The sequence below is a fragment of the Pandoraea anhela genome (assembly GCF_902459655.1).
Taxonomy (GTDB): Bacteria; Pseudomonadota; Gammaproteobacteria; order Burkholderiales; family Burkholderiaceae; genus Pandoraea; species Pandoraea anhela.
Genome location: NZ_CABPSB010000001.1, coordinates 57,672 through 115,342, shown reverse-complemented (window position 1 = coordinate 115,342; position 57,671 = coordinate 57,672). Strand labels below are relative to the sequence as shown.

The window sequence follows — 57,671 nt, the reverse complement described above, 5'->3', positions numbered from 1 at the left end:
CCGGCGGACAACGTCAGCGGCTGGCGCTGTCCCGGGGCGCGCTGGCGGCACAGGGCACTTCGCTCTTGTTGCTCGACGAACCGACAAGCGCCCTCGACCCGCTCGCGGAAGCACGCGTCTTCGACCGGATGTACGCGGCGTTTCCGACGGCCTGCATCGTGGCGTCGGTGCATCGACCGAGTCTGCTCGAACGTTTCGACACCATCGTGGTGATGGAGAGCGGACGTGTCGTGGATGCCGGACCGAGAGACGAAGTGCTCGCCAGACGGACCTGACGGGGCTCTGACCGGACTTTGACGACGATTCGACGGCTATTTTCCGGCCTCGGTCGATGTCGGCGGCGAGTAAATCTTGCGGTAGACCCCCACGCCGCTCGCGCCCGCGCGCAACGCGGGCGTGTCGCCTGCCGGCAGGCGGACCCAGCTCCCTGCGGGATATGCCGTGCCATCGAGAAGCAGGGCGCCCGCCACGACGAGCAACTCGACGATCCGCGATGGATCGCCGCCCGGAAGCGATGCATTGGCATGCCACCGTAATAGCTCGACGCGTTCGTGCGCATCCGTGAACAGATGGCAAACCTCGCCACCGGCCCCGCGCTGCCAATGCGCCGCGTTGCGCTGTGTCGCCGACATCTGCATGAGCTTGACGAAGATCGTCGCCCCCGCAAGGCTGGAGGGCCGGTGCGAAGAGCCGGGGGGATTTCGCAGATACCAGCCTTGCGGATAGTCGTCACCGTCGGCAGAGAAGGTGCCGGCAAGGACGAGAATTTCCTCGCCGCCGGGGTGATCGTGCGCCGGAAACGCCGAGTTCGGCGCGTACCTCACCAGACTCGTCGCGCGCGCTTGCTCAGCACCGATGCGGTCGAGCATGACGCGCGCCACGCCGTGTTGCGGCGACGGCACCCACACGTATTGCGGCGGGGTCACGACGACGCGCTGCGAGAAATCGGCATTCACCCGCATGAGTTGCCTGTTGCGATTCGCGCTTGGGCCTGACATCGTGAACGGTTTTCCTTATGCGGCAAATGCGCGTAGCGCAGGGGTCGGAGGGGCGATGGCGCCGTGTCGGTATCGACGATGCCATCAGCGAAGTTCGACGAAATGAGGCAATATTTTCCCGGGAGAGCGGAGATAGTGTGACCTCACGCGCGGCTGCCGGCAAACGAGATTATCTGTCCCGCCCGGGAAGTTTTTCTTTGCCCGTCGAGCGAGAAACAAGGTTTGCAAGAGAGCGGCAATACATAGCGTTAACACTATAAATCGACATTCAATCGAATATCGATGCATCGATAAAAATTACAAAATCCTATAAAAATTAAAAGATAACGCTCCGTATTCGGGTTTTCCCTTTGTTATTTGGATACTAATTTGTAGTGTGTACGCTTTTTTGTTTGTGCTATACATGCAAATAAGCAAGCCGCACACCTCCAGCGTTCTCAAGCGAGGGCCGCTTGTGTCACCGTTATCCAGTTGCTCACGCCACGGGAAGTTGCCATGTCCTACACCGCCACACCCAATTCGGTCGCGCAGCCTGCTTCGCAGGGTAGCAATGTCGATGCGCTATACCGGAAAGTCACCGTACGCCTGATTACGTTTCTTTGTCTGTGCTATTTCGCGGCTTATCTCGACCGGATCAACGTCGGTCTGGCGAAGCTGCAAATGCTCAATGCGCTTCAGTTCAGCGACACCGTCTACGGCCTGGGCGCGGGGCTGTTCTTCGCGGGCTACATTCTGTTCGAAGTGCCCAGCAACCTGATCTTGCAGAAAGTGGGCGCGAAACTTTGGATCGCCCGGATCATGGTGACGTGGGGCTTGCTCTCCGGCGCCACGGCGTTCGTGACGACCCCGACACAGTTCTATGTCCTTCGATTCCTCCTTGGGGTAGCCGAAGCGGGCTTCCTGCCGGGCGTATTGCTCTATCTGACGCACTGGTATCCGGACGAGCGCCGTGCACGAATCATCGCCCTGTTCATGGTCGGTTTGCCGCTTTCGAGCATGGTCGGCAGTCCGATCTCCGGCTGGATCATGTCGATGTTCGACGGCGCGCATGGTTTCGGCGGATGGCAGTGGCTGTTCGTGCTCGAAGCGCTGCCGTCGGTGCTGCTGGGTATCGCGATCTTCATGTATCTGCCTAACGGCATTGCCTCGGCGCGCTGGCTGAGCGCCGAGGAGAAGGCGATTCTGAGCGCCAATCTCGACAAGGACGCCAGCGCCCATAAGCGTCACAATCTCGGCGCAGCATTCACCGATCTCAAGGTCTGGGCATTGGGACTGATCGACCTTTGCGTGCTGCTGGGCTTGTACGGCGTGAGTTTCTGGCTGCCGACGATTCTCAAGGACACCGGGGTGCGCGATCCCTATACGATCGGCTGGCTGATGGCGATTCCGAATGCGATTGCCGTGGTCGGGGTGCTCGTCTGGGGGGCGAGTTCGGACCGCATGCGCGAACGCCGCTGGCACATCGTGGTGCCGTTCCTGCTCTCGGCGGTTGCGATGTTCGTCTTCGCGACCGGTCAGCATGGGACCGTGATGACCGTCGTGCTGTTCTCGCTCATCAACCTTGGCGCGGCAGCGGCAATGCCTGTCGTATGGGCGCTGCCGTCGACGTTCCTCAAGGGATCCGCCGCCGCCGCAGGCATCGCTTTCGCCTGTTCGCTCGCCAACCTCGGTGGCTTCGGCAGCACCTATTTCATCGGCTGGCTGCGCGACACGTTCCACACGCAATCCGCCGGGATTTATGGATTTGGCGTTTGCATGCTGATTGGCTGCCTGCTCGCGCTCTCGTATCCGAAGCAACTGGTCAATCGATGACACATTGCGCCGGGCTGCCTTGCAGATCCGGCGCGCATCGTTGATGGAGGGGAAATGGAAAGGCCGACATCATGTCGGCCTTTTTTGTAGGCTTAACGGGGCGCGAGGCTCCATTCGCCCCGGTCGATGTCAGTGAGCCGGAGCCTGGCGCGCACGGGCGGCGGCCGCTTCGAGCCCTTGCCATGCCGGCTGATCCGGCGCGTAACGAGCGCGAATGAAGGCGGCAAGCTCCGCCATTTGCCTGTCGTCGAACGCCTCGCGGAAGCCCGGCATGTAGCCGAGCGCTTCGGTGGCGGGCTGATCGATGCCGTTCATCAGCACATGCATGAGATTGTCCGGCGTCGCCTGGCTGACGCTGGTGTTCAGCCCCATGAGCGGGCGCACACCGAAGTGCCCCACGCCGCCACTGTCTGTATGACACACCGCGCACGCCGCCTCAAACGTGCGACGGCCGTTTTCAAGGCCGAGCGTTGTAGCGATGTCGGCCCCTTTGGCGCGTTCATGCGCCATCGCGGCCACGGTGGACGTTTGGGTTTGCGGCGAGAGCGATGCGAGGTAGTGGGCGATGGCGCGCACGTCCGTTTCCGGCAATTCGGCCAGCCCGGCGACCACCGGCGCCATCGGTCCGGCGGCCACGCCGTGCTCGGGCGAAAAGCCTGTGCGCAGATAGTCGAACAATGCTGATTCCGTCCACGGCACCGGCGCATCTTTCGATGCGACGAGCGGCGGCGCCCGCCATCCCTCGGCTTCGCCGCCACCGAGGTAGCGGGTCGGCTGCTCGGCGCCGAGCATGTTGCGCGGCGTGTGACACGCGCCGCAATGGCCCGCGCCGTCGACAAGATAACGCCCCCGGTTCCAGAGTGTCGATTGCGATGGATCGGGCCGGTACTCGGCCGTGTCGTGATACAGCCAGTTCCATCCCGCGACGAGGCGACGTTGATTCAGCGGAAACGGCAGCGCGGTCTTCGGCGGCGTGTGGTTCACCGGCGCTTGCGACATCAGGTACGCATACAGCGCGAGCATGTCCGGCTCGCTCATCTTTGCAAATGCCGTGTACGGGAATGCGGGGTAGAGGTGCGAACCGTCTCGCGAAATGCCCTCGCGCATGGCACGCGCGAACGCGGCATACGACCAGCGGCCGATCCCCGTCTCGGGATCGGGGGTGATGTTGGTCGAATAGAGCGTGCCGAAAGGCGTTTCGAGCGCCAGACCACCCGCGTTGGTGCTGCCTTGGGCTGCGGTATGACACACGGCGCAGTCGCCGGCGAGTGCGATCTGCCGTCCGCGCTCAAGCGTCGCGGACGACCAAAGCGTGTTATCCGGCGCGGTGATGGGCGCGATTTCCGCCGCGCCGAAAAGCATGATGCCGGCCAGCCCGCCAATCGCGCCAATCGCGCCGATGCCACCGAGGGCGCCCACGCTCGTCCACCGCGACCAACGCTTGTCGCGTAGCGGGCGCTGCGGCTTCGACGGCTTCGGATGGATAGCGCCGGTCGGCTCTCGCAACGCGGTGCGCAAATGTTCCGGCGTAAATGGCGGTTGACGCAGGCGTATGCCCGTGGCGTCGAACAACGCGTTCGCAATCGCGGCAGCGGCAGGCGCCGCCGCACTCACCAGCGTGTCGGCCTCCGAGGCGGGCCATGCTGCCGGCCTGCCGCTGCCATCACCACCATCGCTGCCATCGCTCCCGTCGGGGCGATTCGAAACGGCGGCAGCGCGAAGCATGACCGGCTGTTCGCCGTCAGATGCACCGGTCTCATCGTGGCCGGGCGTCATTTCCCATGACGTGCCGAGCGCCTGCCGCACCGCCGTCGCGATTTCGTGGGCAGGCACGCCGCCGACCCGCACCACCTTGTCCGGCCGGCCCTCGCCTTGTCCGGCGACGACGCGCCGCAACGCAATGTCGCCGGTCGTCGGGTTGACGTCGAGGTCGACGATCCACGCAGACCATGTGTCGGCTTCGGCCGCCGGGTCGGCGCTTGCGGACCGGCCGTCGAAAGCAAAACCGCGTCCGCGTTGCCAGCCGGGCGGGGCAGCGTGCGCATGCGCTTGCGGCAGCCCCCACGCGGCGCGCTGCGCGACCATGCGGATGACTTCGCGCGGGCCGTCGTCGCTGCCCGGTTGCAGATGCCGCAGGCGATAGTCGACCGGGTCTTGCACCGCCTGCACGGCGACTTCGTCGATAAACGACTCGCGCGCGAACGCATGCGCAGGCGCTGGAATGCATTGCGCCGGGTCGATGACCTGCGTTGCGATACGTTCGTGACGGTAAGGCGGCAAAGGGTGCTGCGGATTGCGGGATAACGGTGAGGGCGACGCGCTGTCGTCGAGTCGCATCGGTCCGTCCAGTTCGGCGCGGTAGCACCACGTGCGAAGCGTGCCGTCATCGCGGGTTTGGGCGCTGATGGCGAACTGCGCGGTGGCCTCGCCACGCCGCAGCGGCCATGCGTAGCTTGCCCGGCGATCCGGCTCGCAGGAAGGGCCGCCCACCTCGGGGGAGGTCGGGTTCGCGCCGGGCGCGCTGACGTTCAGCGGGGGCGAGGGCTCATCGTCATGCTCGCGCTCGGGGGACGCATCATCGATTCTTGTCATCTTGTAGGTATTGCGCCGCGCGGTGCACGGCCTTGACGATTTCGTAATGCGTGCCGCATCGGCACAGGTTGAAGCGCAGCGCGTCGTGAATCACCGCGTCGTCGGGCGAGGGGTTGCGATCGAGCAGCGCCTTGGTGCTCATGATCATGCCGTTCAGGCAATAACCGCATTGGGCTGCCTGCTCGTCGATGAACGCGCGCTGAATCGGGTGTGGCGATGCGGCGTTGCCCAGACCTTCGAGCGTGGTCACTTCGCGGTCGCGCGCCACGCTCACGGGCACGACGCAAGCGCGCGTCGGCTGTCCGTCGACCAGTACGGTGCATGCGCCGCACTGACCCAGGCCGCACCCGTACTTGGGGCCATTGAGTTCGAGGTCGTTGCGCAGCACGTAGAGCAATGGCGTGTTCGGCGTCGCCTCGCTCACGGTGTGTGTTGCGCCGTTCACGCGCAATGTCGTGGGGCCAGGGGCTGGGCGGGGTAGAACCATCAACTGACTCGCAAAAGGATAACGAGGGTGACGCTTCGTCACCCTCCACGGCGAATGCAAGTCTCGTACCCGGAACTCAGGCAGCGGCCGTCAGCGGCGGCGCAACCGTGCGCGATGATGCGGGGACGAGCGGAATCGTGAAGACATCGTAGCCGAATACCCACGCCGGGTCTTCATTGGTGCGCAGCCACGTGTTGTTGTGGGAGACGCGCTGGACCTCGGAGGCCCGTGCTGCGCGGTTCGCCTCGTACAGACCGAAAGCGTCTGCATAGTCGCCGACACCGACTTCGTCGAGGCAACGCGTGAGCATGGCGGCGTCTTCGATGGCCATGGCAGCGCCTTGCGCCATATGCGGTTTCATCGGATGACAGGCGTCGCCCAGCAGCACCAGCCGGCCACGACTCCATACGGGCAGCGGGTCGCGTTCGAGCAGCGGCCACTTCGTGATCGTCGGCGAGACTTCGATCAGATGCTGAACGTCCTGGTGATAACCGTCGAACGCCTCGAGCATTTCCTCGCGGCTGCTCGGCAGCATCGATACGCCTTCCGGCCACGCTTTCTGCGGCACACCGGTGACGTAGTAATACTCATCCTTCTTCTCGGTCACGTAGTAGACCATCATGTGACGGTCGCCCGACCACCATTTCACGCACATGTCGTAAGGCTTATTGCCGAGCAGCGACGCCGGGAACACGGCGCGATGCGCAACGTAACCGGTGTAGCGCGGCGGCTGCGCACCGAGCAGATGCTCACGGATTTTCGAATTGACGCCGTCGGCGCCGATCAGGATGTCCGCCGTCTCGACGGTGCCGTCGGCAAACGTCATGCGAACTTCGTTGCCCGTGTCCTCCACGGACTTGAGGCATTTGCCGAAGCGGATCGTGCCGGGAGTGACGGCCTTCGTCATCAGTTCGTGGAAGTCGCCGCGGTGCACCGTCAGATAGGTCGCGCCGTAAGTCTTCAGCGCGTAGTCGCCCAGCGGAATCTGCGAAATCGCCTCGGCCGTCTTCCAGTCTCGGCTGTACCAGAAATCCGGGTGCGAGCCCATCACATTGAGCGCGTCTTCGATACCGAGACGACGCATGATCTTCATCACGTTCGGCCCCAGATGGATCCCCGCACCCAGGCGCGAGAAGGCGGGGGCTTGTTCGTACAGCGCGACGTCGTACCCGCTGCGTTGCAAAAGACCTGCGGCGGCCGTGCCGCCCAGCCCTGCGCCGATGACGGCGATGCGTGGTTTGCTCATGGAGGCTCCTGATCGTGTGGCCGACATCCCTGCGCCAAGGTCGTCGCCCGTAGTGATTGGGGTAGGTGATTTATAGCGTACACATTACAAATAATCGCCGCAACCACAAAACAATCGATCTAGGGTTTGCCCCTATCAATTTGGTATTTTCTGTTTTTTATATTGATTTAACTCGTAATTATTTTGATGGAGCGAATTTTTCCAGGGTTGCGCTCATATAGCGTATGCACTAGACTTTTCGCAAAGCATCACCTGACCCAACCTTTCGGGAGACTGTCTTCATGACCCAGCGTTACCGCATCGGCCAGATCGTGCCGAGTTCGAACACCACGATGGAAACCGAGATTCCCGCCATGCTGCGTTCGCGCGAAACGATCCGTCCCGAGCGCTTCACTTTTCATTCGAGCCGCATGCGCATGAAGAAGGTGGTGAAGGAGGAACTGGCGGCAATGGACGCCGAGTCGGACCGCTGTGCGGTCGAATTGAGCGACGCCCGCGTGGACGTGCTCGGCTACGCCTGCCTCGTGGCGATCATGGCGATGGGGCACGGCTATCACCGCGTGTCGCAAAAGCGCCTGACCGAGCAGACGATCGCCAACGGCGGCGAAGCGCCGGTGCTGACCAGCGCAGGCGCGCTGGTCGATGCGCTGCGCGTGATCGGCGCGAAGCGTATCGTGGTCGTCGCCCCTTATATGAAGCCATTGACGGAACTCGTCGTGGACTACATCCGCCACGAGGGCTACGACGTCATCGCTTATCGTGCGCTCGAGATTCCCGACAACCTCGACGTCGGCCGTCACGATCCGATGCGGTTACCCGATATCGTCAAGACGCTGCCGTATCAGGAGGCAGACGCCATTGTGCTGTCCGCCTGCGTGCAGATGCCGTCGCTGCCGGCGGTCGCCAAGGTCGAAGCGATGACCGGCAAGCCGGTGATCACGGCGGCCATCGCCACGACCTACGCCATGCTGCGCACACTGGATCTGGAACCGGTCGTACCGGGCGCGGGCGCGCTGTTGTCCGGGGCGTACTGATGCCGACCGACCGGCGCGGACGTTGCGCTATCTCACCGACGACTCAAGGGCACCTCGCATGACTTCGACATTTCAATACGGCGCGAATGTCGCTGCCAACGGCATTCGTCAACATTTCCTTCGCTACGGGGGCAGGAGCGGCGAACGTGCGTCGCGTCCGGCGGTGATCGTGATTCCCGGTATTACAAGCCCGGCAGTGACATGGGGATTTGTCGGCGACGTGTTTGGCCGCGAATTCGACACCTATGTGCTGGACGTCCGCGGCCGGGGATTGTCCAGCGCATCGCCGACGCTCGATTACCGCCTCGATGCGCAGGCGGACGACGTCGTTGCCCTGTGCCAGGCGCTCGGACTCGACCGGTACATACTCGTCGGGCATTCGATGGGCGCACGCATTGCGGCGCGCGCCGCCCTGCGCGAGCCGCGCGGGCTGGTGAGCGTCGTGCTCGTCGATCCGCCGGTATCCGGCCCGGGCCGTCGCGCCTATCCGGGCAAGCTGCCCTGGTACATCGATTCGATGGCGCTGGCGCGCGCGGGCATCGACGCCGAAGGCATGCGCGCGTTTTGCCCGACATGGTCGGACGAACAACTCGCATTGCGCGCGCAATGGCTGCATACCTGCGACGAACGCGCGGTGCTTGCCTCCTACGAAGGCTTCCATCAGGACGATTTCTTCGCCGACGCCGCCCAATTACGGGTGCCGTCGCTGCTGATGACGGCGCAGAACGGCGATGTGGTGCGCGATGAGGACGTTGCAGAGCTTCAGCAGGCGACGCCCACAATGCAGCACGTCCGTGTACCGAATGCCGGCCACATGATTCCGTGGGATAACCCCGCCGGCTTCTACGACGCATTCGGTGATTTCCTTGGCGCACCGCTGGGCCGAACGCCCGCCGGCGCATGACCCGCATGGGAGACGCTCATGGCCATCAGTGATTTCCAGTTGATCGAAGCGTGGCGCGAAGTACTGACGCTCTCGAAACTCGCACGCGGGCAGAACGTGACCGTGTTGACGAGCGCGTCCACGCACCCCCAAACATTGCGTTGCGCCCTCATCGCGGCGCAGTCGATGGGCGCCGTCACGAACCAGTTGGACCTTCAGCCCGTCAATGGCGAGAAGGCGTTCAGCCGAGACTCGCTGGCGTATCTCGGCACGACGCCGCTCACCAGCAACCGCGCCGCGATTGCGGCGCTCAAGGCGAGTGACCTGGTGCTGGATCTGATGACGCTGCTGTTCTCACCGGAGCAGCACGACATTCTCAAGGGCGGCACGAAGATCCTGCTCGCCGTCGAACCTCCGGAGGTGCTGGCGCGCATGGTGCCCACGCAGGCCGACAAGACACGAGTGCTCGCCGCCGCCGCCCGACTGGGTGCCGCGCGGGAGATGCGTGTGACGTCGCCGGCAGGGACGTCGCTCGTTTGCCCGATGGGCGAGTTCGGACCGACCGCCGAATACGGGTTCGTCGACGAACCGGGGCGTTGGGACCACTGGCCCAGCGGCTTCGCATTGTCTTACCCGAACGACCACACCGCACATGGCACCATCGTGATCGATCGCGGCGACATTTTGCTGCCGCAAAAGCGCTATGTGACGTCGCCTATCGTGCTCACCGTCGAGAAGGGGTACGCCACGCGCATCGAAGGCGGCGTGGATGCGGACTTGCTGCGCGACTATATGGAGACGTTCCGCGATCCGGAGGGCTATGCGATCTCGCACATCGGCTGGGGGTTGCAGCCGCGGGCGCGCTGGTCGACGCTCGGTCTGTACGACCGTGAGGCGACCATCGGTATGGACGCCCGGGCGTTCGAAGGCAATTTCCTGTTCTCGCTCGGACCGAACAACGAAGGCGGCGGCACGCGCACCACCACGTGCCACATCGACATCCCGCTGCGGCATTGCACGGTCTGGCTGGACGACGACGTCATGGTTCGCGACGGCCACGTCGTCCACGCGTAAGCCCGGCGCTACCCTTCCTCAACTTTTGCGCATCCCCATTTGTCATGAGCGATCTTCCGCAACACGCCGAATCCGGCGTCTATCAACGTCAGGGCTTCGGTACCTCGTTGTCCCCGCAAGGCAATGTCGCGCTGCTGATCGTGGATCTGGTCGTCGGCTTTGCCGATCCCGAAGTCTTCGGTGGCGGCAATATCCCGTCGGCCATCGCGCGCACCGTGGATGCGCTGGCGGTGGCGCGCCGCAATGGTTGGCCGGTCGCGCACAGCCGCATCGTCTACGCGGCCGATGGCAGCGACGACAATATCTTCTCGCTCAAAGTGCCGGGCATGGCGACGTTGACCGAAGACAACCCGAACAGTGCGATCGTGCCGGAACTCACGCCCGTGAAAGGCGAACTGGTGGTGCGCAAGGTGGTGCCGTCGGCCTTCTTCGGCACACAACTGGCGCCGTGGCTGGCGCAACGCGGCATTCAGACGCTGCTCGTCGCCGGCGCCGTGACCAGCGGCTGTGTGCGCGCCAGTGTCGTGGATGCCATGTCGTTCGGCCTTCGTCCGATCGTGCTGTCCGACTGTGTGGGCGACCGCGCGATCGGCCCGCACGACGCGAGTCTGTTCGACATGCAGCAGAAGTATGCCGCCGTGATGCCGCTGACCGATGCCGTTCAGGCCATCGGGCAACGTGATCGCTGACGGCTGAGCGAGGATCGCGGCAGCACCGTCGCGTTTGCCTTGATTGACGCTCGACATTTGTCCTCCTATCGTTGGCTACCCCGACGGCGCACGCCGCGCCCGCAGAACTACAGGAAGTTCGTTTCGTGAATCGCTCCGAATTGCTCGCGCGCGACGGTTGTCTGGTGGTTGTGCGACAGCCTGTCACGCCCGTCAAACCCGCCCCCGGACAGCCGGGCAGCCATTCGACGTTCGTCCCCGACGTAGCGGAGGTTTTCGTCGCGATTCTCGACGACGGGCGCATTCTGGGCTTCAACGGCCACGTCGATCTCGGCACGGGGATCCGGACATCGCTTGCCCAGATCGTGGCCGAAGAGTTGGATGTGCTTGCACACGATGTGCAAATGCGGCTGGGCCATACGGCCGTCACACCCAATCAGGGGCCGACGATTGCGAGCGCCACGATTCAGATCTCCGCCGTGCCGTTGCGATGCGCCGCAGCGCAGGCGAAGCGCGAGTTGCTGGCGATCGCGTCGAAGCGATCGGGCATCGACGCCGACCGTCTGCATTGCGGTGCGGGGGAAATTTTCGGCACGACGGCGCAGGTCGAAGCGTTCAGAACGACATTCGCCGAATTGGTGCGCGGCCGCAAGATCGCGTTAGCGCTCGATCTCGACACGCCGGTCAAGGATCCGGCCACGTACCGGGTCGTGGGCAAGTCGTCGCGGCGCGTCGATCTGCCCGCCAAAGCCACAGGCGAGCTGACGTTCGTTCACGACGTGCGTGTGCCGGGCATGTTGCACGCCAGGGTGGTTCGTCCGCCTTATAGCGGCATCGACGCCGGGGCCTTCGTCGGCAATCTGCTGGCGTCCGTCGACAAGGATTCGGTCGCACATTTGCCGGGCGTGCGGGCGGTCGTGGTCATCGGCGACTTCATCGGCGTGGTGGCGACGCGCGAGGAGCAGGCCATTCGCGCGGCGCAGGCGTTGCGCGTCACATGGAAACCGCTGCCTGCGCTGCCGTCGATGGACGACACGGCCGCGGCCATCTCTGCGGCAGGCGCGGTGCGGCGGCCGCTGCTGAGCGAAGGCGACGTCGATGCCGTGTTCGCGCGTGACGACGTCGTTGTGCTAGAGCGCACTTACGCGTGGCCGTACCAGATGCACGGGTCCATCGGACCGTCATGCGCCGTCGCGGATTATCGTGCGCGCGACGCGGGGCGCATCACTGTGTGGTCCGGCACGCAGAATCCCGTGTCGTTGCGATGCGATCTGGCGCAACTGATCGCCCGCGAGGAGGCCGACATCGATATCGTGCGCATGGAAGCGTCCGGATGTTACGGACGCAACTGTGCCGACGACGTGTGCGGCGACGCCTTGCTGCTGTCCAGAGCGGTCGGTGCGCCGGTGCGGGTACAGCTCTCCCGTGCCGACGAGCATCTTTGGGAGCCCAAAGGGACCGGGCAGGTGATGACGGTGCGCGGTGCCGCAACGCATGACGGCGAACTACTGGCCTACGACTTCGCAACGCGTTACCCGTCCAACGACGCGCCGATGCTGGCGTCGCTGCTCATCGGCGTCGTATCGCCGCAGGCGCGGGTATTCGAGATGGGGGATCGCACGGCCGTCTCGCCCTACGTCAGCGCACATCGGCGCTTCGTTTGCGACGACATGCCCCCGCTGGTGCGCGCGTCATGGTTTCGCGGTGTATCGGCATTGCCGAACTCGTTTGCCCACGACGCCTTCGCCGACGAAATCGCGTGGTCGACGGGCATCGATCCGCTGGCGTTCAAACTGCGTCATCTCGACGACGCACGAGCGGTGGAACTGCTCGAAGCCGTCGCCGCCCGTGCGGGCTGGACACCACGCTCGCAAGACGTCTCCCGCTGGGACGGCGACGCCCGCTTCGCACGCGGGCGTGGCGTTTCCTACGCGCGCTATGTGCACAGCCGCTTCCCCGGATTCGGTGCGGCGTGGTCGGCATGGATCGCCGATGTGGTCGTGGATCGCGTGACGGGAGAGGTGCGGGTCGAGCGCGTCACGGTTGGTCAGGACACGGGCACGATGGTCAATCCTGACGGCGTGCGTCATCAGTTGCACGGCAATGTGGTGCAGGTGCTGAGCCGCTCGCTCAAGGAGCGCGTGCGATTCGTCGACGGGCGCCCGGCGAGCCGGGAGTGGGGCGGTTATCCGATCCTGACGTTTGCCGAACTGCCGCAGTTGGATGTCGTATTGATGCCCAGACAGGGCGAGGCGCCGATGGGCGCGGGAGAATCCGCGTCGGTGCCGGGGCCGGCGGCCCTCGCCAACGCCATCTTCGACGCGACGGGCGTGCGCATCGTTGCCCCGCCATTCACGCCCGAAACCGTGCGCGACGCGTTGGCGCGGGCAGGCCGCCTGCTACCGGTAGCGGCGCATGCCGCGTGAGACGCGCCTGCGCGCCAACGTCGGCATCGGCGCGCACAGTTACTCCGTCGTATCGGTATCCATCATTTTGCGCAGCAGAAACATCAGCGCGACGCGTTCTGCAGGATTGAGCGCGCCGTAAGTGCGCTCGGTCACTTCCTCGGCGAACGGCACGGTTCGCTCGATCAACGCCAGACCGGCCGAGGTCGCCCGGACCAGCAGCTTGCGCCCATCGGTCGGATCGGGTTCGACCTCGATCAGGTTTCTCGCTTTGAGACGCTCGACCACGCCTCGAATGGTGGCCTGATCGATGGCGGTCGTCTTCACGATGTCGTTCAGCGAGCAGGACTTCTTTTCCTTGACAGTGCAAAGCGCGACGAACTGTGCGGCCGTGAGGTCCGAATCGGGAATGGCGCTCTGGAAGATCGAGACGTGCCGTTGATAGGCGCGGCGAAGGAGGTGGCCGATCTGGTCGTGGAAGTCATAAGCAATCTTGCTGGACATGGCTGCGCGAGGGCGAGGTCGATATGTCCCCGAGGATAGCACCTGAACCGGCCGCATTGCGTGCCGGGTTGGCGCGAGACCGCACAATTCCTGAGCGATATCAAGTGTCGTGCTGGCGAACCGGCTCGGTGGCCTACCGAGCAGACCACCGGGATGACGGTGCGCGGCGTCTTCGGCGTGCCTGTACCGGCCCGACAAGGCGAAATCTCAATACATTTCCGAAAGCCTTTCGCGTTTTTGCACAAGCACGCTATTCATAACGCGCTTGTGCTACAGTTCCGCAGCAAAAAATCAAAAGCAAATTTGCCGGACGCGTAATAACGCTCAGGAAACGCTCAGGAATCCAGATCGTCGCGTTTCACTATGCGATACGCGTGTAGGAAAATTTGCGACAGGCCAGTTCCAGTAGTCGAAAGTGTTGTACCGAATCAGATTTTGCAACCGCATTGCGAAAGGGTATCGGGGAACCATGATTAACGCTGCTGTGGGCCACCTTGCGGGGCGGCTCAACGAGTATCTCAGGCAAGCCTACGCGCTCACCGACGACATCGTGACGATGTCGGGGCTGGTGGACGTCAACGGCCATGCCGTTGCGAATACGAACAACCGTCTGGTTGTCATCCTCACACACATCGAGCGCGATACCGGGCCGGTGCGCAAGCGCATTCCCGGGGACGCAGGTGCTACGCACCTGTCGCTCGGCGTTGCGCCGCTTTATCTCAATCTCTACGTGATGGTGGCCGCCAATTTCACGGGCGGCAATTACGAGGACGCCCTGAAGCTGATCTCCGGCGCCATCGCCTTTTTCCAGCGCAATCCGGTCTTCGACCGTCGCACCTCGCCGGCGCTCGACCCCCGTATCGACCGGCTCGTGCTGGAAATCGAGAACCTGAACATTCGCGAACTCAGCAATCTGTGGACGATGCTGGGGGGCAAGTATCTACCGTCGGTGCTCTACAAGGTGCGTCTCATGGCGCCGGATACCGACGACATCACCGGGACCGTGCCGACCGTACGCTCGCCGGTTCCCGCGCTTAACCACTGAAAGGATTCGCGGGCATGCTCACGTCTGCTTCCGCGCCGGTGGTGCCGGGCTACACGCGGCTATTCACTGTCGACGTCATCCACGCGTACTGGCCGCAGCCGCACGCGTGGCTGCGTTGCGTGCCCACGCCGGCGACGGCCGACTGGGTGCGCCGACGCGACTTGCTGGTGCGCCCGCACCGGCAGGGGGTCGCCGTGTTCTGCGCGTCCGATCGTCGCGATGTGCTGCTCGGCGGCATTCGCCTGGGCGACGCGCTCGCCACCTTCAAGTGGTATGCGCAGGACACCGATTTCTCACGCTACACGCAGCCGGTCGCAGCCGGCAGGTCCTCGGTCTATTTCGTTCGCAGCGACTCCAGCGTCCCGATGGAGGGACAGACGCCGTTGCGGCGCTTGCACGTGAATGCCTGCATCGAGGCGTCCGATGCCGCCGCGCTGGATCTTGCCGCGCTCGCCCCGCATCTGGCGCGCGCCGACCGCGTGAATCCGCCGGTGCTCGTGGCGCAGATCGATCTGGCCGATCAGGTCGCGCGCAGCGACGCGGGCGCGGCCGGGCAGGGCGGCGTCGACTACGTCGTCAACTTCGCGGCGCGTGCGAGTTGCTGGCGCTACTTCTACGTGTGCCCGCAGGACAGCGGCAGTTTGAGCGTTGTCGATCTGGATGAGAAAGTGAGTTTCGTCACCGCAGGCAGCGAGGCCCGTCCGGGCGGGCGTCAGGCGGTGATCTTCGAGAGCGAGCAAGAAATTGCAATGCAGCAGCAGTACCCGCAGCGCTTTCAGTTGCGGGAACGGGGCCGGTCGGGTGAACGCGTGTTGATCCGGAGACTGCCCAATGCCGACATCGGCAGCCTGACGCAGAAGACGCCGAAGGTGCAGAAACCGCAGGAAGCTGAGCAAGCGGCGCAAAGCCGGGCAGTACTGGTATCCGAGATCTACATCAATTGACATCGATGACCGAGGTGAACTCATGGCGCAGTACAAAACACCAGGTGTATATGTAGTCGAGCAAAACGCGTTCCCCAACTCCGTGGTCGAAGTCGCCACGGCGGTGCCCGCGTTCATCGGCTACACGCAATTCGCAGACAACAAGGGCACGCCGCTCGCCGGCACGCCCTGGCGCATCAGCTCGATGGCCGAGTTCATCATGTACTTCGGGGGCCCGCCGCCGACGACGTATTCGCTCGACACCATCGCGACCGCCAAGGCCACGGATACTTCCGCCGATAAGTCGGCCGACAAGCCCGAGGACAAAGCGGCCGACAAGCCTGCGGCCGACGGCGCTGCCGACGCCCCCAAGCGTCCCGTCGTCACCGATCTCTTCATCGGGGCGGTGGGCGCGCGCAAGCCGTTCAAGTTCACGCCGCAGACGAAAGAGTATCTGCTGTACTACAGCATGCTGTTCTTCTTCCAGAACGGCGGCGGCCCGTGCTACATCGTGTCGGTCGGCACGTACGCGGACGGCGACATCGACTCGGGCAAACTGACCGCCGGCATCGATGCGCTCGTCAAGGAGCAGGAGCCGACGATGGTCCTGGTGCCCGACGCCGTGCGGCTGTCCCGTCAGGACTGCGCCACAGTGCAGACGCATATGCTCCAGCATTGCGGCTACACGATGCGCAACCGCTTCGCGATCCTCGACGTGTTCGACGGCATGTGGGACCGTCAGGCCCCGGGCGGCGACGCCATCACCAACTTCCGCGACGACGTCGGCACCTCCTTCCTCGACTTCGGTGCGGCCTATTACCCGTGGGTCAACACGTCCATCGTGACGGAGAAGGACCTCGACTTCACGAAGATCTCCAATCTGGCGCAACTCCAGGCATTGATCACGACTGAACTCGCCGCCGTGATCAATCCGCCGGAAACCGCTTCGCCTGCGGACAAGGCGAAGGCCAAACAGGTCAAGGACGTCGTTGCAAAGCTGACCGGCGGCGCGCCTGCCGCCAAGACGGACGGCGCCGCCACGCCAGCGGCCGATGGCGATGCCGACGCCGCCAAGCCTGCTGACGCCGGCGGCGACGCCAAGCCCGCTGCGCCGATGTCGAAGGACGACATCGCGACGCTGCACAAGACGCTGAGCGTGATCAGCACGGTGTACGTGCAGGTGCTTCAGGCGCTCCAGAAGAAGGTGAACCTGATGCCGCCTGCCGCCGGCATGGCAGGGCTGTACACGCTCGTCGACAACACGCGCGGCGTGTGGAAAGCGCCGGCGAACATCAGTCTGAACGGTGTCGTCTCGCCGTGCGTGAACATCTCCAACGCGGATCAGGAAGACCTGAACGTGCCGACCTCGGGCAAGTCCGTCAATGCGATTCGCAGCTTCATCGGCGAAGGCGTACTGGTGTGGGGCGCACGCACGCTCGACGGCAACAGCCTCGACTGGCGCTACCTGAGCGTGCGTCGCACGATGATCATGATCGAAGAATCGCTGCGTCTGGCGTGCAAGGCTTACGTCTTCGAGCCGAACACCGCCAACACGTGGGTGACGATCAAGAGCATGGTCCGCAACTTCCTCACCAGCGTATGGAAGCGTGGCGGTCTGGCCGGTGCGAGCCCGGACGACGCCTTCCAGGTCTTCGTCGGGCTTGGCGAGACGATGACCGGCGACGACATTCTCGAAGGCTTGCTCAAGGTGACGGTGCTGGTGGCGGTGAGCCGTCCGGCCGAATTCATCGAGCTGACGTTCCAGCAACAGATGCAGAAATCCTGAGTCCGCTCGGGCACGATCCGCTTAGCCGGACGTAACACGCGAGCGCGACACGCGCCGGCGCCGTCCGGTATTTTCCGCATGCAATCCATAGACGAGGTGTGTGATGGCAGACGATGGTTCGAAACAATCCACCACGGTTTGGCCCCTTCCCAAGTTCTACTTTCAGGTGAAGTGGGATTCGCAGGTCATGTCGTTCCAGGAAGTGAGCGGCCTGGATGTTCAGTCCGAAGAAATCAAGTACCGGCACGGCGACAGCCCCGAGTTCTCCGTCATCAAAATGCCGGGCATGAAGAAGTACGGCAACGTGACCATGAAGAAGGGCGTGTTCAAGTCGGATAACAAGTTCTGGGACTGGTTCAACCAGATCAAGATGAACACGATCAAGCGGGTGCCGGTCACGATCAGCCTGCTCGACGAGGCCGGCAAACCGACGATGGTCTGGACGCTGGCCAACGCCTGGCCGACGAAGATCACCGGCACCGATCTGAAGTCCGAAGGCAACGAAGTCGCCATCGAGACCATCGAGATCGTGCACGAGGGTCTGACGATCGCCAACAGCTAAGTCCCGTTCGCCGCACTGGTGCGCCCGCCGCGCGGGCCGCCAGCGCCGGCGGCCGGTTCGCCCGCCAGGGGTCTTGCGCATCTCAAGTGCACTTCGTTTGCCCGACATGCCGTCATCGCCTTTCGATCCCTATCCGCCATCGGCTTTCCATTTCCGTGTGATGTTCGCGTCCACGGCAGGCGCCGTCGACGCCTCGTTTCAGGAGGTCTCCGGCATGACGACGGAGATCGACACCGAGTCTGTGCCCGAGGGTGGCGAGAACCGGTTCGTTCACACGCTCCCCAAAGGCGTGAAGCATCCGAATCTGGAATTGAAGCGCGGGATCGCTGGCATGACGTCGCCGCTGGTCATGTGGTGTCGCTCCGTGTTCGAAGGCGAGTTCATCGTGCCGATCCGCCCGCAGTCGCTGATGGTGCAGTTGCTCGACGAACTGCATTTGCCGATTCGGATCTGGACCTTTGCGAATGCCTATCCGGTGAGGTGGGAGATCGAGAGTTTCGGCTCGACGAAGAACGAGGTCGCAATCGAGAAGATCGTGCTGAGCTACACATTTTCGTCTCGCATGCTGTAGCACGGCGCTTGCGTGTATTCAAAGGAGATCCCGATGCCTATCGAAATCGGCCATCTGAGCATTAAATCGACGGTGGTACAGCGCGCCGCGCACAGCACCGAGCTGCCCTCGGCGACGGACGACCTGCCGCTCGCGATACAGGCGTTCGACGAACAGGCGAGGGCGGATCTGCTCGCCGAATGCCGCGCGATCGTGCGCGAGATGCTCGAACGTGCGCGGGAGCGCTGATTCATGGCGACCAGCCTCACCCGCCGCAAGTTCAGCATCGCGCCGTGCACGGTGTCCAGCGGGCAGATCGCCGTGGACGGCAGCCGCGCGCCTTTCGAGGCGCTGATCAATCCCGTCGGCTACAAGCGCAAGCTGAGCATCGAGTACAACAAGAAGCAGACGCTGGGCCAGCCGAGCGCCACGCCGCGCTTTAGCGCCGTGCGCCCCGAGACCATCACCATCGAGAATCTGGTGCTCGATGGCACCGGCGTGGTCGAGGGCACCGGTTCGCGCAGCGTGAAGGACATGATCGACGCCATGCTGGCGGTGATCTACAAGTACGACGGCAAGAAACACGAGCCCAACTATGTGCGTCTGCTGTGGGGAACGTTCATCTTCTTCGGACGGGTCGAGTCGATCGGACTCGATTACACGATGTTCAAGCCGACCGGCGAGCCGCTGCGCGCGCGGGTCACGCTGGGCGTCGTGGGCTGGGTCAGCGCGACGGAAAGCTCGCTGCGGGCGAATCTCAGTTCGCCGGACCTGAGCCATCTCGTCGAGGTAAAGGCCGGCGACACGTTGCCGCTGCTGTGCAATCGCATCTACAACGATCCGTCGTATTACCGCGAGGTCGCGCGCATCAACAACCTGACCGGCTTTCGCAGGCTGGAGCCGGGCATGATGCTGCGCTTCCCGCCGCTCGTCTGATTTTTCCGTCCCCCCTCAGACGCATCCGACCAATCCAACCGATCCGTCCTCTCCGCGCTTATGGCAGACTCTCCCGCCCTGAATACCAGCGCCGTCCTGAAGCTCTCGATCACGAGCGGCGGCAGCGCCATCGCCGACACGATCCGCGTGATCTCGGTCGACGTCGAGCGTGCGGTCGGGCGGATTTGCCAGGCGCGCATCGAAATCCTCGACGGCGACATGCCCGACAACGACTTCCCGGTCAGCGATCTGGAGACGTTCGCGCCCGGCAACGCCATCGTGATCAGCGCGGGATACGGTTCGAGCGCGACGCAGATTTTCGACGGTGTGGTGATTCGTCACAGCATCAAGATTTCCGGCAACAACGAAGCGCGCCTGATCGTGGAATGTCGGCATAAAGCCGTGAAGATGACGATTGGTTGCAACAACGCCAATTACATCGATAGCAAGGACAGCGACATCATCAGCCAGCTGATCTCGAAGATCGGGGCGACGGCGGATGTCGCCGCAACCGCCACGCAGCACAAGGAAATCGTCCAGTTCTACAGCACCGATTGGGACTTCGTGCTGCTGCGCGCCGAGGCCAACGGCGCGCTGGTGATCGCAGACGACGACGGCAAAGTCTGCGTGAAAGCGCCGCAGACCTCTGCCGCCGCCGTGCTCAAAGTGACTTACGGCGTCGATCTGATGTCGTTCTCGGCGGACATCGATGCACGCACGCAATTGCAAAGCGTGGTGGCCGCTGCGTGGGATCCGGGCACGCAGGCAATGGTGCAGCAGACGTCGCCGCCGACCTCGCTGTACGCGCAGGGCAATCTGAGCGCGTCGACGCTCGCCGCCGTGGCGGGCCCGTCGACGTTCCGTCTTCAGTCGACGGTGCCAGTGCCCTCCGACGACCTGAAGTCGTGGAGCGACGCGACACAGATGCGCGCCGCACTCGCACGCATTCGCGGGCGCATGACGTTCCAGGGCAGCGCGGCGGCCAAGCCCGGCACGATGATCGAACTGGTCGGCGTGGGCAAGCGCTTTAGCGGCAACGTATTCGTCAGCGCCGTGCACCACCGCATCGCCGACGGCAACTGGATCACCGATGTCGATTTCGGCATGTCGCCGGAGCGGTTTTCCGAGCGTCGGGGCACAAGCGACGTCATGGCGTCGGGCCTGTTGCCGGGGGTGGGGGGATTGCAGATCGGCAAGGTCACGAAGCTCGACGCCGATCCCGAGAGTCAGTACCGGGTTCAGGTGGCGGTGCAGGTCTTGCAGGCGGAGACGGTCGGCGTCTGGGCTCGACTCGCCAGCTTCTACGGGTCGTCAGGCGTCGGCGCGTTCTTCATTCCCGAGATCGGCGACGAGGTAATTCTCGGCTACCTCAACGGCGATCCGTCGTACCCCGTGATTCTCGGCAGCGTCTACAGCAGCCAGCGCAAGATGCCCTACGAACTGACGGCCGAAAACTACACGAAGGCGTTGTGGACGAAGGGGCTGCTCAAAGTCGTCTTCGACGACGAGAAGAAGGTGATCACGCTCGTCACGCCGCAAAAAAACACCATCGAGATGAGCGACGACGCCAAGTCGATCTGCCTCACGGATCAGAACGACAACAAGATTCAGATGACACCGTCCGGCATTACGCTCGACAGCCCGAAGGACATCGTCATCAATGCACAGGGGAAGGTGAGCATCAGCGCCGTGGCGAATATCGAGCAATCGACGCAGGCCGACATCAAGAGCGAGGCGCTCAACATCAACAGTACCGCCAAGGTCGGCTTCGCCGCCAAGGGATCGGCGAGCGCAGAACTCTCGGCGAGCGGGCAGACGACCGTCAAGGGTGCGCTGGTGATGATCAACTGACGGGCGCGTGCCGCCCGTCACGACGCCAAGGCGCAAAGCAAAAAAACCAAGAACAGAAGAGACCACGTGATGCCCATAGCAGCCCGACTCACCGATATGCACACCTGTCCCATGCAGACACCGGCCGTGCCCGCGCCCATTCCGCATGTGGGCGGGCCGATCATCGGTCCTTGTGTCCCGACGGTGCTCATCGGCAAGCTGCCCGCCGCCGTGGTCACGGACAACTGCATTTGCGTCGGCCCGCCCGACAGCATCGTCATGGGCTCGACGACCGTGCTGATCGGCGGTAAGCCGGCGGCGCGGGTCGGCGACACCTGCGCGCACGGCGGTGCAATCGTGATGGGGTGTCCGACCGTGATGATCGGCGGCTGAGTCGGGGAACCCCTATGAGCGCAGACAAATCGTTTCTCGGCACCGGCTGGGCATTCCCGCCGCGCTTCGGCGACAGCGCCGCAAACGGCCGCACGCAGATGGTCGACGCGGAGACCGACATTCGGGAGAGTCTCGGCATCATCCTGTCGACGGTGCCGGGCGAACGGATCATGCAGCCGACGTTCGGCTGTGGCATCAAGGCCTACGTCTTCGAGGAAATCAGCGAAAGCGTGATGACCGAAATGCGCGATGCCATCGACCGGGCGATCCTGTTCTTCGAGCCGCGCGTGAGCGTGGAGCGTATCGATATCGACGCGTCGAGCGCGATGCATGGCCGCGTCGACGTGCTGATCGACTACACCGTACGCGGCACGAACACGCGCACCAATATGGTCTATCCGTTCTACTTCCTCGAAGGCACGAACGTGCCGGCGGCACAGATCGAACCTCCGCCACAGTGAGCGCGCCGACCGATGCATAACCTCATCATTCGCGATGGAACCAGTCAGGCGATGCGGGCGCTGCCCCCGTTGCAGGACGGGTATTTCCATCTCGACGAGATGACGTTTCACGAGTTGCTCGACATCGTGGTCGAATTCGCGTCGCTGGTGCGCTTTCATAACGCCGAGGATGTGCCGGAAGGCGACTGGTCGCCGTTTTTCCGGGCGGACGAGACGGTCGTCATGAGCCGCATACTGGCGTTCGACCTCGCGCGCGAGACGGAGCGATTCGCCCAGTGGTGGCGCGACACGCCGGAGTACGACGGCGTGAGCGGCGAGGGCGCCGGCCTGCGCTCGATGCTGCGCGCGTCTCCCGTACCGGCGCTGATCGCCACGCTCAACGACTGGTTCGAGGCGCTGTCGCAGGCGCAAAGCGATAACGGGCTCGGCCTTCGCACCTTGCTGCGGGCGGTGATCATGCAGTTGAGCCGGCGCCAGTCCGGGGTGCTCGGTGCGCTAAGCACCGCTCAGTGGCGCGCGCCGCTCGATCCTGTATGGACGGAGGCGCAAACGTCGGTGATCGCACAGCGCACCGTGAGCGCCCCGGAGGGCGAAGCGCTCGGCACGGCGCCAGCGGCGCTGACGAAGGCGGATGTGCGGGCCGATTTCCACGCTTACATGAAGGCCATCGAAATGGTTCGCAAGGAGGCGTTGGCACGCTTGCCTGCCTCGCTGCACAGCGGCAGCCACGATCCTGCGGTCGGCCTGCTGATCGCCTTCGTGAAACAGTTCGAAAAGCTCCAGAGCAAGCTGAACGGCTACACGCAGAAGTTCATCGACTTCTACTACGAACGCATGCTCGGCAGCGTGCCGCGCGGTGTCGTGCCGGATCACACCTGGCTGGTGCTGCGGCGCAATCCCGATGCCCGGGATGTCGTGGTGCCGGCCGGCACGGCGTTTCCTGCCGGGATCGACGCACAGGGCCGCGACATTCTTTATCTGTCGGAAGACGCGTTGCGCGTGAGCGGGGCGCAAGTCAGCCGCGTTCAGACGCTCTTTCTCGATCACAACGGCTACAGCATGCCGGAGAACCTGCTGCCGGAAGACCCGAGCGCGGATGCCGACGGGCGCAAATGGCCCACGGCGGCGTGGTTCGACGAAGTCCCGTGTGCGCCGCCCGGCGCCGACCACCCGCAGGCGTGGCCGATTCTCGGCGCGCCCAAGCCCGGTGGCGGCGTTCGTCCTCACCGACAGGCCCGCATCGGCTTCGCCCTGGCCAGCAAAGTCCTGCTGCTCAAGGAAGGCCAGCGTATCGTGACACTGACGATCACGTTTGCCGACGACAGACTCGTCACACAACTCGGTCAGGTCGCCGACGCCGTATTCGGCAAAGCCGATGCCATGTCCGATGCGATGCATCTGCAACGTCAGGATCTCTATCTCAAGATCCTTCGCAGCCTGTTTTCGGTATCGCTGACAGGGGAGACGGGCTGGATCGACATCACCGGCTATGTGCCACGGCTCGAAGACCGGGCGTTGCGGCTGAGTTTCGCGCTCCCGCCGCAATCGCCGTCGGTCGTGCGCTATACGCCTGCCTTGCATGGCGAACGGTTCGACATCGATACGCCGCTCGTGAGATGCATCGTCAACCCCGGCGCCTATCTTTTCCCCTACGGCCTGCTGCGCAACCTGCCCGTGACCGGCGCGCGCATCGACGTGGAGGCGCGCGGATGCCGGGATCTGGTGCTGTACAACAACATCGGCCAGTTGAGCCCCGCAACCCCCTTCGCGCCGTTCGGCCCGTTGCCGCGCCTCGGCAGTTATCTGGTCGCGGGTAGTACGGAAATGGCGTCCAAGCGCATCACGCGGTTCAGTCTGCGTATCGAATGGGCGGACTTGCCACGCGTGACGGGTGGATTCGGCACGTGGTACGACGGCTACGACGTGCGTCTGTCCAACGACGATTATCTGGCGTCCGTAGAAGTGCTGGCGAAGGGCGGATGGCTGCCGGTAGGCGACGCGGCGCGCCCCGTCGTGCCGCTCTTTCACACGCGCGTGACGCCCGGAAAAGGCGAGCGGATCGACAACACCATCGTCTGGGACGCGGGGCCACTCGCGCATCTGTTCGAGCCGGACGCCGGGGTGAGTCCGACGCATCCGCTGACCTGGGGGCCGGGCGCGAAGAACGGTTTTTTCAAGTTCACGTTTGCCGCGCCGGCATTCGCTTTCGGGCATGAAACGTATGCCCAGACGCTGTCCACGACCATGCTCGCCAACGCGCGCAAGCGAATGTGGCGACGGTCTCGTCCCATGCCGCGTGCGCCGTATACGCCCATCGTCAATACGATTTCGTTCGACTATGCCGCCACCGGCGCCATCAGCGTGGACCGGATTGCCAATCGGGACGAGGACGGGCGCTTCCTCCACCTGTTCCCGTCGGGCTGGGAATCGCTGGACATGACGAGCTATCCCGCGCCTGAGTTGCTGCCGCGCTTCGAGGACGCCGGCAATCTGTACATCGGCATCGACGCCGCTTCGTCGGATAGCCAGGAGGGGCAGGCGGGGCAGGAGCGGCCGGGGGCGCTGGGAGACACGCTGACATTGCTGTTCCAGTTGCGCGAAGACTCGCGGCCCGTCGCGACGCTCACCGACGATGCGCAGGGCGACGGGCGTCGCGCTGGTTTGCACTGGCACTATCTTTCCGACAATGTCTGGAAGCCCTTCTCGAGGAAGGACATTCTGACCGACGGCACGCACAGGCTGATGACGTCAGGCATCGTGACGTTGCGCGTGCCCGCCGACATCGGCAACCGCAACACGGTCATGCCGGACGGGCTGTACTGGCTTCGGGTGAGTGCCGATCGCGACATGGAGAAGTATTGCAGCCTGTACGCCGTGCACGCGCAGGCGGTGCAGGTCCGCCGGGCGCCGGACGTGCCGCAGGACGCGCCGATGGTCCTGCCGGCGGGAACGATCACGCGCAGCCGGCGGCCGCTGCCCGGCATCGTCTCGCTCGTGCAGCCGTTGCCGTCGTGTGGCGGTCGTCCCCAAGAGACCCGCGAACAAATGCGCACGCGGGTGAGCGAGCGACTTCGCCACAAGCAACGCGCGGTAACGCCCGCCGACTTCGAATCGCTGATTCTGGAGGCATTCCCGGAAGTCTACAAAGTGAAGTGCTTCGCGAATCTGTCCACGAAGCACGGACCGCACGATTGCGTGCGACCCGGTCAGGCGCTCATCGTGCCGTTGCCTTACTGGCCGGCGGTGAAGGACGCCGAGCAAATGCCGATGCTCGACGGCAACGTCATTCAACAAATCGCCGCCTTTGCCAACGGCCTGTCATCGCCATGGGCGAGCGTCTCGGTCGAAAACCCCGTCTACGAGCGCATTCAGGTGCGCTGCAAGGTGCGCTTCACCGACCGCGCCGGCAACGGGCTTTACCTCGAGATGCTCAATGCCGCGATCTCCCGCTACCTCACGCCGTGGCAGGACGGCGAGGGATATCGCACGCATTTCGGATGGTGCATCCGGCAACACGATCTCGAGGCCTACATCGGGTCGCTGCCTTACGTGCAATACGTCTCGGGTTTCTCGATGCTGCGCATCACGACCGTGGCGACCGGCGCGGACGCCGCCGAACTTGCCTCGACCGACATGCAGACGTTCACGCTGTACGACACCGCCCGCCGTCGGGGCGCCGGCGAGGCGGCGCACACGGATATCGTCCCGCTGTACCCGTGGAGCATCGCGATTCCGGTCGCGCATCACGCCATCGAAGCGGTGGACGACGAAATGGACTACGCGGGCGTGCCGACGACGCTGAGTCAATTGGAAATCGGCACCACTTTCATCATTTCGGATGACGACCATGAATGGAAAACCGATCGCCCGGCGTAACCGGGATACCTTGCGCCGCAAATTCGGCAACGGCGAAATGCCCTCGGCGACCGCGTTCTCCGAGCTGATCGACTCCATGCTCAATATCGTGGACGAGGGCTTCGACAAGACGCCGGTCGACGGACTCAAGGTTTCGCAGCTCAATCAGGGCAAGCTACTGAGCTTCTACCAGAACATCGACCTGAAGAGCCCGATCTGGACGATTCAGCTCGATGGCGAGGCGGGCGGGCTGGCGTTCGGTAACGGCGACAATCCGACAGCGTTGACGTTGCGTCAGTTGGGCAAGGCGAATGGCGACGAGACGGCGGACAAAGCAGTCGCGGCAGCCGGCTTCGAGCTGGACGTGGCGGGGCGTGTCGTGGCCGACGGGCGGCGAGGTCGCCCGGGCGCCCGTACGGTTCAGGCGGACGGCAAGTGGCATGACATCACCGATCCGCTGACCGGCTGTCAGGCGTTCGAGATCACGGCGGGCGTGGGCAAGCGGGGCAGCGGCAAGTTCGCGCTGATGCATGCCTACGCGGTGATGGCGTACAACGGCAAGGGCGATATCGACTACCGCCAGTCCCACTTCGGCAGCAAGTGCAATCGTCTCCAGCTTCAGTGGGCGGACGCCCCGGACGGCGCAAAGCATAGTTACGTCCTGCAGATGCGCGTGGGGTGTCCGTACGATTCGACGCGCGACGCCGCCGGTGCACCGAAGACATGGGTGACGTACTACCTGACCACGCTCTGGTTCGATCCGGAGATGACCGGCAGCGCCACGGATCCCGAACCGAAGGGGGCGCAATGACCGAAGCCAACGCCGTGCGCGCCACCGTCGATATCGTTCTCGCGGCAGATGACGCCCAATTGCTCATGAGTGCGCTGAGCGAGCTCCCGTTCAAGCGGGTTTTCGAACTGATCGGCCTGCTCAACCGCCAGGCCAATGCCGCCGCCCCCGGCGCGCCGCTCGTGTGCGCGCTCGATCCGTGCGCCTTCGCGCTGATTGTGGAAGCGTTGGGGCAACTGCCGTACCACCGGGTCCACGGGCTGATCGACGGTCTGAAAGCCCAACTGCACGCCGCGCGCAGTGCCGGGGAGCGCGGCGCGGCGGGGACGGCGCGTCATGCGCGTCGCATGTCCGGCGCGAGGATCCAATGAACGCGCCCGAGTCCATCGCCCGCCACGACGGCGTGCGGCCCGATCCGCATGGGCTCGACTTCGATGCACTGCGTCGCGCAGGTATCTCGACGTTGCAGGCGTTGTGCGGCGATCGCTGGACCGATTACAACCTGCACGACCCGGGCGTCACGATTCTCGAACAGTTGTGCTACGCCATCACCGAGCTGGGCTACCGGTCGGACTTCCCGCCCGAGGATTATCTCGTCGGCAACGACGGGCAAATCGATTATCGGCGTCATGCACTGCATCCGGCCGATGAGATTCTGCCGAGCGAGGTGCTCACGTTCGAGGATTACCGAAAGCTGTTCTACGACACGATTCCGGAGTTGGAAGACGTGTGGCTCACGCGCGACGAGCGCCCGTACGGCACCGGGCACGCGCCGCACGGGCTTTGCCGTATTGCAGTCAAGCTCAACGATGCGCTTCAGGACGACGCCGACGACGCCACGCGCGCCCGGCATGAGGCCGCCGTGTGTCTGCGCGTTCGGGAGGTCTTCCATGCGCACCGGAATTTGGGCGAGGATCTGTCCGATGTCGTCGTCGTCCCGGTGCAGTCGGTGTATCTGAGCGGTGAGATCCAGATTCACAGCGAGCGCGACCCTGCCTCTATCTTCGCGGACATCTTCTTCCGTTGCGCGCGCGCGGTGCATTCGGGATTCCGGATCGAGCGGTATGTGAACGCGTTCGATGCGGGGATTCCGCTCGACACCTTGTTTGCGGGACCGCGCACCGAACACGGGTACGTTGCTGGCACCGGCGCGCAGGCGCAGGGTGCGCCGATCGCGCTCGCGCGCCTCGTGGGGCTGGTGCAGGAGGTGGACGGCGTTGCGCACGTGCAGCGTCTCGCGCTGTGCGACGCCAATAACCGCCCCGTGAGCGGCGACAGCGTGGCGGGCAATTCGGGCGCGGTGCTGCGACTCCGGTTTCCCGGCGATGCGCAGAGCCAGTTCCTCCGTCTGCATTTTGCCAGCGGTGCGCTCAGCACCGGCACCAGGACACATGCCTCGGATAGCGGCAGCGATCCCCGACGCGAAGAGAAGTCACGGGTGGTGCTCGAAGACGCCCGGGTGGCGCTCGCCAAAGCCCGCTTCGAGTTCGATACGCTGCGCAACACGAAGCAGTCTGTGACGGGTATCGTGCCCGCGCCTCAGGGCGAACTGCGGGCGCTACGCGACTACTATTCCATCCAACATCAGTTCCCGGCGATCTACGGGATCAACCGGTTCGGCGTGCCACCCACGGCGCCGCTTGCCAATCGCGTCAGCGCCCATCAACTCAAGGCGTACCTCTATCTGGCCGAGCAGTTGATGGCCAACTATCTGGAGAATCTGCAATCGGTCGGCCGGATGTTCTCTGTCGACACGTTGTATGAGACGTACTTCTCGCAGCCCATCGGCAACGACGCGCTGCCCGACATTGAGGCGTTCTATACCGACGCCCCGGCGGCAGTGCGCGGCCGTCTCGAACAGATCGTATCGAGAAAGGACCGTGCCGAGGATCGTCGCAGCCGGTTGCTCGATGTGTTGCTCGCCATGTACGGCGAGACGTATTCGCAAAAGTCCCTGCGTCGCTTCGACGACTATCAGGACACGCATGGCGCGCGCTGGCTGATCGACAACAAGCTGGACTTCCTGCGTCATATCGCAACGCTGTCGAGGGACCGCGCGTCGGCGTTCGACATCACGGCGATGGACATGCGACCGGACGGCCGGCCGAATGTGGCGGGCGTGCACGCGAAGATTTCGATTCTGCTGGGCCTGCCTGCGGATCCGTCGCCCACGCCATTGAGCGATGCGTTGCTTCGCTGGCATCTTCGGTTGCAATCGGACCATACCGTCACGAAGGCAAGCTACGAGCACGCGGCGGCACGTCTGATCGTTCTGAGGTCGCAGGGCGAACCGCCGCCCCGCAGCGCCCGTCAGGGGGAAGCGCACACGATGCCGGGAGACACCCTGCCCGGTGGACTGCTCGTGCACGGCGTTCGGCTGGAGAACTACGTGCTGCGGCAACATGGCGACGCGGTACACGTCCATTTCCGCACGCACGACGCCCGGCTCGGCGAGGCGTCGTCGGCACCTTCGGCGGGCGAAGTGCAACTGGCGCGATTCCAGGGTGACGACGCCGTGGCGTATGCCGACCGGTATGTGGACATTCTGCGGGCCTTCCTGTGCGAGTTGAACCAACAGTCCGAAGGCTTCTATCTGGTCGAGCACGTGCTGTTGCGTCCCCGCCATCTGTCGGCGGAAGTCGAGGGCGATCCGAAGGCTCGCGAAGCGGAGTCTTTCTTCAATGCGCGTGTGAGTGTGGTGTTTCCGGCATGGACCGCGCGTTTTAGCGATCCCGATTTCCGGATACTCGCGCAGGAGACGGTTTGCCGTAACCTGCCCGCACATCTGCTGCCGGAATTCCACTGGATGGACCACGTTTCGATGCGCGACTTCGAACACCGGTACGGGCTGTGGCGCGCGCGGCTGCGGGAGCGGGAGACGGCGGCGTCGCCCGAGCGGCTCGACGCCGCGAGCGCCAGTCTGCGGGCATTGCTGATGCGTCGTCGTCAGGCCCATCACCTCACGCTCTGGGTATAGCCGTGCAGGCGCGACATCGGATCCGGAAACTCGATTTCGACCTGACCTTCACGGCGGGCGAGATGCGCATGTCTCAGGGCGAACCGCTGCGCGCGCTGGTGGTGGAACGTCTGCTGCCCGTCATGGCGTCGGTGTTGGACGACGTCACCCCGGACACCGACGTTTATCGCATCGACCGGCTCGACGTCGATCTCGGCGATGTCGCCATCGACGACTTGCCGGAGGCGCTGGCGGAGCGGCTCGCGCATGAGTTGACGCAGGTGCTGTTGCATGGCCGGGGGCAACATGAACGGGAACCGGGGCCGGGCGGGGAGGGCGTTACGAGCGCCGGGGCCCTCGTGCAGGACGTGAGGCAAGTCGCGTGGCAAGACGAGGGCGACGGGCGCCATGGGCATGATCGCGCGCGGCATGCAGGGGAGCGGTCGGCAAACACGGCCGATGCGGCCAAGGTCCGCCGATTCGCGACGCCAACGGACGCCGATATCGCCGATCTGATGGCGTTCCTGACGCATGGCCGGCTGACGCGCGACGACGCACGCGAAGCCCAACGCCGCTATGGGGACGGACGTGAGCGAGCGGCGCGCACCGCCCCGGCCTTCGCCGGCATCGCACCCGCCGGACCAGCGGCATTGGCAAACTCGGAAGACCCCGGGCATTCGCATCATCCGACGGCGGCGTCCGAGGCAAGCGCTGCAACGCCTAAAGCCGGTGCAACCACGCCGGCCGCTACAGCCACCACCACAGTTACCGCCGCTACAGCCGCCACCACGTTGACGGACCACGCCGACCCGATCGAGCGCTTGCTGGCACGTGTGCTGGCAGGCGATGTCGACCGACTTCGACACCAGATTCGAGCGACGGCGTCGCCCGAAGTCGTGATTGAACGTCTGACGAAACAATTTTCAGTCTACAGCGTCGAGGCGCTCCTGCGGGCGCTGCATCCGCAAGCGGCCCCCGTTTGGCTCCGGGAACTCGGCGCGCTGGATGTCCTGCTGACCCAGGCACGTTGGGCCACCGCTTACCGGGTTCAGGCGCTCCGCGTGTCGAGAGCGCGTCTGGTCGCGGCAGGGCTACGGCCTCCTGAGGCCGGCGCGCTGGCCATGCCGTGGCACGGCGTGTGGCAAGCGGTGCTCGCCTCGACCAGCGTGGGCACTTCGTCCCGAGAGCACGACGAGGCGTCGGATCGCCTGCGGTCTGTGTTGCGTGCGGCAGCGTCGGGGCGGGCGGGCGACTACCCGTCTCAGATGATCGACGCGTTGCACCGGGTCAGCCAACCGCGCCATCAGAGCGGCCATCGCGGGCCAAACACGGCAAACCGGGCCGCCGAACACGGCGATCCCGCTTCGCAGCGGCAGTTGACGGCGATATCAGACGTATCGGAGGTTGCGGACGTATCGGACGTATCGGACGTATCGGACGTATCGGACGTATCGGACGTATCGGACGACCGATTGAACGAGGAGGCGGACGCGCCGGGCATGACCGACATGACGGCCATGGCCGGTGCTGCGGATGGGGCGGAAGTAGCCGGAGCAGCCGAGGTGGCCGGAGCAGCCGGGGAGACGGACGTGGCAGGGGCGCAGCGGACGGCGTCGAATGACCGAACGCAGGCGCGGGTCAAACGGCGTCTGGCAGTGGCGCTCACGCGCGGGCACGCCGAACCGCTCTACAACGCCTGGCCGCAATGGATGGCGAGCGAACCCGATCTGTTGCGCGCGGCCTTGCGCCATTACCTCCGCGTTGCGGATCTGCGCGAGCAAGTCGCCTCGACGTTTCCCGTGTCGATGCTCGAGGACATGCTGGCGCTGTTGTTGCCCAAAACGCTGACGCCTCCCGCTGATGGGCGACAGGCGATGGATCCCGTGACTGGCGCGAACCCGGATACGGAATCGGGCACGATTACGTCACCTGACGTAGCAACGGACGGCAAAGCGCGCCGTGAAGCGTCGAACGCAGCCGTAACCGCCTCCGCTGACACTTTCCCAGACGCCGATGCACGAGCGAACAGCGACCTCGCCACCGTCACGGATCTGGCCGCACTCGACGCCCCGGCCGCATCGTGGCGATGGCGACACGCATGGGCACGCGACGCAGCGTCGCTGGCGGCGTCTGTTGATGTAAACCGCTCGGAAACCGCTCAGCGGGCATGGTCCGAGAGACAACATGCCGCGTCCGTGGCCACGCATCAACGCACCGATGCGTCGATGATTCGGGATCACGAAAGGAAGCACGACGCGTCCGACGGGAAACACACAAGGGCAGGTTCCCCGACCGCGACACCGGCGCCGGTCGCCGACAGCACGGATCAGGCGTCATTCCGCGCGTCGCTTGAGGCGTCATTCGAGGCGTCTCTTGAGGGGTCTCTTGAGGGGTCTCTTGAGGGTGCGTTTGAGGGTGCGTTTGAGACCTCATCAGGACCTTCGCTACCGAAACATGAGCGTCTCGTTCGCGCGTTGCTGAGCGGATCGCCACAGGCGCTGCTCGACGACTGGCGAAGCTGGTTGACCGGGGATACGTTACCCGCTGTGTGGCGACACTATGTGGCGTACGACACCGTATTGATGCGCGTTGTGTATGGCTTCCCCGAGGACATGCTCGCGGATCTGGCCACGTTGCTCGATCCGTCGGCGGCGTCACGCTGGCATAGTTTCGCGGCGCTGGCGTTGGAATCGTTCGACGACGACGGCACGCATACCGCAACGATGGCATCCACAGTACCGACAGCACCGATCGCGGTGAAGCTCCGGGACGACGCTCACGGGCACGGCCTGGACCCGACGTCCCCCGCGGCCCCAATGCCGCCAACGACGGGGCAGGGCGATGCCAGGATCACGCAAGTCAATGCGGCAGACGACGACCCGGCGCTCTCCGGCGCGCGACACGAACATCGGCCCGCCTCGGTTCGCGCATCGTCGACGGATGTCGCACGATGGAAGCGAACCGTGTGGCATATCGTGTTCCTGCGTTTGCGAGACGCCCGGCTAAGCGCCTCCCTTGCCGACATCGAAACGCAGGGGCATCGTGCAGCGACTTCGCCGTGGCAGCACCGGCTGCTCGACCGGTGGTTTTCGCGGCAGGTCCCCCCGGACAGGAGGGGCGACGGACCGGATCGCGAACGTCCCGCCACGACGCATGCGCACTCGCCCGCAGACGATCTCGCCGCGACCCGGCGCGTTGGCCGTACATCTCGCGGCGCGGGCGGGCCGGCAGATGCCGGATTGCCGGCTACGCCGTCGTCACAGGCGTTGCAACGTATGATCGGGCTCCGTCACACGCTCCTACCCGAGGGCGACGATCTGGTCGTGCAGGCATCGCGCTTATCGGACGAACACCGCACCGCATTGCAACGCGAGCTGGCGATGTCGAAATCGGCGCTGACGGACGGCGCCGACAGCCTCGACGCCGCAGGCTGGCAAGCGGTCGTGAACACGATGATCGCCGTCAGCGACGTGATACCGGAGGTCCATCGCGCAACCCTGTACCGCTCGGTCGTCGCGCATGCGCCCGACGTTGCGGCGTCCGATCGCCACGCCGTCGCCCGTTATTTCGCGAGTGTCGCCGCAGCACTCGCCAGCCATGCGGTGCTGGCGCTTGATTCGTTGAGCGAGGCGGCAATTCACGCCCCGCACGCCCCGCACGCCGCGCACGCCGCGCCGGATGCCGAAGCGGTCGTGCCCGAAGCCAACTCGGGCTCGCCGCTTGCCGAAGCGTTTCAAGCGTCTGCCCATCCGTTCGAAGCGTCTGGAACACGCCCCCCCTCCGCAACGGGCGAAGAGATCGCGGCGACGGTCGTGACGTCTTCCGACGCCTCGCACGCCATCGCCTCCGAAATCGCCTCCGAAATCGCCTCCGAAATCGCCTCCGAAATCGCCTCCGAAATCGCCTCCGAAATCGCCCCTGAAATCGCCCCTGAAATCGCCCCTGAAATCGCCCCTGAAATCCCCCCCGAGACCTTCCCTGTCGCGGACGTCGACGCCTCGTTCGAAAAGGCGGTCCAAGATGCGGTCGGCGCCCCGAGCCGTCTCACCGACATGCCAGACGACTTTATCGATTACCTCACTTCCCCGGCGTTTCGTCAGGGGCATGCGCCACCCCCCGGGCTCGATATCTGGTTGCGGCAGTCCGTCTATTCGGGCGCGCATGGGCTGCGCCCGATCATCGCGCAGGCCGCCGACGACGAAGCGCTGGCCGAACGCTGGCTGGACTTGATCCCACCGCCGCTGTGGCCGGGCATCGCGCGTCTGTCGCCCCGAGACACGCCACAAGTCGCACACATGCTGCGCCTTGCGACGGACATCGCCGACATGTTCGCAACGTCCGTCGAGACCGTGGAGCAAGCCACGTTGCACCGCACACGCTGGTTGTCCCTTTTTCCCTGGCTCTTCGTCCCGCAACGGCGGTTCGACATGCCGTCGTTCGCCGGCTCGCTGGTCGAACGGTTGGCGCGCCGCGCGAATGTTGCCGTCCCGGCGGCGCTGATTTCTCGCCTTCAACAGCAAACAGGCATCGATATGCATTCATCCGCTTCGCCCCCGAAGGACGCTGCCCCCATGCCTGCCGAGGTCGACCATGCCGGTATCGTGATCACATGGCCGTTCCTCCCGAGACTGTGGGAACTTCTCGATCTCACCAGTGAAGGGCGATTCGTGAGCGAGGCCGCCGCCGAGCGCGCCGTACTTCTGTTGTACTACGCGGGCACGGCACGAACCGAAGCGCCGGAGCATGCGTTGACGATGCACAAGTTGCTATGCGGCGTTCCGCTTGCCGCGCCGGTGGCGCGTCATCTGGACATCAGCGACAAGGAAGCCACGATCTGCGCACAGATGATCGACGGCATCATCGGCCACTGGCCGTCGCTCAAGAACACCTCGCACGACGGGCTGCGCGAAGCCTTCCTGCAACGCGGGGGACGATTGTCGCCCGCCGACGAGGGCTGGCGTCTGAACGTGCGCAAATTGACGATCGATATCTTGATGAAGCAGATGTCCTGGAGCGTCTCCACGATTCACTTGCCTTGGATGGCACAAACGCTATGGGTGGATTGGGCATGACGTCCGCACAGACCGCCGAGAACGCGCTGGCAGCGAACGCCGACAGCCTCGCTCGCGAAATCGCATGGTTCGGCGCCGTGCTGGAAACCCGGCTGCACGCTTACTTCATGCATGAAGGCGTGCAGCACGACATCCATGCACACAAGCCCCCGGACCTGACCCATGACCCGTCGCCCTTCGCACGGGCGCTGACCGAATACGGTCTGGCGGACGATTTCGACGCGCGCATGGTGCTCATGCTCGCCATGCTGCCGCATATCCGTCCGCAGGCACTGGATCTGTTGTTCACACAAAACAAGAACACCGAACGCCAGTTCACCGAGTTCGGCGGCTGGCGCGCCCAGCATCATAACGGGCTGCTGCCCACGGGCGAGACGGCTGCGTTCCTGCTCGCGGGCGACGACCTCTCGCGCCGGTTCGAAGTGCTCGACCTGTTCGACACGGACCACGTTTTCGCCCGGGCGGGCATTCTCCGGCTGGAACGCCGTGCCGACGGTGAGCCCGCGCTGGCTGCCGCGCTGCACATCGAGCGCGATTTTCTCGAGCGCAGCACCTCCGGGCGCGAGCACAAGCCCGACTACAGCGCCGGTTTTCCCGCCAAGCGCATTACGACACGGCACGACTGGCGCGATCTCGTACTGACGCCGGATGTCATCGACGAAATCGACCAGATTCGGCAATGGCTCGACGGTGGGGAAGCGGTCATGCGCCGCTGGCAACTCGACCGGATGGTGAAGCCGGGTTTCCGTGCGCTGTTCTACGGCCCGCCGGGCACGGGCAAGACGCTGACTGCCACGCTTCTCGGCAAGGCGGCGGGCGTCGACGTCTATCGCATCGACCTGTCGAAGATCGTCTCGAAGTACATCGGCGAGACCGAGAAAAACATGGCGAACGTGTTCGATCAGGCGCAGAACAAGCGCTGGATCCTGTTCTTCGACGAAGCGGACGCCCTGTTCGGCAAACGCACCGAAGGCGGCAGCGCCAACGACCGTCATGCGAATCAGGAAGTCGCCTATTTGCTTCAGCGCATCGAAGACTACCCCGGTGTGGTGCTGCTCGCCAGCAACCTGAAAGGCAATATCGACGAAGCCTTTGCGCGGCGCTTCCAGAGCGCGATTCATTTCCCCATGCCCGACGACGTTCAGCGGCTGCAACTCTGGCGCAATCTATTCCCCGAGCGTCGGGGGCTGGCCGCAGACGTCGATCTGCCCGCACTCGCGAGCGCACATGTGCTGTCCGGCGGCGCGCTGCTCAACGTCGCACGACATGCCGTGATGTGGGCCGATCGCGAGGGGCGGGACACCGTCACGCAGGCCGACTTGCAGCGCGCCATTCGTCGGGAACACATCAAAGAAGGACGCACGATCTGATATGAGCCACGTCCCCTTCACGAGATGCTCCGGCAGGCGCACCAGCAGACGACTGTCGTTGCTGAGTGCGAGGCTCGCGAGCCTGATGGTGTCGGCCGCCGCCCTCGCCACCGCGCCGTCGACGGCGGGCGCCGTGGTAGCGCCGCCGATACCGCAGACGGCATCGACACCCGCGACGGCATCGACAAATACGTCCGCCATCTCACCGACGAAGGCGCCACCGGCGGCGTCGGTGCCGGTCGCTGCGACGCCCGCATCCGCCGCAGCGTCGTCGCCTTCGTCATCGGCGGCATCGGTGGCAGCGCCGCCGCCGGCGTCCGCCTCCGCACAACCCGGGACGCCTAATGGCAAGATTGACGGCACGTTCAGCGCACCCCCCAGGGGAGCGCCGACCCAATCGGTGGCCGCGCCGGCCGAGATGCCTTCGGTGAAGGCCTCGCGCATGGCGCCGCCCGTCGGCAGCGACGGCAAGCCGATGACGCCCGAGCAGGCGTGGCGCATCGTGAATACCGTCCAGGTGACGCCGGAGCCGACGTCCGGCCCGGCCACCGTCCTGATTTCCGCCGACGTGGTGAGGCATCTGGCGCCGGCCACGCGACGCGCCATCCAGCAGGCGCTTCTCGTCATTTACTCGGAGGATCCCGCCTACCTTCAGGCGTATCGGGAGAGCACGCGACCGCTGTCGGACAACCTCGTCGGCCCGATCACCTTGTCGTGGCTCAATCGCTTCTGGCTGGATTTCAAAATGCAGCCCGTGGGCAATCTGACCAATGCGTCGGTACAGGCGCTGCTGAAGTTCGCATCGATCGTGCGCGCCCATCCGCAATGGAAGGCCGATCTGGTCGGCGCAGACCTCGGCCGCTGGATCGACGGTTTCGAGCCGAAAGAGCGGGCCAGGTATTACCAGATTCGACTCGCGGGCACGGACGACGAGATCGCCGCCATGCTTTGGCTCTACCACCTCGATACCGACGGCAACCGCAACGCGGGCCCCGATCCGGACCGGGCGTTGCTGACGATCTACAACTACACGCTCGATGCAGCCGATTTCGGCCTGTTGGCGTCGAAGTCCAAAGTCATCGACCACCTTTCGGCCTTGCAGGACAAGGTCTATCTCAATCAACCGCTGTTCGACGCTGCCGTGCTCGACGCGCTCAAGGATCTGGGCAAGCGGGCCGAAGCCTATCTGCCCGAAGCCCGGGCGGTGGCGATCACCACGACGTATCAACTCACGGACGCGTCGCTCCAGCAGCTCCGTAACGATAATCGGGTGCCGACGGACATCATCGATGCGGTCTCCGGGCTGACCGAGGAGTATGCCAGTCAGGCGGACTTCAACGAAGCGATCCTCGACGCCACTTCGGAGATCAAGACGCCGGTCGATCCGTACGTCCCGGAAATCCTGCGCGCGGCACAGTCGCAAACCACCTATGTGCTGACGGCGCAGGCGCTGGCGGAGTTGGCGTCGAGTCGCCGCAACGAGTCGGTGCCGCCGGTCGTTCTGGACATGCTCAAAGGATTGCAAGGGCTGCAATATCCGCAGTTGTGGCTGTTCGACCGGGCGGTCATGGCGCGTCTGCGCGAGGGTGTGGGCGCGTGTCCCACGGGCATTCCCGGCAGCGTGGCCGATGCCCGCAAGGTCTCGGCAGAGCAGATGCAGCAGTTGTCGGCGGTGCTGCGGGATCCGGCGCTTTTTTCACAACTGGAAGCGTTATGGCGCAAAGGCGCATGCTCAACCGTCGACACCTTGTCGCTGCCGCAGTTGATGCAGGCGCTGTACGACCGCTTCCGGCCGTCGCTCGTGGCCACGGCACGTAAGCGGCCGGTGTTCGATCCGACGAAACAGGTCAGTTGGAGCGGTGACGGTTGCGGCTGCCTGCTCGACCATCTGCAAGGCACCGTGTACGGCTTCTTCCCGTTCTGGATGGCCGGGGCGAAACAGACCGTGGATTTCAGCACGCTCACGCGCATCGGCTATTACGGCGCGACGTTCGACGACACCGGTGCGCTGGTGCAAGCCAACTACGGCAGCAACTTCGTAGAGCTGTCGCAAACGTCGGCGTCGCTGCCCGGGGACTTCGTCTCCGTGGCGCAACGGCATCAGAGCGACGTCCAATGGGTGATTCAGCGCAACGACTGGCGCAGTTGGACACGTCTCGACAGGGACCGTAAAGTGGCCGTACTCGACCGGCTCGGAGAGGATATCGTGAAGTTGCTCTCGACCGGCCTGCGCAACTGGACGGCGACCGTCTCGAACCATCTGCCGTTCGGGGCGCGCTTCGCGCCGACCAACGGGAGCGGTGTCGTCCTGTTCTTCGACGGCTATCCGGAAGACCCCGTGTCGGTGGTCGTGTTCAATCAGTTCGTCGACCAGCTGCGCACGCAATTGCGCAAGGCGAGGGCGGGAGATCGCATCGACATCCTCATGCGCCACGACCGCGTGGGGCACGGCATCTACACTTACGCGAACCTCCTGCAACTGGTCTCGGACACCGACAAGAACGTCTCGACCGATCTGCTCGCCCGTGTGGACCGTGACAGGAACCGCCGCCCGAACTTCCTCGTGCTGCTCGACGAGCCCACGACCGACTCGAAGAAGGCGTTGCGCGAAGCCGTCGAAGGGGGCTTGCACGGCGAGAATCGCAAAACCGTGTTGCGTCAGATCATTCCCGTCATCACGTTCGATAACGACAACTGGCAGCAGCTTCAGGACGATATCGTCTACGCGCAGGACAACTTCGGCGGTATCGGATTCTGGCCGATGCCGTTGCGCGATGCGTCGAAGCAAGCGGCCAACGCCGATCCGGCATTACCTGCCGCCGATTCCCTCATCCCCAAACCGACCGAAGGCGTGCAGGCATGCACGTTGACGCGCAGCATCAGCGAGTGCCTGGCGGACCATTACCAGATTCCTGCCGGGGCGCAGTCGTCCGCCGTTTGCAAGACCGTCTGCGAAAACCTGTATGCGTTCCGGCTGGCGACGAAGATCGTCCTGCTGTTGCTGATCGGGTGCGCGGTGGCCTATTACGTGTCGTGCCGCTGGCGCGAGTGGATGGCGCGCTACTATCACGCCCCGGCATTGGTGGTGGCCGCACTGTGGATTCTGCTCGGACTGGCGTTACTGTTCTGCGATCCGTTCCTGCGATGGCTGGCGCGCGGCTACATGATTCCGATATTTCTCGTGCTGTTCATCGTGGCGCTGATCGCCTGGTATCAATACCAACTCAAGGCGCGCGACGATCAACCCTGAGTGCCCACGCCACGCGTATATTGCCGATGCATCGCACCACATCGCGTATATCGCGCATATCGGGCATAGCAGGCGCATCGCGCCGGAATCGCATCGTGCATGACGCGCGAGCGCGAATCCGGCGCGGCATGTCATTGCGTCATTGCACCACTTCGCTACCATCACCCCATCGCCCGATCCGGATGGCGACGTTTCAGAATTCGGCTATGCTGGCGGCTAAAATAAAACACCTCGCGACACCTTCATGTCTATCCCGGCCGTTTTCATCAGCATTGCGATTCTCTCCTGCGTGATGAGCGTGGCCGTTCTCGGCTCGCTGTTTCGGGCGCAAGTCCCCGGGGTACGGTTGTGGTGCGTGGCAAGCGGTCTGCTGGCAGTCACGTCCGCGCTACTGCTCACGGGCGCGTCGGATATCGTCGTGGCGACCTCCAGCAGCCTGTTGATGATCGCTTCGCTGCTCGGCGTGCAGGGTTTTCGCCAGTTCCTCGATACACGGGCGAGCTATGCGTGGGAGTACGTCGCGATCCTCGCCATTCTGGTCCTGCTGGTCTACTGGACGTTCGTGTCGCCGCATGTCAATGCCCGCAGCGTCATGATTTCCGGCTTCATTGCGTATGTCCGCCTGAACATTGGCTGGATGGTATTGAAGTTCCGCCCGCCCGGGCGTCCCAAATACGCCTATTACTTCGTCGCCGTGGCGGCGACGTTAGGGGCGGCCGTGCACGCCGTACGCGCGCTCGCTTATGCGGTGGGACTCGTGCACGAAACGGTGTTCCTCCAGCCGACACCGCTCAACGTGCTATTTCTCGGCATGGCAACGCTTACACTCCCGTGTCTGTCCGTCGGCATGGTGCTGCTCGCGCATGACCGGCTGTCGGACCGCATGGAGCGTCTGGCGACATTTGACGATCTGACGGGCGTGCTGGCGCGCCGGGCGTTCATCGCCCGCGCCGAGGCGCTGGCCGCGCGCACCGCGACACAATTGCCGCTGTCCATCGCGATTCTCGACATCGATGATTTCAAAAGCGTCAACGACCGGTACGGGCATGCCGCAGGCGATTTCGCGCTGGCGCGCGTCGCATCGCTCATCTCCCGGTCGGTGCGACCCGATGACGTGGTCGGCCGTATCGGCGGCGAAGAGTTTGCCGTGCTGCTGCCGGGGGCAACGAAGGAGGAGGCCGCGCGCCTCGTCGACCGCCTGCGTGAGGTCGTCGCCAATTCCGGGTCCTGCGTGCCCGACCGGGAGGTCGTTCCCACGCTGAGCGCCGGTGTCGGTGCGTTCGGCGAGGGCGACACGCTGGCGACCGTCATGGCGAGCGCCGACGCGGCCCTCTATGCCGCGAAGGCGCGAGGTCGGAATTGCGTCGTTGTCGCGCAAGACCGGAACATGGTACCCGGCGGCGAACGTTGCCCGATGCCCGTTGGCGAACAGGCGGCCGCGGGATGACCGTCCTGCGGATGGCGAGGGTCGCTTGCGTCGTTTTACCGACTAATACCATCATCTGATGGTCCGGAAGGTCCGCGCTCGACTAGTCTTTCGTCGGGTTGCACAGTGCAATTCAGCTAAAGGACCCCGACCATGTCTAATCCCAAACTCGAAGTTTTGACCCCTCGGAACAGCCAACTGATCATCATCGATCATCAGCCGCAGATGGCGTTCGGTGTGCAGTCGATGGATCGTCAGGCCCTGAAGAACAACGTGGTGGGCCTGGCCAAGGCCGCGAAGATTTTCGATATCCCGACGACGATCACCACGGTCGAGAGCGAGTCGTTCTCCGGCTATACCTACCCCGAAGTGCTCGACGTGTTCCCCAATACGAAGACCCTCGAGCGCACGTCGATGAACTCTTGGGACGACCAGAAGGTGCGCGACGCCCTGAAAGCCAACGGCCGCAACAAAGTCGTGGTCGCCGGGCTCTGGACCGAAGTTTGCAACACCACGTTCGCCTTGTGCGCCATGCTCGAAGGCGGTTACGAAATCTATATGGTGGCCGACGCCTCCGGCGGCACCAGCAAGGAAGCGCACGACTACGCCATGCAGCGCATGGTGCAGGCCGGCGCGGTGCCGGTCACTTGGCAGCAGGTGCTGCTGGAATGGCAGCGCGACTGGGCCCATCGCGACACCTACGACGCCGTTATGAAGCTCGTGAAGGAGCATTCGGGCGCTTACGGCATGGGCGTCGACTACGCGTACACGATGGTGCACAAGGCGGCGCAACGCACGCAGACGACGCATGCGTCGATCGCCCCGGTCCCGGCGCGCTGATGCGCTGATACGCCGATACGTTCATACGCTGGCGGATTGCACACGATCGAGCCAAACAGAGGAGGCAACGGCCTCTGCCGTTGCCTCCTCGATACACACCGCCCGATCAGTTCTGCTGCCGCTCGAAGCGACGCAGTAACTCGTTACCGCGCGCGACGGCCGAATCGAGCGCTTGTTGCGGCGTCTTCGCCCCGGTCCAGACATGCTCGAGTTCCTCGTCGATCACCGTGCGGATCTGCGGCATGTTGCCCAGCCGCAGGCCACGCGTATACGGCAGCGGCGGCTTGTTGAGGATCTGCTTGATGGCCGTCTGCGCGCCGGGGTTCTTCGCGTAGAAGCCCTCATCGCGCGCCAGATCGTACGCCGCCTTCGTCACCGGCAGATAGCCGGTGTCTTCATGCCATTTCGCAGCGACGGCCGGGGTCGTGAGGTAGGACAGGAATTTTGCCGTGCCCTTGTAAACCTCGGCATTCTTGCCCGCCAGCACCCAAAGGCTGGCGCCGCCGATAATGGCATTCTGCGGCGCGCCCTTCACCGACGGATCGTACGGCATGACGCCCGTGCCGAATTCGAACTTCGCCGACTTGCGGATGTTCGCCAGCGCGCCCGACGAATTCGTCACGATGCCGCAATCGCCGCTATAGAACTTCGAGTTGGCCTCGTCCTTGCGCCCGGCGTAGCTCAGCGTGCCTTGTTTGGCCATGTTGGCGAGGAACTCGATGTGATGCACCTGTAACGGGCGATTGAATTCCAGCACTGCGTCCGCGCCGTCGAAACCATTGTTCTTGGAGGCGAACGGCGCGGCATGCCACGCGCTGTAGTTCTCCAGCTGCACCCAGCTCTGCCAGCTCGATGCGAAGCCGCAGGCCATGCCGCTGGCCTTGAGCTTGGCCGCGTCCAGCGCGACTTCCTCCCACGTTTGCGGGGCGTGGTTCGGGTCGAGGCCGGCTTTCCTGAAAGCGTCCTTGTTGTAATACAGGATCGGCGTCGAACTGTTGAACGGCATCGACATCAGGCGTCCCGTCTTCGCCTCGCTGTAATAGCTGGCGATGGCCGGGATGAAGGCATTGCTGTCGAGCGGGACACCGGCGTCCTGAAAAACCTTCCACACCGGCACGATCGCCTTCTTCGCGCCGATCATCGTCGCGGTGCCGACTTCGTACACTTGCAGGATGGCCGGGGCGTCGCCGCCCCGATAGGCCGCGATCCCTGCGGCGAGCGTCTGGTCGTAATCGCCTTTGTAGACGGGCACGACCCGGAATTCGCTTTGCGACGCGTTGAAATCGCTCGCGATGGCGTTCAGACGCTCACCGAGCGAGCCGTCCATCGCATGCCAGAACATGATGTCCGTTGCCGCCTGTGCAACGTTGACAGCCCCCAGCACACAACCGGCCGCCAGCACCGCTTGCCGTACCCACTTCGCTTGCCTTGCCGCTTTCATTGAACTTCCCTCCGTGGAATCTGCGCGGATTATCGGGAGGGCGCGTGAAGTAGCAGTGACACAATGCTCAACTCGACGCGGGAAACGGCGACGCGTCCTGGCGGGTGCGTTAGCGGGTGCGTTAGCCGGCGCGTGAGGGGGACGCGAGGGAGGGCGCTGCGCCAAGCTCGTCCGGATCGAGGAAAAAATCGCGATTTCCGGCCATGTGCTCGACCATGAAGTCGATGAACGTCTTTACCCGCAGCGGCTGCTCGGTCCGGTGCCGGTAGTAGATGTAAATCATGCCGTATTCCGTGACGTGTTCCGTCAGCAGCGCAATGAGCCGACCGCTTCGGATATGCGTGGCGGCATTGAAACTGCCCAGTTGCCCGATGCCCAGCCCCGACAGGACCGCTTGCGTCTCCATTTCCGTGTCGTTCACGCAGATGGCGGCGGGCACATCGCGATAGACGATCTCGTCCCCGACTCGGAACTGCCATTGGGCGAGTTTGCCCGTGTTGGCGCGCCGGTATCCGGTGCAGCGATGCTGCACCAGTTCATCGATACTCCGAGGCGCACCATGGCGCGCAATGTATTCCGGCGACGCGCACACGATCAGTTGGATCGGTGCGAGCCGACGAGCGATCGAGCCGCCCGACGGCCGTGGTCCGCCGCGAAATCCCACTTCGGCCCGGTCCGTCACGAGATCCGTGAAATGATCGTCGAACTGCACATCCAGCTGGACGTTCGGATAGCGCTGCTGAAACGCCTCGAAGTACCGCCACAGGACCGGTAAGCCGAATGCGCGTGGCGCACTCACGCGCAGCGCGCCACTCACTTCCTCCTTCGAGCGTCTGACGTCGTCGAGTGCGCAAGAGAGCATCGTCAACGCCGGTTGCACGCTCTCCAGCAGTTGCTGACCTTCTTCCGTCAGGCTCAGCCTGCGTGTGGTGCGGTGAAAGAGTCGCACGCCGAGTGTCTTTTCCAGTTGCATCACCGCGTGACTCGCCGCTTGCGGTGAGATGCCCTGATCGATTGCCGCGCCCCGGAGGCTACCGAGGGTCGCCGCACGCACGAACACGGTGATCGAACGGATGCCGTTCATTTTCGAGACCTTTATTCGCAAATAACACTTGATTATCCATCAAGTATTGAACGGCTAGTTCGTGTCAATCGGCGCGCCTACCATGGCATCACCTCACCACACATTCAGGAGTGCCGCCATGGCAAACGTTCAACACCAGGATTTCAAGCGCGTATGGTTCATCACCGGCGCGTCACGCGGCATCGGGGCACTGATCGCCGAGGCGGCGCTCGCAGACGGTAATGCGGTCGTGGCCGCCGGTCGTCAAGTGCGGACGATCGCCGAGCGGTTCGGCAACGCGCCGGGGTTGTTGCCGGTCGCGCTCGATGTGACCGACGAAGCCCAAGCCAGGATCGCCGTGCAGGCGACGCTCGACCGGTTCGGTCGCATCGATGTGCTGGTCAACAACGCAGGATTCGGTCTGCTGGGCGCGGTGGAAGAGTCTGCCGACGAGGACGTTCGACGCATGTACGACACGAATGTGTTCGGTTTGCTGAACGTCACGCGTGCCGTGCTGCCGGTCATGCGGGCGAACCGGTCGGGTCATGTGATCAACATTTCCTCGATCGGGGGCTATCAGTCCGCCGCCGGCTTCGGCGTCTATTGCTCGACCAAGTTCGCGGTCGAAGGCATTTCGGAAGCGCTTCACACGGAGCTTGCGCCGTTGGGCGTGCATGTGAGCGTGGTCGAACCGGGCTACTTCCGGACAGATTTCCTGGATGCATCGTCGCTGGTCGTCGCCCCACGGATTATCGAGGACTATGACGAAACCTCGGGGGCCGTGCGTCGCAAGGCGGCGCAACTGAATCACAAGCAGCCCGGCAATCCGGTGAAACTGGCCGATGCCATGGTGACGCTGGTCGACGCCGCCGCTCCGCCCCTTCGCCTCGCGCTCGGTACCGACACGCTGGCCGCCATCGCCGCAAAGAACGCTTACGTGACGCAGGAAACGCAAACGTGGCGGGCGCTTTCGGCGTCGACAGACTTCCCCGCATGAATTCCCAGCCTGAGTTCCCAGCCTGAAGCGGTCGTCGGCACGATCCCTGAGGCAAGTCGATGCAGACCGGGGTGCCCCCGGCCAGCACCGACCTCCCTGTCACGGCACGCGCAACGCTATCCTGTTGCCTGCCGTGATCGCGTTCAAGCGTGCATCGCCGTCAATGCAGCAAGACGCCGGGCTCAACCGTCTCGCCCGGGCGATGGGCCGTGGCGCGGGAGGCGACGTCGGTCCGGCGATCGCCGAAATGACGGCAAAGCGCCATGTTCGGGGCGGTTTTGCGGAACTGGGGGTGACTCGCGAGCGATTCCCGCGCATCATCGAGGGTGCGCTGCAAGATAACAGCCACAAGCCCCACCCGCGAGACGCCTCTGCCGAGGACTACCGCGAGATGCTGGACGCGTCGATGTCAAGCGCGCCGGGGTGCGCGGACGAGCTGTGCACCTCCCCCCATTGCCCAATTGTTCTCAGGAAATTCATATGGTTACGTCAGGATATACAGACACCCGGCTTCTGATTAACGGCGAGTGGTGCGATGCCGCCAGCGGCAAGACGCTCGACGTCGTCAACCCGGCAACGGGCAATGTCATCGGCAAGGTCGCCCATGCGGCCATTGTCGACCTGGACCGCGCACTCGACGCAGCGCAACGCGGTTTCGCCGTATGGCGCAAGGTGCCGGCCGCCGAGCGCGCCGTCACGATGCGCAAGGCCGCCGCGCTGCTGCGCGAACGTGCAGACTCGATCGCTCGTCTGATGACGCAGGAGCAGGGCAAGCCGTTCGCCGAAGCCCGCATCGAGGTGCTGTCCGGCGCGGGCATCATCGAATGGTTTGCGGACGAAGGGATGCGCGTCTACGGCCGCGTCGTGCCGTCGCGTAATCTGAATGCACAACAAACGGTGCTCAAGGAGCCGATCGGCCCCGTCGCCGCCTTCACCCCGTGGAACTTCCCGGTCAATCAGGTCGTGCGCAAGCTGAGCGCAGCGCTGGCCTGCGGCTGCTCTTTCCTGGTCAAAGCACCGGAAGAGACCCCGGCATCGCCTGCCGCCCTGTTGCAAGCGTTCGTCGATGCAGGCGTTCCGGCGGGCGTGGTGGGTCTCGTCTTCGGCGACCCGGCAGAAATCTCCAGCTATCTGATTCCGCATCCGGTCATCCGCAAGGTCACGTTCACGGGTTCGACCCCGGTCGGCAAGCAACTGGCTTCGCTGGCCGGCCTGCACATGAAGCGCGCCACGATGGAGCTGGGCGGCCATGCGCCGGTGATCGTCGCCGAAGACGCGGATCTCGCTCTGGCCGTCAAGGCCGCCGGCGGTGCGAAGTTCCGTAACGCAGGCCAGGTCTGTATCTCGCCGACGCGTTTCCTTGTGCACAACAGCGTGAAGGACGAATTCGCGAAAGCGCTGGTCAAGCACGCCGAAAGCCTGAAGCTGGGCGACGGTCTGGCCGAAGGCACGACCCTCGGGCCGCTGGCCAACGCACGCCGCCTCACGGCAATGAGCCGCGTGATCGACGACGCCCGCAAGACCGGCGCCACCGTGGCGACCGGCGGTGAACGTGTCGGCTCGTCGGGCAACTTCTTCGCACCGACGGTGTTGACCGACGTGTCGCTCGAAGCCGACGTATTCAACAACGAACCGTTCGGCCCGGTCGCAGCCATTCGCGGCTTCGACAAGCTCGAGGACGCGATTGCCGAAGCCAACCGCCTGCCGTACGGTCTGGCCGGCTACGCCTTCACCCAGTCGTTCCGCAACGTGCATCTGCTCTCGCAGCAAATGGAAGTCGGCATGCTGTGGATCAACCAGCCGGCCGCACCGTCGCCGGAAATGCCGTTCGGCGGCGTGAAGGACTCGGGTTATGGTTCGGAAGGCGGCCCGGAAGCCATGGAGGCTTACCTCGTGACGAAGGCCGTCTCGGTCATGGCGAACTGACGCCTTTTCTTCTGCGTCTGCGTCTGCGACGACTTCCCACTCGAAGTCCCGCGATGCGGTGATGACGCGGTGTCCGATGACCGGGCGCCGCGTCGTTGCCACTCACACGCCCATCGGGCGCTCAGGCATACATGTATTTGCGCGCTCGCGGAATCGTCCCTGCGTTCTGACGCGCCTTCTGACAGACCACCTGGAAGATGGCCACGTTGTCCACTTCGAACGCATAAGCGCATCCGGCCAGATACACGCGCCAGATGCGGTACTTCATGTCGCCGATCATCTCGCGTATCGCGTCGCCGTGCCGTTCGTAGCGTGAAGTCCATTCCTGCAACGTCTGGGCGTAGTGCCGGCGCAGATTCTCGACATCGAGCACTTCCAGTCCGCCGCTTTGCATCGCCTGAATCGCAAACGACAGATGGGGCAGTTCACCCGCCGGGAAAACATACTTGTCGATGAACGTGCCACCACCGAACGGTGTGTCGCTGCTGAGGGCGTCGGTCGACGTAATGCCGTGATTCAGCGCCACGCCGCCGTCCGCCAGCAACTCCCCGACGACAGTAAAGTACGCTTGCATGTTCGCCAGACCGACGTGCTCGAACATGCCCACGCTCGTGATGCGATCGAAGCTGCCCGTCACGTCGCGGTAGTCCTGAAGCCTCAACTCGACCCGATCGGTCAGCCCCAGCGCGGCGACGCGCTCACGCCCCAACGCCAGTTGACGCTCCGACAATGTAATGCCCACGCACTTGATGCCGAATCGTTGTGCCGCGCGGATGACCAGCGCGCCCCATCCGCATCCGATATCGAGCAGCGTATTGCCCGGCTCGATGCGAATCTTGTTAAGGATGTGATCGATCTTCTTTAGCTGCGCCGCGTCGAGCGACTCGTCGCCATGCTCGAAGTAAGCGCAGGAGTAGACCATCCGCTCATCGAGCCAGAGTTGATAGAACTCGTTCGAAACGTCGTAGTGGTACTGAATCGAATCGCGGTCTTCCTTCTTGCTGTGTGAAAAGCGTCGCGCGAGCTTCGTAACGGGGCTGGCGCTCGCGCCTTGGCGCGTTGCCGCCCCGCCGGCGAGGGCATACGCCACGCGCATCACGTCGGCCAGATCGCCGTCGATATCGATGTGCGAACGAATATAGGCCTCGCCTAGCGTGTCCAGTGAGGGTTCGAGCAGTGCGGGGATGGCGGCAGCCTGATTGACCCGGAGGGTCACGCGTGGCGATGCGAAGGTGCCGAGGTCAAACGATTTGTCGAGGGGGAGTGTGAGGCGAACGGGAAGATCGAGGTCCTGACGAATGCGTTCGGACCATCGACTCACAGCGACTTCCATTAACTTATCGAGCATTGCGGTTGCCTTGGTTGTACTTGTGCTTGATGAGCAAAACCCCCGTACGATGCGGGGGCATGAGGGATCGCGACGATTCTGGAATGTCGCGATTCCCACGTCCAAGACATGTTTTCAACCGCACCGATAACTAAAAATTATCGGAGACCGAGGTGTTGCGCCTCGTCGGACCGGCGCGTTCTCGAGCACGAAACACGCAGGCACCGCGATGGACGCGTGAGGGCGTCTACACGATTCGTTGAGCCCGGCGGATGGATCTGCGCGTCGTGGCGCGTGGCGATCATGTCCACTCTTTGGCGCCATTCTCCGGTTCGACCAACGTCAGGCCAGCCGTCGGCAGCGGCAACGCGGTCTTGTAGCGGACTTGCTTGAGCGCGAAGCTCGACCGAATGTTGGAGATGCCCGGAATCTTGGTGAGATGGTCCACGATGAAACGCTCCAGCGTCTTCATGTCGGGCATGACCACGCGCAACAGGTAATCGGCGTCGCCCGTCATCAGATAGCACTCCATGACCTCGGGCCGCTCGGCAATGGCGCGCTCAAAATTCAGCAACGCCTCTTCGCCCTGTTTCTCCAGACGCACCTGAATGAACACGTTGACGTGCAGTCCCAGCGGTTCGGGATTGAGCAACGTCACACGCGCTTTGAAAAGCCCCAGCTTTTCCAGCGCGCGCACTCGATTGAAGCAGGGCGTGGGGGACAGATGAACGGCGCGGGCCAGTTCGGCGTTGGTGATTCTCGAATCCTTTTGCAATTCGCTCAGGATCGCGATGTCCGTTCGGTCCAGATGCCCGGGTAAGTTGGCCACAGTAGAAAAATTCCTCATTTTTGTCGAAATTCGGAATAAACAGCCTATCTCAGCCTGCGATTTGCTGCAATTCAGAGGCCTATTCTTCGTCCTCACGCGTACCATGATCTTCGACCACAGATAACGATAAATGCAGTAGATCAAGGAGAAACGTCATGACGGATATGTCGGGGGAAAGCCGGATTTCGCACCTTGCCGGATGGCAGAGAATCGATCCGAACGACACCGATGCGCAGGAAACCACGGAATGGCTGGACGCCCTCGACGGTGTCGTGCGCTACGTCGGCAAGCCGCGCGCGCAGTATTTGCTCGACCGGCTGTCCGAGCATGCGTTGTCGATGGGCGTGACGTCGAACCGCCCGCAGATCACGCCTTACCGGAACTCGATCCCCGCGAGCGACGAACCTCGCTATCCCGGCAACCTCGAACTCGAAGAAAAGATCGCCAGTGCCTTGCGATGGAATGCACTCGCCATGGTGGTGCGCGCCAATCGGGCTTATGGCGAACTCGGCGGGCACATTGCCAGCTACGCTTCGGCGGCCGATCTGTTCGAAGTCGGCTTCCATCATTTCTTCCGTGCGAGCCAGCCGGGGGGCGCGCAAGGCTCGGGCGATCTCGTCTATTTCCAGCCGCACTCGTCTCCCGGCGTCTATGCGCGCGCCTACCTGGAAGGGTTCCTGAGCGAAGCGCATCTCGAACATTATCGGCGCGAGATCGACGGCCCGGGGCTGTGTTCGTACCCGCATCCCTGGCTGATGCCGGACTTCTGGCAATTTCCCACGGGCTCGATGGGCATCGGTCCGATCAACGCCATTTATCAGGCGCGCTTCATGCGTTATCTTGCCGCGCGCAAGCTCGCCAACACCGAAGGCCGTAAAGTCTGGGGCTTTTTCGGCGACGGCGAGATGGACGAACCCGAATCGATGGGGGCGCTGTCGTTGGCCGCCCGCGAGCACCTCGACAATCTGGTGTTCGTGATCAACTGCAATCTGCAACGGCTGGACGGTCCGGTCCGAAGCAACGGACGCATCATCGACGAACTCGAAGCGCACTTCATCGGCGCGGGATGGAACGTCATCAAGGTAGTCTGGGGATCCGACTGGGATCCGCTCTTCGCGCGCGACAAGACCGGTGCGCTGCTGCGCGCCTTCGCCAATACGGTCGATGGACAGTTTCAGACGTTCTCCGCGAACGATGGCGCCTACAACCGGGAGCGTTTCTTCGGCCAGAATCCGGCGCTCGCCGCGCTCGCCGCCGAATTGTCGGACGCCGATATCGACCGGCTGCGTCGCGGCGGGCACGACGTGCGCAAGCTCTACGCGGCGTATGCGCAGGCGGCGGCGCATCGTGGACAGCCGAGCGTGATCCTCGCGAAGACGATGAAGGGCTTTGGCATGGGGGCGGCGGGGCAGGGGCGCATGACGACTCACCAGCAAAAGAAGCTCGACACCGACGATCTGAAGGCGTTTCGCGACCGTTTCCGCTTGCCGCTCTCCGATGCCGACGTCGAAGCCCTCAAGTTCTACAAGCCGGCGGACGACAGTCCCGAGATGCGCTATCTGCTCGATAAGCGTGCCGCGCTGGGCGGGTTTCTGCCGCGTCGTCGCCGCATGGCCGATACGTCGCTGCCGGTGCCCGACATTCGCAAGTGGGCCGGTTTCGCGCTCGACGACAGCGGTCGCGAGATATCGACGACGATGGCCCTCGTGCGCATGATGACGGCATTGCTCAAGGACGACACGCTCGGCCCGCGCATCGTGCCCATCGTCGCGGACGAAGCCCGCACCTTCGGCATGGCCAACATGTTCCGGCAGGTCGGCATCTACTCGCCGGCAGGGCAACTGTACGAACCGGAAGACATGGGATCGATGCTGTACTACCGCGAGGACATCGACGGGCAGATCCTGGAGGAGGGTATTTCGGAAGCCGGCGCGGTGTCGTCTTGGATCGCCGCTGCCACGTCCTACAGCGTGCACAATCTCCAGATGCTGCCGTTCTACATCTATTACTCGATGTTCGGCTTCCAGCGCATTGGCGATCTGATCTGGGCAGCCGCCGACCAGCGGGCGCGTGGCTTCCTGATCGGGGCGACGTCGGGAAAAACGACGCTCGGCGGCGAAGGGCTCCAGCATCAGGACGGCACGAGTCATCTCAACGCCTCCACCATTCCGAACTGCCGTGCCTACGACCCGGCATTCGCCCACGAAATGGCGGTCATCGTCGATGAAGGCATGCGCGAGATGATCCAGCAACAGCGCGACGTTTTCTACTACATCACCGCGATGAACGAGAACTACGCGCAGCCCGCCGTGCCGGGCGGCGATCTGAATGCGATCCGTGAAGGCATCGTCAAAGGCATCTACCGGATGGATGCGGGCGAAGGCGAAGGCGAGGGCAGCGGCGAGCGAGGCGTTCAGGTGCAACTGCTCGGCGCCGGCGCGATTCTGCCCGAGGTGATGGCGGCGCAAAAAATGTTGCAGGAGACGTGGTCGGTTCGTGCCGGCGTCTGGAGCGTGACGAGCTTCACGGAACTACACCGCGACGGCATTGCGGCCGAACGACTCGAACGCCACGGCGACGCGACACGCAAGCCCTATGTCACGCGCGTGCTGTCGCAAAGCGTCGGCCCCGTGGTTGCCGCAACCGATTACGTGCGCGCGCTGCCGGAATTGATTCGCGCCTTCGTGCCACGCCGCTACGTCACGCTCGGTACCGACGGGTTCGGGCGCAGCGATACGCGTCAGGCGCTGCGGGCGTTCTTCGAAGTCGACCGCGTCTCCATCGTGCTTGCTGCGCTCAAGGCCCTGGAAGACGACGGCGTGATCGGTGCGGATGTCGTTGCACAGGCGCGGGAGCGATACGGGAAGCAGGGCATTCAGCGGGCCGCGTCCTGGCAATGCTGATCGCGACACGGGCGCGCAGCGCGCAGACCGGTGTTAGCGCCGGCCGGCCCGCGCTCGTGTGTCAGCGAGCGTAGGCGGCGTCCGGCACGTCGATGAAATCGTGTGTGTCGATCAGCTCGATCAGGTTGACGTGTCGACCATCAATTGCACCCGATCGGCGGCGAAATGCGTAATGCCGTACTTGATCGGCACGCCCTGCGGATCGACGTCGACGTTCTCGACCCATAACACCGGTTGCTGGCGATTGACGCCCAGCCGCCAGGCGATCTCGGTGTCCGGCAACACACTGCCGATGCGACTCCACTTGCGCAGATAGTCGGTCACGCCCAACGAGGCGAGCGCATGGGTGATGCTGCTGTTCTCCTCGAGCCGACTCGGCAGGTCGGGGAAACGGACGGCAGGATACCAGTTGCAGGCATACGTGAGCGGTATGCCGTCGGCGGCATGCAGCGACTCGATACGCCAGACCGGGGAGCGCACGCGCAGCGCCAGTTCTTTCGCGACGCTGGCGTCGGCCTGAAGCCGCACCGCCGACAGCAGGTGCCCCTCGGCTGCGTGATGCTGCTGACGCAGGTTCTCGGTAAAGCGGGTGCGCCGGCCAATGAGGTAATCGATCGCACCGCGCTGTACGAACGTGCCGCGTCCCTGTTCGATGCTCACAAGACCGTTCGCGGCCAGCCCCATCACGGCGCGCCGCACCGTATGGCGGTTCACATCGAAGCGCCTGGCAAGCTCACCCTCGCTGGGCAGACGACCCTCGTCGCCGAAACCGTTCGCGGCGATCTCCCCGGCCAGAATCTGCTCGATCTGACGCCAGACCGCCACACCCGCGCCGCGCTCCACTCGCGCCGAATTGACGCCACTGTTAGCGCCACCGTTGGCACCATCACTCCCCATCGCCATCGGCACCACATTCCCGCTCGCTGTCATCGCGACGTCATCCCCCGGACTTCAAATATTCATTGTTCCGCGCGCATTGTAGTGCGCAAGCCGTGATGGATGTGTGACTTTGCCGTGTCGAAATACAGAACCGTCATATTCGTCGCAGATAATTTTGGCCGTTGATACGTATAGACGTACAGACAGGTGCATCGCGGTGGCGTCATATCCCGTTCCTGGACTCCGCAGCCATGTCTTCACCGTCCCGTCGTACAACGCCGGGGGAACGCTTGAAAGCCATTCAACGCGGCGCTGCCGTTGCCGGCGGGTGCCCGAACAACGGTGGCTTGCAGGCTTGCAGGGGCTCCCGGCGATAAATCTTGTCGACGATCGGACAGTATCGTGTCTGCGGATCGTCGCGTTCGTTCTGGTGCATGGAGGATAACGCGGTATGCAACGTATAAATTGCGGGGAAGGTGTCGATCCGTGGACGCGGGCTCGTGTACTGAGCGAGACGCCGGAGATCGATCCGACGTCGCTCGTTCGCGACAGCGATTTCGGGCGCTTCACGTATCTGGGGCCGAATTCGTCGGTGCGCGCGTCGTCGATCTACGATTACGGCTACGCGATGGGGACCAACCAGATCGCGCATGCGCAGATCGGCAAATTCGTGAACATTGCCACGGGCGTTCGCATCAATCCGTCGAATCATCCGATGTGGCGCGCGACGCTGCATCATTTCACCTATCGCTCCCGTTCGTACGGCATGTCGCTCGACGACGATGCCGAGATCTTCGACTGGCGGGCGCAGGATGCCGTCACGATCGGCCCCGACGTATGGATCGGGCACAACGCGATCATCATGCCGGGCGTGAGTATCGGCGCGGGGGCGGCGATCGGCTCGGGTGCGGTCGTGACGAAGGAGGTGCCGCCGTACGCCATCGTCGTCGGTGTGCCCGGCCGGGTCCTGAAGTTTCGCATGGACGAGCGCACCGCCGAGCGGATGCAGGCGATTGCCTGGTGGGACTGGAATCCGGCGCAATTGGACGCCGCTCTGGCGGATTTCCGGGCGCTGAGCGCGCAGGCGTTCGTGGAGAAGTACGATCGGTATTGAAAAACGCGGCCGGCGCGCCGGCAAATCAGCCGCGCCGTCGTCCGTGAAGGCCATTCCGGACTGTACGAAAAAACAGTCTTTTTCATTCCAAAATTCTGCTTTATCGTTTTACCGGCGTCATGGGTGGGCGCATTCATGCGCCCGTTTTTCGTGCAATAAGCAAATCGCAGTGCCGAGCAGGGGCCACTAACGACAAAGGACTGGCCTGCCGGCATGCAGTATGTGAGGAGCCGTCTGACATGGCAGCAATGTTGTCGTTTTCCTATAAAGGTTTCCGAATCGTCTGCACCGCCGTGCCTGCCCCTGACGGGAGGTGGCGCGGCATGGCCGAGGTCCTGAAGATCGCTGACGGCATATTGCGCGATCACCGGTTGAGCCAGATGGGCGGCACGATCCAACATGACGAAAGAGCCGCGCTCGACACCGCCACGGAACTTGCCAAGGCTTGGGTCGACGACCGCTAGGCGTAGCCCGAAGGCTCGCCCCATGTGTCAATCCAGCGCAGGCTCGCCGGCCACTTTCCGCTCGCGCAACTGCCGGAAGAATCTCGCATTGTGATGATCGGCGACGCGAAAAACATCGTCGGACGCGCGCGAGAGGGCGGCGAAAAGCAGGTCGAGCTCGTCGTGCTCCCGGGACGAAGCGCCGCAGCGCTTGATCAGCGAGCGGCGTATTTCGTCCATGGCTGCCTGCCTGAACCGGTCGAACGCCGCATCGGGCTTGCCGTCCAGATGGTTGATGTGAGCGAGCAGCATACCCAGCACCTGCGCATGCACGAGCGCCGTCGCCCGCTGTTCAATGGCCAGCACGTCGGTTTCCGTCATGACGTCCTCCATCAGACGTGAAGTGATGCGAACGAACGCATTTCCAGCATAGCACCGCCGCGCACGGGCAGCGATTTCGAACACAACCTTCGGCCTGTCGTCAAGAGGCTTTCCTCCCAACACCAAATTCGTCAATATGTCGGGCATCGCGCTTGCCGTCTGCGCGATGTTCGACAAACTACAAAATTGGAGCGAACTATGACGACGTCGAAGCCCCCTCGAGTAGTCCTGATGCATACGATGGCACTCGCCGCGCTGACCCTGAGCGCCGGCAGTTATCCCCTTACGGCCACAGCGGCCGATTCCACTGCGGCCAAGCCGCGCATTCTCGTCCTCGCCACCGGCGGCACCATCGCTAGCACCGGCGATGCACGCTCGGCCATCGGCTATAACGCCGGCGGCGTCACGGGCGAGCAATTGACGGCCAGCGTGCCCGGACTGGACAAGCTGGCGACCCTCAAGGCCGAGCAGATCTCGAACATCGGCTCGCAGGACATGGACAGCAAGGTCTGGTACCAGTTGGCAGACCGAATCAAACAGGCATTCGATCGCAATGAGGCCGACGGCGTCGTGATCACCCACGGCACCGACACGATGGAGGAGACGGCCTTTTTCCTCGACAATGTGCTGAGCACCCGCCAGCCCGTGGTGCTCGTCGGATCGATGCGCCCGAGCACGGCAGTCAGCGCCGACGGCCCCGGCAACCTTTATGAGGCCGTCAAGGTGGCCGCCAGCCCGCAGTCCGGCAATCGCGGCGTGCTCGTGGTCATGAACGACACGATTCACGGTCCGCGTTGGGTGACGAAAACGCATAGCACGTCCGTGCAGACGTTCGGCAACCCCAACAGCGGCCCGGTGGGTTACGTCGACCCCGCCTCGGTCCGGTATCTGTCACCGGCGCCGAACGCGCGTAAAGCCCCACTGGCCGTACCCGGCGGCGGGTTGCCGCGGGTGGACATCGTCTACGCCCATGCCGACATGGATGCCACGCAGATCGACGACGCCGTAAAGCGCAAAGCCAAGGGTATCGTGCTCGCGGGGGTCGGCGACGGCAACGCGAGCAAAACCGCGCTCGATGCACTGGAAGCGGCAGCGAAGCAGGGCGTCGTCGTCGTCCGGTCGTCGCGGGTCGGAAGCGGCTTCGTCAATCGCAACGTCGAAGTCTCCGACGACAAGACGGGGTTTGTCGTCTCGTACGATCTGAACCCGCAAAAAGCGCGCGTGCTCACGCAATTGCTCATCGGTAACGGCGTCAGCGCATCGGACAGGGTGCAGAAAGCGTTCGACGCGACGTTTTGATCATGTGATCGTGTGATCGGCCGAAGGACCGGACAACCGTCCAGCCGGCCAGCGTCACGTTCTGTCGACGGTGCTGCGGATGCAGCGTATCGCCCACCGCAGCACCGCAGCACCTCAGCACCTCAGCCACCGGCGCGGGGACACACTTCCCGACGTCGTTTATTCCGACGCGCCTATCCCCACGCGCCTGTTCCCGCCACCACCGAGCATTTCCGAAAGACGTGAAGCGCGCCCCGCGCACGGAATAGAACCCCTTCCGGCCGTGTATACCCCTTTGCACCCCGCATGTGCGGGAGATATCGAGAGGGCGGCCATGCTATCCGTTTCACGTTTTCGCAACACTTCATTACGCCACCGGCTGAGCGCAGCGTCGGCGGCGGTGTCATTCGCCGTCGCGGCGGTGGTCGCGACACCGCCCCTGGCGCATGCCTCACCCGCCGCACCGTCCCCGGACGAAGCGGCCTTCCTTCAGGAGAACGACGTCGCCATGGATCGCATGATGCGAGACATGACCGTCAAGCCTGGCGGCGACATCGACCACGATTTCGTCGCGATGATGATTCCCCACCATCAGGGCGCCATCGACATGGCGCAGGCCGAACTGCGTTACGGCAAGAACGAACAACTGCGCCGCATCGCGCAGGAAATCATCGTCGAACAGCAGCAGGAAATCATTGCCATGCGCATCGCGCTCGGGCAACCGCTGCCCCCTTCGGCGCCCGCACCGACAGGGGCGGCGCGCGATGCCTCGTCGCCGGCCGGCGCGGTGTCCGCGATGCACCACCACCACGGCGAGTAAATCGCCGATATCCCGACTCATGCGACGGACCGCGCGCGTCTGCGCCTTCCATCGCGCTCGCATGCTCACGTGAATCGTTCTCAGGAGACCCCATGATTCGCAAACCCTTGTCCGCCATCGCACGCGCCACTTTGCTGGCCGTGCAACTGACCACGCCTGTGGCCGCATTCGTCGCACCGCTCGCGATCGCCCCGGCACACGCCGGGCAGGCGCCCGGCGCGCTGTCGTCGCCGGACATCCCCATCAGCCACAGAGACCGTCTGTACGCCGCCGAGCAGTTCTCCAACACGGTGTCCGTGACCGATACGGTCGATAACAAACTGCTCGGCGTGATCCGTCTGGGCGATCCGTCACCGGGCAACTTCAGCCCGCTGTATCGCGGCCAGGTGCTCGTGCATGGCATGGGCTTCTCGCCCGATCACCACACGCTGGCGGTCGTCTCCATCGGCTCGAATTCCGTCACGTTCATCGACACGCAAACCAATACGGTCAAGCACACGACCTACGTGGGTCGCTCGCCCC

At 64.0% G+C, this 57,671-nt stretch carries 46 protein-coding genes (2 of these 46 cut by a window edge); 35 read left to right on the top strand and 11 right to left on the bottom strand.

The features are described from left to right. Positions 1–275, top strand: the 3' portion of a protein-coding gene (locus PAN31108_RS00485; protein WP_150666956.1) for an ABC transporter ATP-binding protein. The gene continues 1,465 nt to the left of window position 1, outside the view; the window shows 275 of its 1,740 coding nt (coding positions 1,466–1,740); its start codon lies off the left edge, out of view; it ends in the stop codon at positions 273–275. Positions 276–311: 36 nt separating this feature from the next. On the opposite strand, the gene PAN31108_RS00480 is transcribed toward PAN31108_RS00485, so the two are convergent. Next, positions 312–998 (bottom strand): cupin domain-containing protein, encoded by a 687-nt coding sequence (locus tag PAN31108_RS00480; RefSeq protein WP_306440125.1) that lies wholly within the window; start codon positions 996–998, stop codon positions 312–314. Between the two features lie 495 nt (positions 999–1,493). Between PAN31108_RS00480 and PAN31108_RS00475 the strand changes: the two genes are divergently transcribed. Beyond that, entirely contained in the window at positions 1,494–2,810 is a 1,317-nt protein-coding gene (locus PAN31108_RS00475; RefSeq protein WP_150666955.1) for an MFS transporter, read from the top strand. A gap of 129 nt (positions 2,811–2,939) precedes the next feature. On the opposite strand, the gene PAN31108_RS00470 is transcribed toward PAN31108_RS00475, so the two are convergent. From PAN31108_RS00470 to PAN31108_RS00460, 3 genes are all read right to left on the bottom strand, one after another. Continuing rightward, a complete protein-coding gene (locus PAN31108_RS00470) occupies positions 2,940–5,402 on the bottom strand; it encodes a cytochrome c (RefSeq protein WP_217426269.1) in 2,463 nt (820 codons plus the stop codon). Next, complete coding sequence (locus PAN31108_RS00465) at positions 5,386–5,889, bottom strand: (2Fe-2S)-binding protein (RefSeq protein WP_150666954.1); 504 nt, start codon at positions 5,887–5,889, stop codon at positions 5,386–5,388. The genes PAN31108_RS00470 and PAN31108_RS00465 overlap by 17 nt, the downstream gene beginning before the upstream one ends. A gap of 76 nt (positions 5,890–5,965) precedes the next feature. Beyond that, positions 5,966–7,135 (bottom strand): FAD-dependent monooxygenase, encoded by a 1,170-nt coding sequence (locus PAN31108_RS00460; RefSeq protein WP_150666953.1) that lies wholly within the window; start codon positions 7,133–7,135, stop codon positions 5,966–5,968. A gap of 281 nt (positions 7,136–7,416) precedes the next feature. Here PAN31108_RS00460 and PAN31108_RS00455 point away from each other — a divergent pair, with 281 nt between their 5' ends. The 5 genes from PAN31108_RS00455 to PAN31108_RS00435 all read left to right on the top strand — a co-directional run bounded on the left by PAN31108_RS00455 (position 7,417) and on the right by PAN31108_RS00435 (position 13,220). Continuing rightward, a complete protein-coding gene (locus PAN31108_RS00455; RefSeq protein ID WP_150666952.1) occupies positions 7,417–8,169 on the top strand; it encodes a maleate cis-trans isomerase family protein in 753 nt (250 codons plus the stop codon). 58 nt (positions 8,170–8,227) lie between these two features. Next, positions 8,228–9,073 (top strand): alpha/beta fold hydrolase, encoded by an 846-nt coding sequence (locus PAN31108_RS00450; protein ID WP_150666951.1) that lies wholly within the window; start codon positions 8,228–8,230, stop codon positions 9,071–9,073. Between the two features lie 18 nt (positions 9,074–9,091). Then, positions 9,092–10,126 carry a 2,5-dihydroxypyridine 5,6-dioxygenase NicX family protein gene (locus tag PAN31108_RS00445; RefSeq protein WP_150666950.1) on the top strand — a complete coding sequence of 345 codons (1,035 nt, stop codon included), beginning with the start codon at positions 9,092–9,094 and terminating at the stop codon, positions 10,124–10,126. Positions 10,127–10,170: 44 nt separating this feature from the next. Next, positions 10,171–10,815 (top strand): isochorismatase family protein, encoded by a 645-nt coding sequence (locus tag PAN31108_RS00440; protein WP_150666949.1) that lies wholly within the window; start codon positions 10,171–10,173, stop codon positions 10,813–10,815. Positions 10,816–10,940: 125 nt separating this feature from the next. Beyond that, the gene (locus PAN31108_RS00435) at positions 10,941–13,220 is read left to right on the top strand and encodes a xanthine dehydrogenase family protein molybdopterin-binding subunit (protein WP_150666948.1); all 2,280 of its coding nucleotides are present in this window, start codon (positions 10,941–10,943) and stop codon (positions 13,218–13,220) included. Positions 13,221–13,259: 39 nt separating this feature from the next. On the opposite strand, the gene PAN31108_RS00430 is transcribed toward PAN31108_RS00435, so the two are convergent. After that, positions 13,260–13,703: a MarR family winged helix-turn-helix transcriptional regulator gene (locus PAN31108_RS00430; protein ID WP_150666947.1), complete on the bottom strand. Its 444-nt coding sequence runs from the start codon at positions 13,701–13,703 to the stop codon at positions 13,260–13,262. 469 nt (positions 13,704–14,172) lie between these two features. Here PAN31108_RS00430 and PAN31108_RS00425 point away from each other — a divergent pair, with 469 nt between their 5' ends. The 19 genes from PAN31108_RS00425 to PAN31108_RS00325 all read left to right on the top strand — a co-directional run bounded on the left by PAN31108_RS00425 (position 14,173) and on the right by PAN31108_RS00325 (position 41,748). Then, positions 14,173–14,748: a Pvc16 family protein gene (locus PAN31108_RS00425; RefSeq protein ID WP_150666946.1), complete on the top strand. Its 576-nt coding sequence runs from the start codon at positions 14,173–14,175 to the stop codon at positions 14,746–14,748. Between the two features lie 14 nt (positions 14,749–14,762). After that, positions 14,763–15,692, top strand: a complete 930-nt coding sequence (locus PAN31108_RS00420) for a hypothetical protein (protein WP_150666945.1) — start codon at positions 14,763–14,765, stop codon at positions 15,690–15,692. Between the two features lie 22 nt (positions 15,693–15,714). Beyond that, positions 15,715–17,457 (top strand): phage tail sheath family protein, encoded by a 1,743-nt coding sequence (locus PAN31108_RS00415; protein WP_150666944.1) that lies wholly within the window; start codon positions 15,715–15,717, stop codon positions 17,455–17,457. A gap of 103 nt (positions 17,458–17,560) precedes the next feature. After that, the gene (locus tag PAN31108_RS00410) at positions 17,561–18,019 is read left to right on the top strand and encodes a phage tail protein (RefSeq protein WP_039398341.1); all 459 of its coding nucleotides are present in this window, start codon (positions 17,561–17,563) and stop codon (positions 18,017–18,019) included. Positions 18,020–18,125: 106 nt separating this feature from the next. Beyond that, positions 18,126–18,590, top strand: coding sequence for a phage tail protein (locus PAN31108_RS00405; protein WP_150666943.1), 465 nt, complete (start codon positions 18,126–18,128; stop codon positions 18,588–18,590). A gap of 33 nt (positions 18,591–18,623) precedes the next feature. Continuing rightward, complete coding sequence (locus PAN31108_RS00400; protein ID WP_150666942.1) at positions 18,624–18,818, top strand: DUF5908 family protein; 195 nt, start codon at positions 18,624–18,626, stop codon at positions 18,816–18,818. Positions 18,819–18,821: 3 nt separating this feature from the next. After that, the gene (locus tag PAN31108_RS00395) at positions 18,822–19,505 is read left to right on the top strand and encodes a CIS tube protein (protein WP_150666941.1); all 684 of its coding nucleotides are present in this window, start codon (positions 18,822–18,824) and stop codon (positions 19,503–19,505) included. Between the two features lie 60 nt (positions 19,506–19,565). After that, the gene (vgrG, locus tag PAN31108_RS00390; RefSeq protein WP_150666940.1) at positions 19,566–21,356 is read left to right on the top strand and encodes a type VI secretion system tip protein VgrG; all 1,791 of its coding nucleotides are present in this window, start codon (positions 19,566–19,568) and stop codon (positions 21,354–21,356) included. Between the two features lie 69 nt (positions 21,357–21,425). Then, the gene (locus tag PAN31108_RS00385) at positions 21,426–21,728 is read left to right on the top strand and encodes a PAAR domain-containing protein (RefSeq protein ID WP_150667396.1); all 303 of its coding nucleotides are present in this window, start codon (positions 21,426–21,428) and stop codon (positions 21,726–21,728) included. A 14-nt stretch (positions 21,729–21,742) separates the two neighbouring features. Continuing rightward, positions 21,743–22,189, top strand: coding sequence for a GPW/gp25 family protein (locus PAN31108_RS00380; protein ID WP_150666939.1), 447 nt, complete (start codon positions 21,743–21,745; stop codon positions 22,187–22,189). A 12-nt stretch (positions 22,190–22,201) separates the two neighbouring features. Then, positions 22,202–26,065: a baseplate J/gp47 family protein gene (locus tag PAN31108_RS00375; RefSeq protein ID WP_150666938.1), complete on the top strand. Its 3,864-nt coding sequence runs from the start codon at positions 22,202–22,204 to the stop codon at positions 26,063–26,065. Next, positions 26,037–26,855, top strand: coding sequence for a hypothetical protein (locus PAN31108_RS00370; RefSeq protein ID WP_150666937.1), 819 nt, complete (start codon positions 26,037–26,039; stop codon positions 26,853–26,855). The genes PAN31108_RS00375 and PAN31108_RS00370 overlap by 29 nt, the downstream gene beginning before the upstream one ends. Then, positions 26,852–27,205, top strand: a complete 354-nt coding sequence (locus PAN31108_RS00365; RefSeq protein WP_150666936.1) for a hypothetical protein — start codon at positions 26,852–26,854, stop codon at positions 27,203–27,205. Before PAN31108_RS00370 ends, PAN31108_RS00365 begins: the two co-directional genes overlap by 4 nt. Then, entirely contained in the window at positions 27,202–29,811 is a 2,610-nt protein-coding gene (locus PAN31108_RS00360) for a baseplate wedge protein (protein WP_150666935.1), read from the top strand. Before PAN31108_RS00365 ends, PAN31108_RS00360 begins: the two co-directional genes overlap by 4 nt. Positions 29,812–29,813: 2 nt before the next feature. After that, positions 29,814–34,862, top strand: a complete 5,049-nt coding sequence (locus PAN31108_RS00345; RefSeq protein WP_281350015.1) for a contractile injection system tape measure protein — start codon at positions 29,814–29,816, stop codon at positions 34,860–34,862. Continuing rightward, entirely contained in the window at positions 34,859–36,232 is a 1,374-nt protein-coding gene (locus tag PAN31108_RS00340) for an ATP-binding protein (protein WP_150666931.1), read from the top strand. Before PAN31108_RS00345 ends, PAN31108_RS00340 begins: the two co-directional genes overlap by 4 nt. A gap of 1 nt (position 36,233) precedes the next feature. Next, a complete protein-coding gene (locus tag PAN31108_RS00335; protein WP_150666930.1) occupies positions 36,234–39,482 on the top strand; it encodes a hypothetical protein in 3,249 nt (1,082 codons plus the stop codon). Between the two features lie 244 nt (positions 39,483–39,726). Continuing rightward, positions 39,727–40,929 carry a GGDEF domain-containing protein gene (locus tag PAN31108_RS00330; RefSeq protein ID WP_150666929.1) on the top strand — a complete coding sequence of 401 codons (1,203 nt, stop codon included), beginning with the start codon at positions 39,727–39,729 and terminating at the stop codon, positions 40,927–40,929. Between the two features lie 132 nt (positions 40,930–41,061). Continuing rightward, entirely contained in the window at positions 41,062–41,748 is a 687-nt protein-coding gene (locus PAN31108_RS00325; RefSeq protein ID WP_150666928.1) for a hydrolase, read from the top strand. 106 nt (positions 41,749–41,854) lie between these two features. On the opposite strand, the gene ugpB is transcribed toward PAN31108_RS00325, so the two are convergent. Further along, complete coding sequence (gene ugpB / locus PAN31108_RS00320; RefSeq protein WP_150666927.1) at positions 41,855–43,189, bottom strand: sn-glycerol-3-phosphate ABC transporter substrate-binding protein UgpB; 1,335 nt, start codon at positions 43,187–43,189, stop codon at positions 41,855–41,857. A 121-nt stretch (positions 43,190–43,310) separates the two neighbouring features. Next, the gene (locus PAN31108_RS00315; RefSeq protein ID WP_150666926.1) at positions 43,311–44,273 is read right to left on the bottom strand and encodes a LysR family transcriptional regulator; all 963 of its coding nucleotides are present in this window, start codon (positions 44,271–44,273) and stop codon (positions 43,311–43,313) included. 118 nt (positions 44,274–44,391) lie between these two features. On the opposite strand from PAN31108_RS00315, the gene PAN31108_RS00310 reads away from it, so the two are divergent. The 3 genes from PAN31108_RS00310 to PAN31108_RS00300 are packed head-to-tail and all read left to right on the top strand — an operon-like array spanning position 44,392 to position 47,175. Beyond that, positions 44,392–45,249: an oxidoreductase gene (locus PAN31108_RS00310; RefSeq protein ID WP_150666925.1), complete on the top strand. Its 858-nt coding sequence runs from the start codon at positions 44,392–44,394 to the stop codon at positions 45,247–45,249. Positions 45,250–45,271: 22 nt separating this feature from the next. Then, positions 45,272–45,766 carry a dehydroquinate synthase/iron-containing alcohol dehydrogenase family protein gene (locus PAN31108_RS00305; RefSeq protein ID WP_150666924.1) on the top strand — a complete coding sequence of 165 codons (495 nt, stop codon included), beginning with the start codon at positions 45,272–45,274 and terminating at the stop codon, positions 45,764–45,766. After that, entirely contained in the window at positions 45,730–47,175 is a 1,446-nt protein-coding gene (locus PAN31108_RS00300; RefSeq protein WP_150666923.1) for an NAD-dependent succinate-semialdehyde dehydrogenase, read from the top strand. Before PAN31108_RS00305 ends, PAN31108_RS00300 begins: the two co-directional genes overlap by 37 nt. 121 nt (positions 47,176–47,296) lie before the next feature. Here PAN31108_RS00300 and PAN31108_RS00295 read toward each other — a convergent pair whose 3' ends face one another. After that, positions 47,297–48,523: a class I SAM-dependent methyltransferase gene (locus tag PAN31108_RS00295; RefSeq protein ID WP_246183700.1), complete on the bottom strand. Its 1,227-nt coding sequence runs from the start codon at positions 48,521–48,523 to the stop codon at positions 47,297–47,299. Positions 48,524–48,803: 280 nt separating this feature from the next. Next, positions 48,804–49,349, bottom strand: coding sequence for an Lrp/AsnC family transcriptional regulator (locus PAN31108_RS00290; RefSeq protein WP_150666922.1), 546 nt, complete (start codon positions 49,347–49,349; stop codon positions 48,804–48,806). Between the two features lie 137 nt (positions 49,350–49,486). Between PAN31108_RS00290 and mdeB the strand changes: the two genes are divergently transcribed. Further along, a complete protein-coding gene (gene mdeB / locus PAN31108_RS00285) occupies positions 49,487–52,234 on the top strand; it encodes an alpha-ketoglutarate dehydrogenase (RefSeq protein WP_150666921.1) in 2,748 nt (915 codons plus the stop codon). Positions 52,235–52,354: 120 nt separating this feature from the next. Here the strand turns inward: mdeB and phnF are convergent, their stop codons facing one another. Continuing rightward, the gene (phnF, locus tag PAN31108_RS00280) at positions 52,355–53,131 is read right to left on the bottom strand and encodes a phosphonate metabolism transcriptional regulator PhnF (protein WP_150667394.1); all 777 of its coding nucleotides are present in this window, start codon (positions 53,129–53,131) and stop codon (positions 52,355–52,357) included. A gap of 433 nt (positions 53,132–53,564) precedes the next feature. On the opposite strand from phnF, the gene PAN31108_RS00275 reads away from it, so the two are divergent. Further along, complete coding sequence (locus PAN31108_RS00275) at positions 53,565–54,227, top strand: DapH/DapD/GlmU-related protein (RefSeq protein ID WP_150666920.1); 663 nt, start codon at positions 53,565–53,567, stop codon at positions 54,225–54,227. 239 nt (positions 54,228–54,466) lie between these two features. Continuing rightward, the gene (locus tag PAN31108_RS00270) at positions 54,467–54,691 is read left to right on the top strand and encodes a hypothetical protein (protein WP_150666919.1); all 225 of its coding nucleotides are present in this window, start codon (positions 54,467–54,469) and stop codon (positions 54,689–54,691) included. Positions 54,692–54,718: 27 nt separating this feature from the next. Here the strand turns inward: PAN31108_RS00270 and PAN31108_RS00265 are convergent, their stop codons facing one another. Further along, the gene (locus PAN31108_RS00265; protein ID WP_150666918.1) at positions 54,719–55,228 is read right to left on the bottom strand and encodes a hypothetical protein; all 510 of its coding nucleotides are present in this window, start codon (positions 55,226–55,228) and stop codon (positions 54,719–54,721) included. A gap of 21 nt (positions 55,229–55,249) precedes the next feature. Between PAN31108_RS00265 and PAN31108_RS00260 the strand changes: the two genes are divergently transcribed. The 3 genes from PAN31108_RS00260 to PAN31108_RS00250 form a co-directional block, all read left to right on the top strand. Continuing rightward, positions 55,250–56,350 (top strand): asparaginase, encoded by a 1,101-nt coding sequence (locus PAN31108_RS00260; protein WP_217426268.1) that lies wholly within the window; start codon positions 55,250–55,252, stop codon positions 56,348–56,350. Positions 56,351–56,663: 313 nt separating this feature from the next. After that, positions 56,664–57,149 carry a DUF305 domain-containing protein gene (locus tag PAN31108_RS00255; protein WP_150666917.1) on the top strand — a complete coding sequence of 162 codons (486 nt, stop codon included), beginning with the start codon at positions 56,664–56,666 and terminating at the stop codon, positions 57,147–57,149. 92 nt (positions 57,150–57,241) lie between these two features. After that, positions 57,242–57,671: the beginning of a YncE family protein gene (locus PAN31108_RS00250; protein WP_150666916.1), read on the top strand. 1,085 nt of this gene lie beyond the right edge of the window; the window shows 430 of its 1,515 coding nt (coding positions 1–430); its start codon is at positions 57,242–57,244; the stop codon falls past the right edge of the window.

Bases quoted from the DNA above. Each gene is read 5' to 3' on its own strand.
- PAN31108_RS00480 (WP_306440125.1), bottom strand. From the start codon at position 998: ATGTCAGGCCCAAGCGCGAATCGCAACAGGCAACTCATGCGGGTGAAT.
- PAN31108_RS00475 (WP_150666955.1), top strand. From the start codon at position 1,494: ATGTCCTACACCGCCACACCCAATTCGGTCGCGCAGCCTGCTTCGCAG.
- PAN31108_RS00470 (WP_217426269.1), bottom strand. From the start codon at position 5,402: ATGACAAGAATCGATGATGCGTCCCCCGAGCGCGAGCATGACGATGAG.
- PAN31108_RS00465 (WP_150666954.1), bottom strand. From the start codon at position 5,889: ATGGTTCTACCCCGCCCAGCCCCTGGCCCCACGACATTGCGCGTGAAC.
- PAN31108_RS00460 (WP_150666953.1), bottom strand. From the start codon at position 7,135: ATGAGCAAACCACGCATCGCCGTCATCGGCGCAGGGCTGGGCGGCACG.
- PAN31108_RS00455 (WP_150666952.1), top strand. From the start codon at position 7,417: ATGACCCAGCGTTACCGCATCGGCCAGATCGTGCCGAGTTCGAACACC.
- PAN31108_RS00450 (WP_150666951.1), top strand. From the start codon at position 8,228: ATGACTTCGACATTTCAATACGGCGCGAATGTCGCTGCCAACGGCATT.
- PAN31108_RS00445 (WP_150666950.1), top strand. From the start codon at position 9,092: ATGGCCATCAGTGATTTCCAGTTGATCGAAGCGTGGCGCGAAGTACTG.
- PAN31108_RS00440 (WP_150666949.1), top strand. From the start codon at position 10,171: ATGAGCGATCTTCCGCAACACGCCGAATCCGGCGTCTATCAACGTCAG.
- PAN31108_RS00430 (WP_150666947.1), bottom strand. From the start codon at position 13,703: ATGTCCAGCAAGATTGCTTATGACTTCCACGACCAGATCGGCCACCTC.
- PAN31108_RS00425 (WP_150666946.1), top strand. From the start codon at position 14,173: ATGATTAACGCTGCTGTGGGCCACCTTGCGGGGCGGCTCAACGAGTAT.
- PAN31108_RS00420 (WP_150666945.1), top strand. From the start codon at position 14,763: ATGCTCACGTCTGCTTCCGCGCCGGTGGTGCCGGGCTACACGCGGCTA.
- PAN31108_RS00415 (WP_150666944.1), top strand. From the start codon at position 15,715: ATGGCGCAGTACAAAACACCAGGTGTATATGTAGTCGAGCAAAACGCG.
- PAN31108_RS00410 (WP_039398341.1), top strand. From the start codon at position 17,561: ATGGCAGACGATGGTTCGAAACAATCCACCACGGTTTGGCCCCTTCCC.
- PAN31108_RS00405 (WP_150666943.1), top strand. From the start codon at position 18,126: ATGCCGTCATCGCCTTTCGATCCCTATCCGCCATCGGCTTTCCATTTC.
- PAN31108_RS00400 (WP_150666942.1), top strand. From the start codon at position 18,624: ATGCCTATCGAAATCGGCCATCTGAGCATTAAATCGACGGTGGTACAG.
- PAN31108_RS00395 (WP_150666941.1), top strand. From the start codon at position 18,822: ATGGCGACCAGCCTCACCCGCCGCAAGTTCAGCATCGCGCCGTGCACG.
- vgrG (WP_150666940.1), top strand. From the start codon at position 19,566: ATGGCAGACTCTCCCGCCCTGAATACCAGCGCCGTCCTGAAGCTCTCG.
- PAN31108_RS00385 (WP_150667396.1), top strand. From the start codon at position 21,426: ATGCCCATAGCAGCCCGACTCACCGATATGCACACCTGTCCCATGCAG.
- PAN31108_RS00380 (WP_150666939.1), top strand. From the start codon at position 21,743: ATGAGCGCAGACAAATCGTTTCTCGGCACCGGCTGGGCATTCCCGCCG.
- PAN31108_RS00375 (WP_150666938.1), top strand. From the start codon at position 22,202: ATGCATAACCTCATCATTCGCGATGGAACCAGTCAGGCGATGCGGGCG.
- PAN31108_RS00370 (WP_150666937.1), top strand. From the start codon at position 26,037: ATGAATGGAAAACCGATCGCCCGGCGTAACCGGGATACCTTGCGCCGC.
- PAN31108_RS00365 (WP_150666936.1), top strand. From the start codon at position 26,852: ATGACCGAAGCCAACGCCGTGCGCGCCACCGTCGATATCGTTCTCGCG.
- PAN31108_RS00360 (WP_150666935.1), top strand. From the start codon at position 27,202: ATGAACGCGCCCGAGTCCATCGCCCGCCACGACGGCGTGCGGCCCGAT.
- PAN31108_RS00340 (WP_150666931.1), top strand. From the start codon at position 34,859: ATGACGTCCGCACAGACCGCCGAGAACGCGCTGGCAGCGAACGCCGAC.
- PAN31108_RS00335 (WP_150666930.1), top strand. From the start codon at position 36,234: ATGAGCCACGTCCCCTTCACGAGATGCTCCGGCAGGCGCACCAGCAGA.
- PAN31108_RS00330 (WP_150666929.1), top strand. From the start codon at position 39,727: ATGTCTATCCCGGCCGTTTTCATCAGCATTGCGATTCTCTCCTGCGTG.
- PAN31108_RS00325 (WP_150666928.1), top strand. From the start codon at position 41,062: ATGTCTAATCCCAAACTCGAAGTTTTGACCCCTCGGAACAGCCAACTG.
- ugpB (WP_150666927.1), bottom strand. From the start codon at position 43,189: ATGAAAGCGGCAAGGCAAGCGAAGTGGGTACGGCAAGCGGTGCTGGCG.
- PAN31108_RS00315 (WP_150666926.1), bottom strand. From the start codon at position 44,273: ATGAACGGCATCCGTTCGATCACCGTGTTCGTGCGTGCGGCGACCCTC.
- PAN31108_RS00310 (WP_150666925.1), top strand. From the start codon at position 44,392: ATGGCAAACGTTCAACACCAGGATTTCAAGCGCGTATGGTTCATCACC.
- PAN31108_RS00300 (WP_150666923.1), top strand. From the start codon at position 45,730: ATGGTTACGTCAGGATATACAGACACCCGGCTTCTGATTAACGGCGAG.
- PAN31108_RS00295 (WP_246183700.1), bottom strand. From the start codon at position 48,523: ATGCTCGATAAGTTAATGGAAGTCGCTGTGAGTCGATGGTCCGAACGC.
- PAN31108_RS00290 (WP_150666922.1), bottom strand. From the start codon at position 49,349: ATGAGGAATTTTTCTACTGTGGCCAACTTACCCGGGCATCTGGACCGA.
- mdeB (WP_150666921.1), top strand. From the start codon at position 49,487: ATGACGGATATGTCGGGGGAAAGCCGGATTTCGCACCTTGCCGGATGG.
- phnF (WP_150667394.1), bottom strand. From the start codon at position 53,131: ATGGGGAGTGATGGTGCCAACGGTGGCGCTAACAGTGGCGTCAATTCG.
- PAN31108_RS00275 (WP_150666920.1), top strand. From the start codon at position 53,565: ATGCAACGTATAAATTGCGGGGAAGGTGTCGATCCGTGGACGCGGGCT.
- PAN31108_RS00270 (WP_150666919.1), top strand. From the start codon at position 54,467: ATGGCAGCAATGTTGTCGTTTTCCTATAAAGGTTTCCGAATCGTCTGC.
- PAN31108_RS00260 (WP_217426268.1), top strand. From the start codon at position 55,250: ATGACGACGTCGAAGCCCCCTCGAGTAGTCCTGATGCATACGATGGCA.
- PAN31108_RS00255 (WP_150666917.1), top strand. From the start codon at position 56,664: ATGCTATCCGTTTCACGTTTTCGCAACACTTCATTACGCCACCGGCTG.